At 60.2% G+C, this 43,240-nt stretch carries 37 protein-coding genes (1 of these 37 only partly in view); 27 read left to right on the forward strand and 10 right to left on the reverse strand.

All coding sequences use genetic code 11. The features are described 5' to 3' along the window. A protein-coding gene (locus CXF97_RS03955; RefSeq protein ID WP_101156303.1) for an IclR family transcriptional regulator crosses the window boundary here: on the forward strand, nt 1–731 show its 3' portion. It extends 73 nt beyond the left edge of the window; 731 of the gene's 804 nt are visible here — the last part of the coding sequence; its start codon lies beyond the left edge, outside the window; it ends in the stop codon at nt 729–731. 11 nt (nt 732–742) lie between these two features. Here CXF97_RS03955 and CXF97_RS03960 read toward each other — a convergent pair whose 3' ends face one another. Beyond that, nucleotides 743–1,795: an NAD(P)-dependent alcohol dehydrogenase gene (locus CXF97_RS03960; RefSeq protein WP_101156305.1), complete on the reverse strand. Its 1,053-nt coding sequence runs from the start codon at nt 1,793–1,795 to the stop codon at nt 743–745. Nucleotides 1,796–1,985: 190 nt separating this feature from the next. On the opposite strand from CXF97_RS03960, the gene CXF97_RS03965 reads away from it, so the two are divergent. Further along, nucleotides 1,986–2,876 (forward strand): AraC family transcriptional regulator, encoded by an 891-nt coding sequence (locus CXF97_RS03965; protein WP_101156308.1) that lies wholly within the window; start codon nt 1,986–1,988, stop codon nt 2,874–2,876. Between the two features lie 114 nt (nt 2,877–2,990). On the opposite strand, the gene CXF97_RS03970 is transcribed toward CXF97_RS03965, so the two are convergent. Continuing rightward, nucleotides 2,991–4,655, reverse strand: a complete 1,665-nt coding sequence (locus tag CXF97_RS03970) for an electron transfer flavoprotein-ubiquinone oxidoreductase (RefSeq protein ID WP_101156311.1) — start codon at nt 4,653–4,655, stop codon at nt 2,991–2,993. 550 nt (nt 4,656–5,205) lie between these two features. Between CXF97_RS03970 and CXF97_RS03975 the strand changes: the two genes are divergently transcribed. From CXF97_RS03975 to CXF97_RS04020, 10 genes are all read left to right on the forward strand, one after another. After that, a complete protein-coding gene (locus CXF97_RS03975; RefSeq protein ID WP_007908338.1) occupies nt 5,206–5,955 on the forward strand; it encodes an electron transfer flavoprotein subunit beta/FixA family protein in 750 nt (249 codons plus the stop codon). Next, complete coding sequence (locus CXF97_RS03980; RefSeq protein ID WP_016770954.1) at nt 5,956–6,885, forward strand: electron transfer flavoprotein subunit alpha/FixB family protein; 930 nt, start codon at nt 5,956–5,958, stop codon at nt 6,883–6,885. A gap of 81 nt (nt 6,886–6,966) precedes the next feature. Next, complete coding sequence (locus CXF97_RS03985; protein WP_101156313.1) at nt 6,967–7,788, forward strand: ABC transporter substrate-binding protein; 822 nt, start codon at nt 6,967–6,969, stop codon at nt 7,786–7,788. 9 nt (nt 7,789–7,797) lie between these two features. Continuing rightward, a complete protein-coding gene (locus CXF97_RS03990) occupies nt 7,798–8,160 on the forward strand; it encodes a DUF4398 domain-containing protein (protein ID WP_038860459.1) in 363 nt (120 codons plus the stop codon). Next, nucleotides 8,157–8,969 carry an OmpA family protein gene (locus CXF97_RS03995; protein WP_101156315.1) on the forward strand — a complete coding sequence of 271 codons (813 nt, stop codon included), beginning with the start codon at nt 8,157–8,159 and terminating at the stop codon, nt 8,967–8,969. Before CXF97_RS03990 ends, CXF97_RS03995 begins: the two co-directional genes overlap by 4 nt. 333 nt (nt 8,970–9,302) lie before the next feature. Beyond that, complete coding sequence (locus CXF97_RS04000; protein WP_024013893.1) at nt 9,303–10,742, forward strand: PLP-dependent aminotransferase family protein; 1,440 nt, start codon at nt 9,303–9,305, stop codon at nt 10,740–10,742. Between the two features lie 78 nt (nt 10,743–10,820). Continuing rightward, nucleotides 10,821–11,294, forward strand: a complete 474-nt coding sequence (locus tag CXF97_RS04005) for a translation initiation factor 2 (protein WP_101156318.1) — start codon at nt 10,821–10,823, stop codon at nt 11,292–11,294. Nucleotides 11,295–11,457: 163 nt separating this feature from the next. Then, nucleotides 11,458–11,712, forward strand: a complete 255-nt coding sequence (locus tag CXF97_RS04010; RefSeq protein ID WP_101156321.1) for a YkgJ family cysteine cluster protein — start codon at nt 11,458–11,460, stop codon at nt 11,710–11,712. A gap of 40 nt (nt 11,713–11,752) precedes the next feature. Then, nucleotides 11,753–12,358: an START domain-containing protein gene (locus CXF97_RS04015; RefSeq protein ID WP_101156324.1), complete on the forward strand. Its 606-nt coding sequence runs from the start codon at nt 11,753–11,755 to the stop codon at nt 12,356–12,358. Between the two features lie 313 nt (nt 12,359–12,671). Beyond that, entirely contained in the window at nt 12,672–14,765 is a 2,094-nt protein-coding gene (locus CXF97_RS04020) for an LTA synthase family protein (RefSeq protein ID WP_101156341.1), read from the forward strand. Nucleotides 14,766–14,837: 72 nt separating this feature from the next. Here CXF97_RS04020 and CXF97_RS04025 read toward each other — a convergent pair whose 3' ends face one another. Further along, nucleotides 14,838–14,990, reverse strand: a complete 153-nt coding sequence (locus CXF97_RS04025; protein WP_003183939.1) for a DUF3309 family protein — start codon at nt 14,988–14,990, stop codon at nt 14,838–14,840. Nucleotides 14,991–15,320: 330 nt separating this feature from the next. Here CXF97_RS04025 and CXF97_RS04030 point away from each other — a divergent pair, with 330 nt between their 5' ends. The 3 genes from CXF97_RS04030 (at nt 15,321) to csrA (ending at nt 16,851) form a co-directional block, all read left to right on the forward strand. Continuing rightward, nucleotides 15,321–16,136: an SDR family oxidoreductase gene (locus tag CXF97_RS04030; protein WP_101156344.1), complete on the forward strand. Its 816-nt coding sequence runs from the start codon at nt 15,321–15,323 to the stop codon at nt 16,134–16,136. Nucleotides 16,137–16,199: 63 nt separating this feature from the next. After that, on the forward strand, nt 16,200–16,532 hold the full coding sequence (locus tag CXF97_RS04035) for a YnfA family protein (RefSeq protein ID WP_101156347.1): 333 nt from the start codon (nt 16,200–16,202) through the stop codon (nt 16,530–16,532). 133 nt (nt 16,533–16,665) lie between these two features. Then, nucleotides 16,666–16,851, forward strand: coding sequence for a carbon storage regulator CsrA (gene csrA, locus CXF97_RS04040; RefSeq protein ID WP_101156350.1), 186 nt, complete (start codon nt 16,666–16,668; stop codon nt 16,849–16,851). Nucleotides 16,852–16,856: 5 nt separating this feature from the next. On the opposite strand, the gene CXF97_RS04045 is transcribed toward csrA, so the two are convergent. From CXF97_RS04045 to CXF97_RS04065, 4 genes are all read right to left on the reverse strand, one after another. Further along, a complete protein-coding gene (locus CXF97_RS04045) occupies nt 16,857–17,084 on the reverse strand; it encodes a YheU family protein (RefSeq protein WP_003172962.1) in 228 nt (75 codons plus the stop codon). Between the two features lie 169 nt (nt 17,085–17,253). Then, nucleotides 17,254–18,444, reverse strand: coding sequence for an osmoprotectant NAGGN system M42 family peptidase (locus CXF97_RS04050; RefSeq protein WP_101156428.1), 1,191 nt, complete (start codon nt 18,442–18,444; stop codon nt 17,254–17,256). 147 nt (nt 18,445–18,591) lie between these two features. Beyond that, entirely contained in the window at nt 18,592–20,337 is a 1,746-nt protein-coding gene (gene ngg / locus CXF97_RS04060) for an N-acetylglutaminylglutamine synthetase (protein ID WP_101156353.1), read from the reverse strand. Between the two features lie 3 nt (nt 20,338–20,340). Next, on the reverse strand, nt 20,341–22,113 hold the full coding sequence (locus CXF97_RS04065) for an N-acetylglutaminylglutamine amidotransferase (protein WP_101156356.1): 1,773 nt from the start codon (nt 22,111–22,113) through the stop codon (nt 20,341–20,343). Nucleotides 22,114–22,476: 363 nt separating this feature from the next. Here CXF97_RS04065 and CXF97_RS04070 point away from each other — a divergent pair, with 363 nt between their 5' ends. Then, nucleotides 22,477–27,300: an NEL-type E3 ubiquitin ligase domain-containing protein gene (locus CXF97_RS04070; RefSeq protein ID WP_101156359.1), complete on the forward strand. Its 4,824-nt coding sequence runs from the start codon at nt 22,477–22,479 to the stop codon at nt 27,298–27,300. Nucleotides 27,301–27,303: 3 nt separating this feature from the next. On the opposite strand, the gene mnmC is transcribed toward CXF97_RS04070, so the two are convergent. After that, nucleotides 27,304–29,283 (reverse strand): bifunctional tRNA (5-methylaminomethyl-2-thiouridine)(34)-methyltransferase MnmD/FAD-dependent 5-carboxymethylaminomethyl-2-thiouridine(34) oxidoreductase MnmC, encoded by a 1,980-nt coding sequence (gene mnmC / locus CXF97_RS04075; RefSeq protein WP_101156362.1) that lies wholly within the window; start codon nt 29,281–29,283, stop codon nt 27,304–27,306. Nucleotides 29,284–29,455: 172 nt separating this feature from the next. Here mnmC and pap point away from each other — a divergent pair, with 172 nt between their 5' ends. Then, on the forward strand, nt 29,456–30,970 hold the full coding sequence (gene pap / locus CXF97_RS04080) for a polyphosphate:AMP phosphotransferase (protein WP_101156366.1): 1,515 nt from the start codon (nt 29,456–29,458) through the stop codon (nt 30,968–30,970). A gap of 103 nt (nt 30,971–31,073) precedes the next feature. Continuing rightward, nucleotides 31,074–32,258: a thiolase family protein gene (locus CXF97_RS04085; protein ID WP_101156369.1), complete on the forward strand. Its 1,185-nt coding sequence runs from the start codon at nt 31,074–31,076 to the stop codon at nt 32,256–32,258. Between the two features lie 103 nt (nt 32,259–32,361). Here CXF97_RS04085 and CXF97_RS04090 read toward each other — a convergent pair whose 3' ends face one another. Then, nucleotides 32,362–32,553, reverse strand: coding sequence for a DUF6316 family protein (locus CXF97_RS04090; RefSeq protein ID WP_101156371.1), 192 nt, complete (start codon nt 32,551–32,553; stop codon nt 32,362–32,364). A gap of 44 nt (nt 32,554–32,597) precedes the next feature. On the opposite strand from CXF97_RS04090, the gene CXF97_RS28375 reads away from it, so the two are divergent. Next, nucleotides 32,598–32,732: a hypothetical protein gene (locus CXF97_RS28375; protein WP_256589679.1), complete on the forward strand. Its 135-nt coding sequence runs from the start codon at nt 32,598–32,600 to the stop codon at nt 32,730–32,732. A 31-nt stretch (nt 32,733–32,763) separates the two neighbouring features. Further along, nucleotides 32,764–33,717, forward strand: coding sequence for a DMT family transporter (locus CXF97_RS04095; protein WP_101156374.1), 954 nt, complete (start codon nt 32,764–32,766; stop codon nt 33,715–33,717). An 85-nt stretch (nt 33,718–33,802) separates the two neighbouring features. On the opposite strand, the gene CXF97_RS04100 is transcribed toward CXF97_RS04095, so the two are convergent. Next, complete coding sequence (locus tag CXF97_RS04100; protein WP_101156376.1) at nt 33,803–35,197, reverse strand: class II fumarate hydratase; 1,395 nt, start codon at nt 35,195–35,197, stop codon at nt 33,803–33,805. 191 nt (nt 35,198–35,388) lie between these two features. Between CXF97_RS04100 and CXF97_RS04105 the strand changes: the two genes are divergently transcribed. From CXF97_RS04105 to CXF97_RS04135, 7 genes are all read left to right on the forward strand, one after another. Beyond that, nucleotides 35,389–35,910 (forward strand): DUF2059 domain-containing protein, encoded by a 522-nt coding sequence (locus CXF97_RS04105; protein ID WP_101156378.1) that lies wholly within the window; start codon nt 35,389–35,391, stop codon nt 35,908–35,910. Between the two features lie 12 nt (nt 35,911–35,922). After that, nucleotides 35,923–36,222, forward strand: coding sequence for a BolA family transcriptional regulator (locus tag CXF97_RS04110; protein WP_101156381.1), 300 nt, complete (start codon nt 35,923–35,925; stop codon nt 36,220–36,222). Nucleotides 36,223–36,323: 101 nt separating this feature from the next. Further along, on the forward strand, nt 36,324–37,265 hold the full coding sequence (locus tag CXF97_RS04115) for a rhodanese-related sulfurtransferase (RefSeq protein ID WP_101156384.1): 942 nt from the start codon (nt 36,324–36,326) through the stop codon (nt 37,263–37,265). A 35-nt stretch (nt 37,266–37,300) separates the two neighbouring features. Next, nucleotides 37,301–37,903, forward strand: a complete 603-nt coding sequence (locus CXF97_RS04120) for a DsbA family protein (protein WP_178081144.1) — start codon at nt 37,301–37,303, stop codon at nt 37,901–37,903. Beyond that, nucleotides 37,896–39,713: an ABC transporter ATP-binding protein gene (locus tag CXF97_RS04125; RefSeq protein WP_101156390.1), complete on the forward strand. Its 1,818-nt coding sequence runs from the start codon at nt 37,896–37,898 to the stop codon at nt 39,711–39,713. The genes CXF97_RS04120 and CXF97_RS04125 overlap by 8 nt, the downstream gene beginning before the upstream one ends. Before the next feature lie 137 nt (nt 39,714–39,850). After that, entirely contained in the window at nt 39,851–42,310 is a 2,460-nt protein-coding gene (locus tag CXF97_RS04130; protein WP_101156393.1) for an EAL domain-containing protein, read from the forward strand. Nucleotides 42,311–42,389: 79 nt separating this feature from the next. Next, nucleotides 42,390–43,151, forward strand: coding sequence for a TenA family transcriptional regulator (locus CXF97_RS04135; protein WP_371918361.1), 762 nt, complete (start codon nt 42,390–42,392; stop codon nt 43,149–43,151). Nucleotides 43,152–43,240 lie beyond the last annotated feature (89 nt).

A 43,240-nucleotide genomic window follows, 5' to 3' on the forward strand; every position in this document is an offset into this window, starting at 1 on the left:
GTGTGGTGCAAGCGGTGGCCAGTGGCGCGCGTGATCTCAAAGAGATTGCCCGACTGATCGGCACCACACGCAGCACCACCCATCGTCTGGCCAGTTGCCTGGTCGACGAGCGCTACCTGCGCGTGGTGCCGCAAATCGGTTATCTGCTCGGGCCGAAGCTGATCGAACTGGGTTTTCAGGCTCGCGAAGAATTGCCGCTGGTGACCCTGGCCGGGCCGTATCTGGATGAGTTGTCGGCGCTGACTGGCGACACGGTGCACCTGGGCATTCGCGAAGGCGACGAGGTGTTGTATCTGCTAAAGAATCCTGGCCGCAACGGCCCGGAAATGCGCTCGCGGGTCGGCCATCGCATGCCGCTGGTGCGCACCGGGATCGGCAAGGCCTTGATGCTCGATGATTCGCCGCAGGATTGGCGGCGGCTGTACGACATCAGTCTGCCGGCAGGTGGGAAAAGTCAGTTCTGGCCGCAGCATCCCCAGCAGTCGTGGGAACAGCTTGAGCAGCGCATGGGCGAATACGTCGCCGGTGGCTACGCCTTCGACCTGGAAGACAACGAACCGTCGATCCGCTGCGTGGCGGCGCCGATTCGTGATGCGAGCAAGGGTATTGTTGCGGCGATCAGCATCGCCAGCACCGTGCCCTACATGCCGCTGGAAAAAATGGCCGAGCTGATTCCCCTGATCAAAGGGGTCACAGCCCGGCTGTCGGCGGAGCTTGGCTTGAAGGTATAAGCCTCTGAGGTTTAAGCCTTGAGCGTGGCCATGTCGATGACGAAACGGTACTTCACGTCGCCGGCAATCATCCGCGCGTAAGCCTCGTTGATCTGGCGGATGTCGAGCATTTCAATGTCGCAGGTGATGTTGTGTTCGGCGCAGAAATCCAGCACTTCCTGGGTTTCCGCGACGCCACCGATCAACGAGCCGGCCAACACGCGACGCCCCAGAACCAGTTTGGCCGCATGCACCGGCGGATCAATCGGTTCGATCAGGCCGACCAGAATGTGCACGCCGTCAAAGCGCAGGGTGTCGAGGTACGGGTTCAGATCGTGCTGCACCGGAATGGTGTCGAGCAGGAAATCGAAGTAACCGGCTGCGGCTTTCATTTGCTCGGCGTCGGTCGACACGATCACATGATCGGCGCCCTGACGCCGACCTTCTTCGGCCTTGCTCGCCGAGCGGGTGAACAGCGTCACTTCAGCGCCCATGGCCTTGGCGAACTTGATGCCCATGTGGCCGAGGCCGCCCATGCCGAGAATCCCGACCTTGTCACCGGCTTTCACGCCGTAGTGCTTGAGCGGCGAGTAGGTGGTGATGCCGGCGCAGAGAATCGGTGCGGCACTGGCCAACGCCAGACGTTCCGGGATCCGCACAACAAAATGTTCGCTGACCACGATGCTGTCGGAATAACCGCCCATGGTATTGCTGCCGTCGACCCGATCCGGGGTGGCGTAAGTCATGGTCGGGCCTTCGAGGCAATATTGCTCGAGGTTCGCCTGACAGGCTTCGCAGCTGCGGCAGGAGTCGACCATGCAGCCGACGCCGACCAGATCGCCTACCTTGTGACGGGTGACATTCGCACCGACAGCGGTGACTTTTCCGACGATCTCATGGCCGGGCATCAGCGGATAAACGGCAATGCCCCATTCGTTGCGTGCCTGGTGGATGTCGGAGTGGCAGACGCCGCAGTAAAGAATTTCGATCGACACGTCGTCGGCGCGCAGGCTGCGACGTTCGAATTTCATCGGGGCGAGGGGAGTGGTGGCCGATTGGGCGGCATAGCCGATGGCGGTGTACATGGGTGACCTCGCAAAAGCAGTGACAAGTGAGGCGGTGAATTCTGGGCGCCAAGCGCGGGTGCGGCCATGACGAATTCTCCGGGTCTCATGCCTAATCCTCCGGCATGCGGGTTGTGGCAGTCGCTTTGGCCAGCGGATCTGCGATGATGTTTTCCTCCCTTTTTCCCTGATTTTTACGAAGACCTATTCGATGCAGTTGACCCGTCATCTTGATGCCAATGCCCGGCTGGTTTCGCTGATCGAACCGCTGGCGCTACGCGATGGCTATAGCCAGACCGGTCTGCCCGGTGTGCAGATATTGCGCGCCAGTTGCGACGTCGCCCGTGGCCCGCATATTTACGAGCCGAGCCTGATGATCATTGCTCAGGGCAGCAAACTGGCATTTCTCGGCCCTCGGACCATGGAATATGGCGCCGGGCATTATTTGATTCAGGCGCTGCCGGTACCTTTCGAGTGTGAAACCTTCGCCTTGCCAAATGCGCCGTTGCTTGGTGTGTCGGTGGCGATTGATCGCGTTCTGCTCGGCGAACTGGTGTTGGCCATGGGGCTGGCGCCGGGGCGGCATATTCCGGCGCAGACGCCGGAATCGATGACCTCGGTGGTGCTCGACGATGGCATGCGCGGTTGCGTCGAACGGCTACTCAGCTGTCTGCACGATCCGCTGGAATGCCAGATTCTCGGCCCGGCGCGGGTGCGTGAATTATTGTTCGTCGCGCTGCGCGGGCCGCAGGCGGATGTGTTGCGCGCCTTGGTCGAACAGCAAGGGCAGTTCGCCCGGGTGGCGGCGTCGATCAGCCATCTGCATGCGCATTACACCGAGCCTTTGAATGTCGAGACACTGGCCGGGTGCGCGAACATGAGCGTGTCGACCTTTCACGAGCATTTCAAACGCAGCACTTTGCTGTCGCCGGTGCAGTATCTCAAACGTTTACGCTTGTTGAAGGCGCAGACGTTGCTGGTGGCTGAAGGGCTGGGCGTGGCGCAAGTGGCGCATCGCGTGGGGTATCAGAGCACGTCGCAGTTCAGTCGCGAGTACAAGCGTTACTTCGAACGCAGCCCGGGGGATGAGCGCGCTGCTTGAGTTATCACTCATTCCTGTAGGCGCAGCCTCGTTTCACTCGACAGCTCCTGCAGGGGGAGACGCGGGCAACAAAAAGGCCCCCATTGCGGGAGCCTTGTTGTTCAGCGCTACGACTTACATATTCGGATAAGTCGGGCCGCCGGCGCCCTCCGGCGCCACCCAGGTGATGTTCTGCGCAGGGTCCTTGATGTCACAGGTCTTGCAGTGCACGCAGTTCTGGGCGTTGATCTGGAAGCGCTTCTCGCCGTCTTCCTTGGTGATGACCTCGTACACGCCGGCCGGGCAGTAGCGCTGCGCCGGTTCGTCGTACAGCGGCAGGTTTTTGCTGATCGGGATGCTCGGGTCGGTCAGCTTCAAGTGGCACGGCTGCTCTTCTTCGTGGTTGGTACCGGAGATGAACACCGAGCTGAGTTTGTCGAAACTCAGTTTGCCGTCGGGTTTCGGATAGTCGATCTTTTTGCAATCGGCCGCGAGCTTCAGGCAGGCGTAATCCGGTTTGGTGTCGCGCAGGGTGAACGGCAGTTTGCCGCCGAAGATGTTCTGGTCCAGCCAGTTGAACCCACCGCCGATGATCGCGCCGTACTTGTGAATCGCCGCGCCGAAATTACGGCTGGCGAACAGTTCTTCGTGCAGCCAGCTGTTTTTGAATGCGTCGACATAAGTCGTCAGTTCGGCCGTGCAGTCCTGCTCGGCGAACAGCGCGTCTGCCACCGATTCTGCCGCGAGCATGCCGGACTTCATCGCCGTGTGGCTGCCTTTGATCTTGGCGAAGTTCAGGGTGCCGAGGTCGCAACCGATCAGCGCGCCGCCCTTGAAGACCATTTTCGGCAGCGAGTTCAGGCCGCCCTTGGCGATGGCGCGGGCGCCGTAGCTGACGCGCTTGCCGCCTTCCAGGTATTGCTTGAGCACCGGGTGATGCTTGAGGCGCTGGAATTCATCGAAGGGCGACAGGTAAGTATTGCTGTAGGACAGGTCGACGATGAGGCCGACCACCACCTGATTGTTTTCCAGGTGATAGAGGAACGAGCCGCCGGTGTTCTCGGTGCCCATGATCTCCAGCGGCCAGCCGGCGGTGTGCACCACCAGGCCTGGCTGATGCTTGGCCGGGTCGATTTCCCAGATTTCTTTCAGACCGATGCCGTAATGCTGAACGTCGGCATCGCTGTCGAGGTTGTAGCGCTTGATCAGTTGCTTGCCGATGTGACCACGGCAGCCTTCGGCGAACAGCGTGTATTTGCCACGCAATTCCATGCCCGGGGTGTACAGGCCTTCTTTCGGGTTGCCTTCGCGGTCGACGCCCAGATCACCGGTGATGATCCCGCGCACCACGCGGTTTTCATCGATCAGCGCTTCCTGAGCGGCGAAGCCGGGGTAGATTTCCACGCCGAGGTTTTCGGCCTGCTGAGCCAGCCAGCGGCACAGGTTGCCGAGGGAAATAATGTAGTTGCCTTCGTTGTGCATGGTCTTGGGCACAAAGAAATCAGGAATCTTCTGCGCGCTGTCGGCGTTTTTCAGCACGAAGATGTCATCGCGCGTGACTGGCGTGTTCAGCGGCGCGCCGAGTTCTTTCCAGTCCGGGAACAGTTCGTTCAGTGCGCGCGGTTCAAACACCGCACCGGAAAGGATGTGTGCGCCGACTTCGGAGCCTTTTTCGACCACGCAGACGCTGATTTCCTTACCGGCGTCAGCGGCCTTCTGCTTCAAGCGGCAGGCGGCTGACAGACCAGCGGGGCCGGCACCGACGATGACGACGTCGAATTCCATGTATTCGCGTTCCACAGGCTATCTCCTACTCAAGGCTCAACAGTTTTTTTTCTGATTTGGAGGTTTGGTGTCGCATCCGTATTGCCTTTACGTTAACGTCAAAGGGAATATTGGCGAATCCACCTTTCTCTCTAGGCGGCGCATTATATCTACACCACTCCGAGCGTCCAATACAAACGTTTGTTTGAATTGCCTCCAGCCCTGATAAATCAAAGAAGCGCGGCTTATGACGGGGCATTTTGGCGTATTGACCAGAATGGGCGTTCCGGTCAAGATACGGGCGGTTTTGCGCTCGCCGTAGGCAGACTGGCGGTTTCAAGAGCACCTCTAAAGACAGGGCACAGGCAGTAGACGGTGATGCGCAGCGCAAGTCCGGCGCGCAGTTTACACAGCGTGAGAATGAATGACCCGACAGTCACCGCTGACGAACGGTCACCTCACATCGCGAAGTGAATCACCTCACATTCAAGCCGGCGTTTTTAGAGGTGCCCTTGTCGCCCGATGAGCATCATCCGCCAGGTTCGCCTAGGCGACTTTCTTTTCACCGGAGAGTAACGAGGAATCCATGAAGGTTCTTGTAGCTGTCAAACGCGTTGTGGATTACAACGTCAAGGTCCGCGTCAAGGCGGACAATTCCGGCGTCGACCTCGCCAACGTCAAGATGTCGATGAACCCATTCTGCGAAATCGCCGTGGAAGAAGCCGTACGCCTGAAAGAGAAGGGCGTTGCGACTGAAATCGTCGTCGTCTCCATCGGCCCGACCACCGCTCAGGAGCAGTTGCGTACCGCACTGGCTCTGGGTGCCGACCGCGCCATCCTCGTCGAATCCGCTGAAGACCTGACCTCCCTGGCCGTGGCCAAGCTGCTCAAGGCCGTTGTCGACAAGGAACAGCCTCAGCTGGTGATCCTTGGCAAACAGGCGATCGACAGCGACAACAACCAGACCGGCCAGATGCTCGCTGCATTGAGCGGCTACGGTCAGGGCACCTTCGCTTCGAAAGTCGAAGTCTCGGGCGACAGCGTTGCCGTGACCCGCGAAATCGACGGCGGCGCACAGACCGTTTCGCTGAAACTGCCAGCCATCGTCACCACCGACCTGCGTTTGAACGAGCCGCGCTATGCGTCCCTGCCGAACATCATGAAAGCCAAGAAGAAGCCTCTCGAAGTGCTGACTCCGGACGCTTTGGGCGTTTCCACCGCCTCCACCAACAAGACCCTGAAAGTCGAAGCGCCGGCTGCACGCAGCGCGGGTATCAAGGTCAAGTCGGTGGCTGAACTGGTTGAAAAACTCAAGAACGAAGCGAAGGTAATCTAAATGACTATCTTGGTTATTGCTGAACACGACAACAAAGTGCTGGCCCCGGCCACGCTGAACACCGTGGCCGCTGCTGCCAAAATCGGCGGCGACATCCACGTTCTGGTAGCAGGTCAGGGCGCTGGCCCGGTGGCCGAAGCCGCGGCTAAAATCGCTGGCGTGAGCAAAGTCCTGAATGCTGACAACGCTGCCTACGCGCATCAGTTGCCAGAGAACGTAGCGCCGCTGGTTGCAGAGCTTGGCGCTGGCTACAGCCACATCCTCGCTGCCGCCACTTCCAACGGCAAAAACATCCTGCCGCGCGTTGCTGCTGCGCTGGACGTTGACCAGATCTCCGAGATCATCTCGGTCGAAAGCGCTGACACTTTCAAGCGCCCGATCTACGCCGGTAACGCCATCGCTACCGTGCAATCGACTGCTGCGATCAAAGTGATCACCGTGCGTGCCACCGGTTTCGATCCGGTTGCTGCTGAAGGTGGTTCGGCTGCTGTTGAAGCCGTTGGTGCTGCGCACGACGCCGGTACTTCGAGCTTCGTCAGCGAAGAGCTGGCCAAGTCCGACCGTCCTGAGCTGACCGCTGCCAAGATCGTCGTTTCCGGCGGTCGCGGCATGCAGAACGGTGACAACTTCAAACACCTGTACGCGCTGGCCGACAAGCTCGGCGCTGCTGTGGGCGCCTCGCGCGCTGCGGTCGACGCAGGTTTCGTACCGAACGACATGCAGGTCGGTCAGACCGGCAAGATCGTTGCGCCACAGCTGTACATCGCCGTCGGTATCTCCGGCGCGATCCAGCATCTGGCCGGCATGAAAGACTCCAAGGTGATCGTTGCGATCAACAAGGACGAAGAAGCGCCGATCTTCCAGGTGGCCGATTACGGTCTCGTGGCGGATCTGTTCGAAGCAGTACCTGAGCTGGAGAAGCTGGTCTAATCCGGCGGCTTCACTTATAAAGAGCCCGGCCTGTTGGTCGGGCTTTTTTTTGTCTCGAATTTCAAGCGGGAGCGTTTTGCCATGGATCTGCGCTGCGGATGGTTGTTGGGATTGGTGCTGTTGCCAGGTTTGGCCATGGCCGCTGGCAAGTGCGAGCGCCTGGTTGTCACCGGCAGCCCGGACGCGCCGCCGTACTTGTGGCAGGACCCGCAAAACCCCAAGCGCCTGATCGGCGCCAGTGCCGATCTGTTGCAGCAAGTGGCCAAGGATCTGGGCATCAAAGTCGACCTGCTGTATGCCGGCAAACGCTCGCAGGCCCTCGATGAAGTGCGCAGCGGGCGCATGGACATGCTGGCCGACGCGCCGCTGACCGTGACCGAGCTGGAAAACCTTGACTTCATTCATCCGCCACTGCTGGAAAACGATTACCTGGTGTGGACGCGCAAAGGCTCGACGCTGACCTATGCCGAGGCCAGCGACCTGAAAGGCCATGCCGGCGCGGTGTCGGAAAAGTCGCGGATGACCCAGGCATTCGGCACTTTCGCCGAGCAGAATCTGACCCTGACCCGCACAGCAAACCTTACCGAGGCATTACAGAAACTGCTGTTGGGCGAGGTGGAATATGTCCTCGCCGGACGTTACTCAGGCCTTGCCGCCGCGCAGACATTGGGCATGACCAGCGATCTGTTGGCGTTCGAACAACCCATCGACCGCCCGGGTCTGTTCCTCGCGGTTTCGCATAACTCGGCCTGCAACGATCCGTGGTTGCGCGGACAGCTCGCCAAAAAGATGACAGAATTGCCCGCGTCCGGACTGACGGAAGCCGCGCTGCAACGCAACATTGAGCGCTGGAAGGCGCAACAGCAACAGCCGCCACTACCTGTCAGTGCCCCAAAACAGTAGGGATTCTTAGTGAGTATTCGACCTCTTTTCGCGGCAGTGGCCGTTCTGGCCCTGGCCGGGTGCGCATCCGATCCGGCACCCAGTGAACAAATGCGTTTGACCGAACAAGCCATCGTGCAGGCCAAGGCAGTCGGCGCTACCGCTGATGAAGTGCCGGAAATGCAGCTGGCCGAAACAAAATACAACCGCGCCAAAGGCAGCATGGCCGACGAGTCCTATCGCAACGCGCGCATGCGTGCCGAGCAGGCCGAACTGGATGCACGTCTGGCCGAGGCCAAGGTGCTGACGAAAAAAAGTGAAGAACAGCTGAATGTGCTCAATACCCGCATTGTCCGCCTGCGCAAGCAGCTGCAACTGGGGGAAGCGCAATGAGCCTCAAGTCCAACGCGCTCGGCATTCTGCTTCTTGCCGGTTGCGCCAGCCTCTACGGCTGCGCCGGCCAGCACAGCGAGGCTGCGCTGCAACAGGCCGGCGCTGATTTCCAGAAGGTCAAGGAAGATTCCAACGTCCTGCGCATCGCGCCGAAAGACGTGATCCGCGCCGGCGAGTCCCTGGCCCGCGCTGATCGGCTGTCGACCTATTGGGGCAGCGGTGCCGACGTGGTGCATTACGCCTACCTGAGCCAGCGCTACAGCGAAATCGCCCGCGAGCACACCAACCAGGCGCTCAACGAGGAACGCGCAGCCAAGCTCGAGCTTGAGCGCCAGCGTCTGCAACTGGCCCTGCGCGAGTCCAAGCTGCTCAGCGTGCAGCAGCAAGGCAAGTGGCTGGAGGAACAGATCGTGGCGCTGGCTACCACGCAGACTGATCGTGGTCTGGTCATGACCCTCGGCGATGTGTTGTTCGACACCGGCCAGGCTGAACTGAAAAACTCGGCTAACCGGGTCGTGCTGAAGATTGTTCAGTTCCTGCAGCTGAACCCCAAGCGCGTTGTGCGCATCGAGGGCTATACGGACAGCACGGGCGGCAAGCAGGAAAACCTCAAGCTGTCCCGCGATCGTGCGCAGTCGGTGGCCGATGTGCTGGTCGACCTGGGTATCGATGAGAAGCGTATTCAGGTCGAAGGTTACGGTGATCAGTTCCCGGTCGACGCCAACGCCTCCGAGCGCGGCAGGGCGCAGAACCGCCGCGTGGAAATTGTTTTCTCCGACGAAAAAGGCCAGCTCGGCGCTGCCCGCTGATCACACCGTTGGAACTGTGTAGAGCTATGTAGGAGCTGTGTAGGAGCTGACGAGTGCAACGAGGCTGCGATCTTTTGATCTTCAAAAGCAAAGGCAAAAGCAAAAGATCGCAGCCTCGTTGCACTCGTCAGCTCCTACCGGCTCCTACAAGCCCGGACTGTCATGCAGTCCGGGCTTTTTCATGTCTGTAGATTGCCGCGCCAACCTGCATAGATGGGGGCAGACACCCCACTGTACTGTCGAGTAATCTGGCAACTGTCCCAGTACACTTCTAAACTGTTCCGGTATTGTTTCAGACAAGAATAAAACGCCCGTGAAATCGAGTGCTGCGTCATGACCAATCTCTTGCTCTACCAACGTATTGCTCAGCAACTGGCCGAAGACATCCGCCGTGGTGTCTATCAACCGGGGGAGCGCGTGCCTTCGGTGCGCAAGATGAGTTCGCAGCTCAACGTCAGCCATGCGACGGTGTTGCAGGCGTATGCCAATCTCGAAGACCAGGGCCTGATCCGCGCCCGTCCGCAATCGGGTTATTACGTGCACCAGACCCCCGCGCTCACCGCGCCGACCCCGGACATCGCCCGGGTCGAGCGGCCGGGGCTGGTCACGCGCAGCAGCATCATTCAACAGGTACTGGTCGAGTCCCGCCGCGAGGGCGTGTTTCCCCTGGGCGCTGCGGTGCCGAGTGTCGATTATTTGCCGGTGCGCGCGCTGCATCAGCAATTGGCCAAGGTCACCCGGTTTCACAGCCCTCGGGCGTTCAGCTACATGTTCAGCCCCGGTTTCGAACCGCTGCGTCGGCAAGTCGCGATCCGCATGCGTGACGCCGGCGTGGTGGTCGATCCATCGGAAGTGGTCATCACCCACGGCTGTGTCGATGCCTTGCAGATGTCATTGCGCGTGCTGACCCGGCCGGGGGATCTGATCGCGGCCGAATCACCGACCTATTACGGGCTGCTGCAACTGGCCGATCTGCTCGGGCTGAAAGTCATCGAAATTCCCAGCGACCCCGCCACCGGCATGAGCCTGGAGGCCTTGCAACTGGCCGCCAACCAATGGTCGATCAAGGCGCTGGTGCTGACCACGCGCCTGAGCAATCCCCTCGGCGGAACCATGCCGGAAGAGCGACAGAAACAGTTGCTGCGCCTGGCCTCGGATTTCGATATTCAGATCGTCGAAGACGATATCTACGGCGAACTGATGTTCGAACAGGGCCGCACCAAGGCGCTGAAAGCTTACGATCGACTGGATCGGGTGATCTACTGCTCGAGCTTCTCCAAAACCTTGTCGCCAGGTGTGCGCATCGGCTGGATGATCGCTGGCAAGTACCAGCAGGAAATCCAGCGCCTGCAGACTTTCAGTACCCATTCGGCATGCAGCGTCACGCAGATGGCGATCGCCGCCTATCTGGAAAACGGCGGTTATGACCGGCATTTACGCTACATCCGTCAGGAATACCGAAAAAACCTCAGCGCGTTCCAGCTGGCGGTGCAGCAGCATTTCCCCGAGGGCACGCAAATGTCCCGGCCCACGGGCGGTTTCATCCTTTGGGTGAGCTTGCCGGGGCGGGTCAACACCCAGGAATTGCATGTTCGCGCGCTGCAACAAGGCATCAGTATCGCGCCGGGGCTGATCTTCAGTAACACCGAGCAGTTCAACCACTGTATCCGCCTCAATTGCGGCATTCCGTGGAACCGCGAGGCGGAGAGGGCACTGATGACGCTGGGTCTGTTGGCGACCCAATTGTGTCAGGAAACCGCTGGCGGATTCTGAACGAGTGGGCAGGTGAGGCTTGTCATGTGACGCACAACAGGCGAGCATGTGGCCCTCTGCCGTCAGTTCGTTGGGTCCATGAAAGCGATTGTTCCTGCCGCGTGGGTATTGCTGGGTTTGCTGATGACCGGTCAGGCGCCGGGTGTCATGGCGGCCGCAGCCCAGGAAAAACCGGCAGCGACGAGTACAACGAAGCAGGCCGTGAAAACTGCGGCTCCAGCAAAAAAAAATCAGGCCAAAAAAAACGCCACGGTGAAGAAGCGCCGCCCGGTTGCCTCGAAATCGAAATCAGCCAGCGAAGTGGCGAGGACCAAATTGCCGCCGGCAAAACTCGATCTCAGCCTGCCCAAGGACATGGTTGAAGAGTTGAAGCCCAAGGGTACCGTGGAGCTGCCCAAACGCGAGGCGATCCTGCCGCAGATGTTTGGTGAGAAAGACAGCGGCTTCCAGCTCAACGGCCGTTTGCTCAGCAATGAAATGCAGTTGCAACTGCGCAATGAAGCGCGACGCGATGTGGAAGGCGCGGCACTGGATTTTGAATTCAAACAGTAGGCCCCGGCCATCTGCAATGTGCAGACCAGACGCTTCGTCGGAGACTGCCCGGTCATTTTTACTTATCGTTGAAAACCCGCTTGCAGCAATTTGAAACAGTCGTTTTAGCGGTTACTCTGTTCCCGTCTCTTTACACATCGCCCGTTGCGAGGATCTGTACGTCATGAAATGCCGTGAAGGCTGTGGCGCTTGCTGCATTGCCCCCTCCATCAGTTCGCCGATCCCTGGCATGCCCGATGGCAAACCCGCCGGCGAACGTTGCGTGCAGCTGTCAGTCGATAACCTGTGCAGCATTTTCGGCCGCCCGGAGCGTCCGCCTGTTTGCTCGGGGTTCGCTGCGGATGTCGAGGTTTGCGGCAGCAGTTCGCAAGAAGCGATCAGATTGATCGGCTGGTGGGAGCAGATGACGGCGGCGTGATGTGTTCACGAACGGAACTTCAACAATAAGGAATAAAACTATGGGTTCGCTGCACCGTATCGCTGTGTTGTGTGGTTTGACCGCTGTGCTGGCCACGTCCATCGCTCACGCTGAGGGCTGGAAAGTCGCCAAGGAACAGGATGGCATCAAGGTCTCGCTGGCCGAAGTGCCGGGTTCGGACTACAAGTCCTACCAGGGCGTCGCGCTGATGAAGACCACCATCGCCAAATTGCGCGCCTTGCAGGAAGACGTCTCCGGCGCCTGCGCGTGGATCCACGAGTGCAAGAGCCAGAAACTGCTCAAGCACGAAGGCGATCTGAGCTGGACCTATTCGCAATTCAACACGCCATGGCCGGTGACCCCGCGTGATTCGGTGTTGAAGATCACCACCGTTGAAGGCGCCGATGGCAGCCTGACCCGTAACCTTGAAGGCGTGCCGACCTATCTGCCGGAAGAGAAAGGCTTCGTACGGGTTCAGCAGGTCAAAGGCTTCTGGAAGTTCGTGCCTAAAGGAGATCAGGTTGAAGTGACGTACCAAGTGCACACCGAGCCTGGCGGCAGCGTGCCAGCCATGGTTGCCAACAAGTTCGTGGTCGATGCGCCATTCAATACCCTGAAAGCACTCAAAGAGCGCGCCGAGAAATAATCTCCGCGCTGTAAGCAAAACGCCCCGACCGGTTCGGGGCGTTTTGTTTTGTCTCTAAATTGTATTTCCAGATATGCGTTGCACGAAATTTTCACAAAGTCTCCAAGACAATTCGCCCGCACTTGTTGCCTGCCACAGCGCTGCCAGCCTGTTAACGAAAGTCTCGAAGAGCAGGTGAGTAATCAATGGCAATGGTGTGAACGATCGTGCAACATTTGCGCACCGCGCACGCCCCGGGGTCTGGAATGACCAATAGAGGGCCTGGCGCCGCTGTATTTTTGCAACTTCAACTTCCAATGGGTCCTAAAACGACATGGCAAACCCGGACGCCCTGAATCAGCAGCGATCATCTGCTCGCCTGCTGCAACCAACCGTCAAATCGCATCTGGCCTACACGCTGCTGTGCGCACTGGTCATGATGGTCATGTTTTCCGCGCTGCGCCTCGCGCTGCTGGTCTACAACCGCGAGATGATCCTCGATACCCCGGCCGCGACCTTTCTTGAGGCGTTCATTAACGGTCTGCGTTTCGACCTGCGCCTGGTGGTGTACCTGTGCATTCCGCTGGTGCTGGCACTGTTCAGCGCCCGGGCCATGGCTGCGCGCGGCTTCTTCCGCCTGTGGCTGACCGTCGCGTCGAGCATCGCGCTGTTCCTCGGCCTGATGGAAATGGACTTCTACCGCGAGTTTCACCAGCGCCTCAATGGTCTGGTGTTCCAGTACGTGAAGGAAGACCCGAAAACCGTGATGAGCATGCTCTGGTACGGTTTTCCGGTGGTTCGCTACCTGCTGGCGTGGGTCATCGGCACAGTCATTCTGACCCTGGCGTTCAAAGGCGCCGACCGCGCGACCCGCCCGCGTGGGCCGTTCAGCGGCGGCAGCGTCAGCTCCCGCCAGGTTGCGCCGTGGTACACGCGTCTGGCGGTATTCGTGGTCTGCCTGCTGATCTGCGTGGTCGCCGCTCGTGGCACCTTGCGCCAGGGTCCGCCGATGCGTTGGGGCGACGTCTACACCACCGATTCCAACTTCGCCAACCAGCTCGGCCTCAACGGCACGCTGTCGCTGATCGCTGCCGCCAAGGCGCGCATGGGCGAGGACCGCGACAACATCTGGAAAGCCACTTTGCCGCAAGAGCAGGCCCAGCAGATGGTGCGCGACATGCTGCTGATGCCGGACGACAAACTGGTCGATGCCGACATCGCTGCCGTACGCCGTGATTACATGCCGCCTGCCGACAAGACACTGCCTATCAAGAACGTCGTCGTGATCCTGATGGAAAGCATGGCCGGGCACTCGGTCGGTGCGCTGGGTGCGCCGGGCAACATCACCCCGTACCTGGACAAGCTGTCGAAGGAAGGTCTGCTGTTCGACCGCTTCTTCTCCAACGGCACCCACACGCATCAGGGCATGTTCGCGACCATGGCCTGTTTCCCCAATCTGCCAGGTTTTGAATACCTGATGCAGACCCCGGAAGGCAGCCACAAACTGTCCGGCCTGCCGCAGTTGCTCAGCGCCCGCGACTATGACGACGTCTACGTCTATAACGGCGATTTTGCCTGGGACAACCAGTCCGGCTTCTTCAGCAACCAGGGCATGACCAACTTCGTTGGCCGCAACGATTTCGTCAATCCGGTGTTCTCCGATCCGACCTGGGGCGTTTCCGACCAGGACATGTTCGATCGTGGCTTGCAGGAGCTCAAGGCACGAGAAAACGGCAAGCCGTTCTACGCGCTGCTGCAGACCCTGTCCAACCACACGCCGTACGCCTTGCCGACGCCGTTGCCGGTCGAGCGAGTGACTGATCGTGGCAGCCTCAATGAACACCTGACCGCGATGCGCTACTCCGACTGGGCGCTGGGCCAGTTCTTCGAGAAGGCGCGCAAAGAGAAGTACTTCAACGAAACCCTGTTCGTCATCGTTGGCGACCATGGCTTCGGTAACGAGCGCCAGATCACCGAAATGGACCTGGGTCGCTTCAACGTGCCGATGCTGATGATCGCCCCGGGCATTCAGCAGAAGTTCGGTACTCGCGACCACACCGTGGGTACGCAGATCGACATCGTGCCGACCATCATGGGCCGTCTCGGTGGGGAAGTGCGTCATCAGTGCTGGGGCCGCGACCTGCTCAACCTGCCGCAGGGCGATACCGGTTTCGGTGTGATCAAGCCATCGGGCAGCGAGCAGACCACTGCCATCGTCACCGCCGACCAGATTCTGGTACTGCCACGTGACAAGGACATGGGCCCGAAAATCTGGCAATACCAACTGGGTGCCAATCCGCACGCCGAAGTGGTGCCAAACGCGCCGCGTACTGCCGAACTTAAACTCAAGCTCGAGGCGTTTTTGCAAACCGCGACCAAGAGCCTGCTGGATAACACCGCCGGTGTCATTCACGGCAAACCGGACTGATGACTGGTTAAAGTCCGTGCAATAAAAAAGAGGCCCTTGAAAAAGGGCCTCTTTTTTTACAGCTTCAAATCGTCATATCTTGCCGAGTAACAACAGCACCAGCAGCACGACCAACACCACGCCGATAATGCCCGACGGGCCATAACCCCAACTTCTGGAGTGCGGGAAGACCGGCAGACCACCGATCAGCAACAGGATCAGGATGATGATTAGAATTGTGCCCATGGGTGATTTCCTTGTTCAGAGTCTGGAAGAGTCTTGATGATCAGTGGGCAGCTGGAGAGCAACTAAATTCCAGCCGGCTTACATGTTCCGACTTGTGCCGATGAAAAAAAATTCAATGTTTTTTTAATGTATTTGGATTGCTCTGTTATTTCCTTTAAAGCAACAGATCGCAGCCTCGTTGCACTCGTCAGCTCCTACAGGATCGGGTTGCGAAGTTTCCGGGGGCAGCAATCTTTTGATCCTCCATTCAGCAACTGGATGGAGCGTGGGTGGCGGTGGAACCTTCGCTACACTCGGCGCATCTTTCCCGGAACAACAAGGCTGTCCGCTATGCAAAATCGCATGATGATCACTGGTGCAGGCTCCGGCCTGGGTCGCGAAATCGCGCTGCGCTGGGCTCGTGAAGGCTGGCGGCTGGCCTTGTCCGATGTCAGTGAGCCTGGCCTGCAGGAAACCCTGAAACTGGTGCGCGAGGCGGGCGGTGACGGTTTCATCCAGCGCTGCGACGTGCGCGATTACAGCCAGCTCACCGCCTTCGCCCAAGCCTGCGAAGAGAAGCTCGGCGGCATCGACATCATCGTCAACAATGCCGGCGTCGCCTCGGGCGGGTTCTTCAGCGAACTCTCCCTGGAAGACTGGGACTGGCAGATCGCGATCAACCTGATGGGCGTGGTCAAAGGTTGCAAGGCGTTCCTGCCGCTGCTGGAACAGAGCAAAGGCAAGATCATCAACATCGCTTCCATGGCCGCGCTGATGCAAGGCCCGGCGATGAGCAACTACAACGTGGCCAAGGCCGGCGTGGTGGCGTTGTCGGAAAGTCTGCTGATTGAACTGGCGCAGCAGGAAGTGGCGGTGCATGTGGTTTGCCCATCGTTCTTCCAGACCAACTTGCTCGATTCTTTTCGTGGCCCGACGCCGGCAATGAAAGCCCAGGTCGGCAAGTTGCTGGAAAGTTCGCCGATCAGTGCAGCCGACATCGCTGACTACATCTATCAGCAGGTCGCTGCTGGCGAGTTCATGATTCTGCCGCACGAACAAGGGCGTATGGCCTGGGCGCTCAAACAGAAGAATCCGCAATTGCTCTATAACGAGATGACTTCAATGGCCGAGAAAATGCGCGCCAAGGCCAAACAAAACAACGCTTGATCTTGTTCGCTGCCTGCCGCGTCGTTAGGGTGGCCGCCATGGTCACCCTGTCGAGACGCGTTCATGCTCAATTACCTGTGGTTCTTTCTGGCGGCGCTGTTTGAAATCGCCGGCTGTTTTGCTTTCTACCTGTGGCTGCGCCAGGGCAAGAGTGCGTTGTGGGTGATTCCCGCGTTGCTCAGCCTGACCGTGTTCGCGCTGCTGCTGACCCGTGTCGAAGCGGCCTACGCCGGGCGCGCCTACGCGGCGTACGGCGGAATCTACATCGTTGCTTCGATTGGCTGGCTGGCGCTGATTGAACGGGTGCGCCCACTGGGCTCGGACTGGATCGGCATGGCGCTGTGCGTGGTCGGTGCCAGTGTGATTCTGTTCGGGCCGCGCTTTTCCACCGGTTGATGTCTTTGTGCGAAGCGTCTGACAGCTAGAGGCGTGGGTGACTGTAGGGCAAGACTGATTTGCCCGTCACGCATTGTTAAGCCGCTGTAAGCCGCGCATCTTCAGGGTTTGCCAGTCCTGAAGGATGAATCCCATGCTCGTACTCAGCCGTGTGGTCGGTGAGTTGATTTCAATCGGTGACGACATCACGTTGCGTGTTCTGTCGGTCAATGGTTCCAGCGTTCGCTTCGGCGTCGAGGCGCCGAAGCAAGTCCATGTGCACCGCGCCGAGGTCTACGACCGGATCAAGCGCAAGGAGGCCGCAGCGAAGGCTGGCTGAAGTTTTCAGTCGAACAGGTGCTTGGGTACGTCGTGCTTGAGCATCAACTGGCACTGTTCGCTTTCCGGATCGAACACGATCAAGGCCTGGCCTTTGGTCAATGCCTGGCGCACGCGCAGCACGCGGGTTTCCAGTGGGGTGTCATCGCCGTTATCGGTACCGTCGCGGGTGACGAAGTCCTCGATCAGGCGGGTGAGGGTGTCGACTTCAAGCGCGTCGTGGGGAATGAGCATGGGCACCTCGGTCAAATCAATGTCGGGATGCTACGGGGATTGGGTTTCGTCTGCCAGTTATGTATCGATAGTGCCGGCCCATTCGCGAGCAGGCTCGCTCCCACAGGAATCGCATTTCAAAGGTGGGAGCGAGCCTGCTCGCGAAGGCGGTTATCTGTTCACCGAAGGCTCAACTGTCGGAACGCTGCCCCACCAGACTGTCCACCGGCGGTACGCGGGTTTCGCTTTCCATCTGCGTGTCATGCTCGATCTGATGGCTGAAGCGATCCAGTGAAGCATTGGCTGGCGCTGCGTCGCTGGCGAATACCGGCGGGCTCAGGATGTATGCGCCGAGCAAGCGGCTGAGCGCTGCCAGGCTGTCGATGTGCGTGCGTTCGTAGCCATGCGTGGCATCGCAGCCAAAAGCGAGCAGGGCAGTGCGGATGTCGTGGCCGGCGGTGACCGCCGAGTGCGCATCGCTGAAGTAGTAGCGGAACATGTCGCGGCGGACCGGCAATTCGTGTTCGCCGGCCAGACGCAACAGATGCCGCGACAGGTGATAGTCATAAGGCCCGCCGGAATCCTGCATCGCCACGCTTACCGCGTGTTCGCTGGAGTGCTGGCCCGGTGCGACCGGTGCGATGTCGATGCCGACAAACTCGCTGACGTCCCACGGCAATGCCGCCGCCGCGCCGCTGCCGGTTTCCTCGGTGATGGTGAACAGCGGATGACAATCGATGTTCAGTTCCTGGCCACTGTCGACAATCGCCTTCAGTGCGGCAAGCAGCGCTGCGACGCCTGCCTTGTCATCAAGGTGGCGTGCGCTGATATGGCCGCTTTCGGTGAACTCCGGCAGTGGATCGAACGCCACCACGTCACCTACGCTGATGCCCAGCGACTCACAATCGGCCTTGGTTGTGCAGTAAGCATCCAGACGCAGCTCGATGTGATCCCAACTGATCGGCATTTCATCGACCTGCGTGTTGAACGCATGCCCGGAGGCCATCAGCGGCAATACGCTGCCGCGAATAACGCCGGTGTCGGTAAACAGGCTGACCCGGCTGCCCTCGGCAAAGCGGCTCGACCAGCACCCGACCGGGGCGAGGGTCAGGCGCCCGTTGTCTTTGACCGCGCGCACCGCGGCGCCGATGGTGTCCAGGTGCGCAGACACGGCGCGGTCAGGGCTGCTCTTTTTACCCTTCAACGTCGCGCGAATGGTGCCGCGCCGGGTCATTTCGAACGGAATGCCCAGCTCTTCGAGACGCTCGGCGACGTAGCGCACGATGGTATCGGTGAAACCGGTAGGGCTGGGAATGGCGAGCATTTCCAGCAGGACTTTTTGCAGGTAAGCCAGATCCGGTTCAGGGATTTGTGTGGTCATGGTCATGGAAACTCCTGAAGGGTTGAGCACTGATCGTTCCCACGTTCTGCGTGGGAATGCAGCCCGGGACGCTTTGCGTCCCTCAAATGGACGTGGAGCGTGCGATGAGGCGTTCCCACGCAGAGCGTGGGAACGATCAGGAAGGGTTCAGACAGCCGGCTGACTATGCGGAAACAACAGATCGACAAAGCGCTCCGCCGTCGGTTGTGGTTCATGGTTGGCCAGGCCGGCGCGTTCGTTGGCTTCGATGAAGACGTACTCGGGCTGATCCGCCGCCGGCACCATCAGATCGAGGCCGACCATTGGAATATCCAGCGCCCGCGCCGCGCGCACGGCCGCGTCGACCAGCGTCGGATGAAGAATGTCAGTCACATCCTCCAGCGTACCGCCCGTATGCAGATTGGCCGTGCGCCGCACGAACAGATGCTCGCCGGCCGGCAGAATGCTGCTGTAGTCGTAACCGGCCGCGTGCAGCGTACGCTGGGTTTCGTGGTCCAGCGGGATCTTGCTCTCGCCGCTGGTGGCCGCTTGCCGGCGGCGGCTTTGCGCTTCGATCAGCGCACCGATCGAATGCTGACCATCACCGACCACTTCGGCGGGCTTGCGAATCGCCGCCGCGACCACTTCAAAACCGATCACCACGATGCGCAGATCGAGGCCTTCGTGGAAACTCTCCAGCAACACGCGGCTGTCGAACTGCTTGGCGGTTTCGATGGCCTTCTGCACCTCTTCGATGGTGCTCAGATCCACGGCGACGCCATGGCCCTGTTCACCGTCGAGCGGTTTGACCACCACGCGCTGGTATTCATCGAGAAAGGCCAGATTGTCGTCGGCATTGCCCGCCAGTTGCTGTGCCGGCAGTTTCAAGCCTGCGGCCTTGAGCACCTTGTGAGTCAGGCTTTTGTCCTGGCACAGGGTCATGCTGATCGCACTGGTCAAATCACTCAGCGACTCGCGGCAACGCACGCGACGGCCGCCATGGCTGAGGGTGAACAGCCCGGCGTCGGCGTCATCCACTTGCACGTCGATGCCGCGTCGATGCGCTTCTTCGACGATGATCCGCGCGTAAGGATTGAAATTCGCCTCCGGCCCCGGGCCGAGAAACAGCGGCTGGTTGATGCCGTTCTTGCGCTTGATGGCGAACGTCGGCAGGTTGCGGAAACCCAGTTTGGCGTAGAGGTTTTTCGCTTGGCGGTTGTCGTGCAATACCGACAAGTCCAGGTACGCCAGACCACGGCTCATGAAGTGTTCGACCAAATGCCGCACCAGCACTTCACCGACGCCTGGACGTGAGCAGTGCGGGTCGACCGCCAGGCACCACAGGCTGCTGCCGTGTTCCGGATCGTTGAAGGCTTTTTGATGATTGAGGCCCATGACACTGCCGATCACCGCGCCGCTGTCCTCGTCTTCCGCCAGCCAATATACCGGGCCGCCCTGATGATGCGGGGTGAGCAGCTCCGGATCGATCGGCAACATGCCGCGCGCCTGGTACAAACGGTTGATGCCCTGCCAGTCGGTTTCGCTCTGCGCGCGACGAATACGGAAGCCGCGAAACACCCGCGTGGCCTGCCGGTAATCGCTGAACCACAGGCGCAGGGTGTCAGAAGGATCGAGAAACAGCTGAGTCGGCTCCAGGCCTAGAATCTGCTGCGGTGCGGCGACGTACAGAGCAATATCGCGCTCGCCGGGCTGCTCGTTGAGCAGCTCCTGCGCCAGCGACGCCGGATCGGGAAAGGTGTGCCCGATCAGCAGCCGGCCCCAGCCGCAGTGCACGGCAATCGGTGCGGTGGCAGGTTCGCTGCCGTCTTCGGCCAGGCGCGCCTGCAAACGTTCATACGAGGGGGCCTGACCACGCAGCAGGCGTTGGTTGATGGACGTGGCATGGGGTTTCATCGATCAGATTCCTTGTTCACTGAGCCACAGGTTCAGGGCCGCCAGTTGCCACAGTTTCGAGCCGCGCAACGGGGTCAGTTGGCCTTGCGGATCAGTCAAAAGCTTGTCGAGCATGGTCGGGTTGAACAGGCCGCGATCCTGGCTCGGATCCAGCAGCAGCTCGCGCACCCAGTTGAGCGTGTCGCCCTGCAAGTGCTTGAGCCCCGGCACCGGGAAATAGCCTTTCTTGCGGTCGATCACTTCGCTTGGAATGACCCGGCGCGCAGCTTCTTTCAGCACCTGCTTGCCGCCGTCCGGGAGCTTGAATTTGCCCGGCACGCGGGCCGACAGTTCGACCAGTCGATAGTCGAGGAACGGCGTGCGCGCTTCCAGGCCCCAGGCCATGGTCATGTTGTCGACGCGTTTGACCGGGTCATCGACCAGCATCACCGTGCTGTCCAGTCGCAACGCCTTGTCCACCGCGGCATCGGCGCCGGGTTGGGCGAAGTGTTCTTTGACGAAGTCGCCGGCCGCATCGTGATCGACCAGCCATTTGGGCTGAACCGTCGCCGCGTAGTCGTCGTAACTGCGATCGAAGAATGCATCGCGATAAGCGGCGTATGGATCCGCCGCGCCGTCGACCTGCGGATACCAGTGGTAACCGGCAAACAGTTCGTCCGCGCCTTGGCCGCTCTGCACCACTTTGCAGTGCTTGGCCACTTCGCGGGACAACAGATAGAACGCGATGCAGTCGTGGCTGACCATCGGTTCGCTCATTGCGCGGAAGGCGGCGGGCAGTTGCTCGATGATTTCTTTCTCGTCGATGCGCAACTGATGGTGGCGGGTGCCGTAGTGTTTGGCGATCAGGTCTGAATACTGGAACTCGTCGCCGCGCTCGCCGCCGGCATCCTGGAAACCGATGGAAAAGGTCGACAGGTTCTCTACGCCGACTTCGCGCAACAGGCCGACGAGCATGCTCGAATCGACGCCACCCGAGAGCAACACACCCACATCAACCGCCGCACGCTGACGAATCGCCACCGCTTCGCGGGTGCTGTCGAGGACGCGATCGACCCAGTCTTCCAGATTGAGGTTTTTTTCGTCCTCACGTGGGCCGTAGGGCAGGGTCCACCAGGTTTTCTGCTCGGTGCGGCCATCGGCTTCAACGCGCATCCAAGTGGCCGGCGGCAGTTTCTCGATGCCAGCCAGCAAGGTTCGCGGCGCAGGTACGACCGCATGGAAATTCAAATAGTGATTGAGCGCCACCGGATCGAGGATCGGGTTGATATCGCCGCCCTTGAGCAACGCAGGCAGTGCCGAAGCAAAACGCAAGCGCTGACCGGTGCGCGACAGGTACAACGGCTTGACGCCGAGACGGTCACGGGCGATGAACAGGCGCTTGGCATCGCGCTCCCAGATGGCAAAAGCGAACATGCCATTGAGTTTCGGCAGCAGCGCCTCGCCCCAGGCGTGATAACCCTTGAGCAGCACTTCGGTGTCGCCACCGGAATAGAAGGCATAACCCAGCGCTTCGAGCTCTTCGCGCAGTTCGGGGAAGTTGTAGATCGCGCCGTTGAACGCCAGGGACAGGCCCAGTTGGCTGTCGATCATCGGCTGCGCCGAGCCGTCCGACAGGTCCATGATTTTCAGGCGTCGATGGCCCAGGGCAATCGGCCCTTGGGCATGGAAGCCCCACGCGTCAGGGCCGCGAGGGGCCAGGTGATGGGTGATTCTTTCGATCGCTGCAAGGTCTGCAGGTTGTTGATCAAAACGTAACTCGCCAGCTAATCCGCACATAAAGTCCTTACCGGTTTTTCCGTTGGGGAAGGTCAAGCCGTACCGCGCGAAAAGTGCGGGTACTCAGAAACTGACCTGTCTCGGTAGGGGGAGTTTTAGATCGATAAGTTATAAGGCGGCTAAGCGGCGTTGTGCCCTAACGCTATCAGCGCCGAAGTCGGGCTGGATTTGCACGCTATGCCGTTACGCTTTTTTTGAATAAGCCCGCTCCGGCGCAGACGTTTGACGCGGGTGGTGCAGGGCTATTTTATTCATGACAAAAAGTGCTTGATCTGCCTCGGTTTTGCCCAGGAATTTGAACTGTTAACGGCTGCCTGGTACCGATAGGCTCGAGGGTACAAACCGCAATAAAGGACTATTGCCATGCTCACCCTCGACAAGAAAAAAACCGCGATCAAGCCCTCGACCCTGAGCACCTTGTTCGACGCGACCGGCGACCTCGACACCGCTCAAGCCCTGGAAAAAAACCTGCCGACGCATTTGCTCAAGGCTTCGACCACCAACCTGGCCAGGCTGGATGAAATCAACCGTGAGCTGCACGCCGTGCAGCAGAAGGTCGATAAGAATCTGGGCCGGCTCAAACCGTTGCAGAGCTTTTGCATCAGCGAGCTCGAGGCGGCGCTGAGCAAGCAATGGCCAGCGCTTTATGACGTATGCACTGATCAGGTCAGTCTGCCGGGTGTTGATTGTGGCTGCGAAGCCACCGCGACCGATCAGGCCGGGATCGACAAGGTCAAACATGCTTCGCAAACCCTCTTGCAGGCAGCCATGCAGAACTTCACCGAAGACGAAGAGCAGGCTGACGCATTTCCCGAAGGCAGCCAGGTACGCATCACGAGCGCGCCGCAGGGTGTGAGCGGCCTGACCCCGGCGGCATTCGCCGCGTTTTGTCGACAGCTGGATCTGGGCAAAAAATACCAGGAGCATCTGCAGCAAGTGTTCGGTCTGCGTGATGACAGCGCAAAAGTCGTGGCGACCAGCGCGATGACCCGCGATATCGCCACATTGAAACAGTCGCTTTTGGAACTCGACGCGCATCTGGCCGCGCTCAAGGGGGACATCACCGCGGCAGGATTGCGCATGTTGCAGGATCTGATGGTGGCCGGGGGCGTGGTGTCGGCGCAGACCCTGCGCTACGGCAAGGATTCGCTGATCATGCAGGGTGTCAAGATCCTCGACTGCTGCGTGTGGGGCGTTGTCGTATTCTCCAAACGCTCCGTGCAACAGCATCCTGAGGACGGATGCATGGCGTACATGCCCGGTGAGCCTGCCCGGGCAGTGTACGAATACCCGAGTTTCAATGCGTTCAAGCGCTACCTCGCGCAACAACTGAAAACTCCCGAGTATCAGGACTGGTTCGCCCACAGCCTCGATGAAGACGACAAGGCCGATTTCTTCGAGAGTTTCGCCGAGAAAAGCGATCTGGGGGACGTCAAGCAATGGGCCATCGATGTCCCGCTCTTCGATTTCATGGTGCAGAGCCATGTCGGCAAGTTGCAGATCGACGCACGCAAACTGGCAGTGCCCACCGCTGATATCGATGAAGACGCACGAAACAAACGCCTGTTGGATTTTCTTCAGCGGGGCGTCACGGTGGCGTCGGTGGCCGGGCTTTTCGTGCCGGTTCTCGGGCAATTGATGATGGGTGTCGCAGTCGGGCAATTGCTCGGTGAAGTGTATGAAGGTGTCGAGGACTGGCGGCGCGGTGATCATCAACAGGCGCTGTCACATCTGCTCAGTGTGGTCGAAAACATAGCGTTGATGGGGGCCTTTGCCGGTGGCCAGAAAGTGCTGGGGACACTGGGCAGCAAATTGCTGCGCACGCACCCGGAGTTCTTCGCGCCATTTACCGCCATTGTCAATCGGGCCGGCAAGTCGCGCCTGTGGAAGGCTGATCTCAGCCATTACGAGCATTCTCTGCCCGCCGGTTTCACTATCGATGCCGGCTCCAGGGAGTTCTATCAGATTGGCCGCAAGACCATCGCTCGCGTTGACCACCGCCTGTTGGCCGGCGACTTTGATCCCGTCACCCAGCATTGGCGTCTGGAGCACGCCGAACGTGCACAGGCCTATGCCCCTGAACTGATCCGCCACGTCGAAGGTGGCTGGCGGCTCCCTGCTGAAGAGCCTGAAGAGTGGGGCAGTTCTGCGTACGCGCTCAAGCGCATCGACCCGCAGTTGAGCGAATTCGCCGACAGCGATCTGGACATGATCCGCCGGCTGAGCGGCACCTCCCAGCAGACCCTGCTCGACACGTTCAATGACAATCTGAAACTGCCTGTGCGCCTGCGCGATACCGTCGAGCGCGCACGCATCGGGCGCCAGTTGCGGGAGCTGACCACAGAGCTGGCAGGCGGCGAGATCCACTCCGGACAACCTGTCGAGGAACAAATGCATGCCTTGACGACACTGCCGGGCTGGCCGACTGACAGATACATCGAGGTCACCGGGCATGAGGGCGACCTCGAAACCACCTATCCGCCGGGCACTGCTATCGACGACACCCTGGGTGTGCCGGTCACGCAGGGCCAGTTGGCACTCGGACGCTTGCTGCAGACCGTCATTGACGGTCTTTACGAGCATGAAGTCGATGCCTTGCTCGGCGGCAAAGTCGCAAAACCTGCGCAAGCAACGGCATTGGCAAAAAAACTGGCTGCCGCGCTCACGGCGGATTACCGCACCGCGTTCGCGCGGATGTACAAGCGCTTTGACCAGAGTGACGCGCAGGATCTCGGCAAATTGCGCCAGGTCTTCGCCGACATTCCGGCGCGCCATGGTCAAAGGCTGATTGACCGCGCTCCGAGTGTCGAGCGCTTGCACCTGCGCTCCACCGCACGCGTGCCCTTGAGACTCGGGCAACGTGTCCGGGCCAGCACCGCAAAAGTACGCATTGACCGCGCGCTGGCAGGCTTGCACTGGCCGCGACTGGCCACTGCCGACACCGACAAGCTGGCTATCGCGTCGCTGCCGCGCCTCCCTGGCTGGGATGCAAAATTACGCCTGGAGGTACGCGACAAGACGTTGACCGGACCGTTGCTCGAGGCGCTCGGTGCTGCCTCGACGACCACGGAAAATACGGGTTATCTGGTGAAGGCCCGTGACGGTTATGAGGCATTTGGCGGCGACCGCAAATCGCTGGGCAAAGTGGAATCGGGCCCCAACGCGTTATATCTGGCCATCCTCAAGGCGCTACCGTCACGTCAACGGACGGCGGCCGGGTTTGCTGATGCCGAGCAGGCCAGCGCGCAACAGTTACGCAATAAATTGCTGGACGTCGCACTTGACGACCGCGAAGTTACTGCGCGGACATTGCTCGACGGCAATGCTGAACCGGTGATCGTCGAGCCGCCCTGTGTGCAAGGCGATCAGGCGCCCGTGACCTCTCATCCGCGCCAGTTGCTGCGCAAGGTGCGCAAACTGTTTCCGCGCCTGGATGAGGCACAGGCCAGCCAATTGCTTGATGAGCTGGGCGACGATGCTCTGAGCCGGGCGACCCGGGTCAAAGCCTTGCGCGAGGAGCTGAAAACCCTGCGCGATGTCTTGTTTACCTGGGCTGAGGATGGCGCTGCCTTGAAAGCAATGGGCGGCGACCTGGCAGAAGCGCGGCACAGTCGGAAAATGGCGGCCGAACTGATCGAAGAAGGTTTTCGGCGATTTCACTGGCTGACTGATGACCAAGGCAAATCGGTATGCGCGCTCAATCTTGACGGCATGCGCATCGGCAAGTTGCCGGCGTTGCCGCCTGGCTTGAACTTTGACCATGTTCAGCAATTGTCGATGAAGAACATGGCGCAGGATGACGATGTCGCGCACTTCCTCAAATCCTTCAAACAGCTCGAATCGCTCGAACTCGACAGCAACACAGTCACGCGTCTGCCCGAAGTACTGTCGAACATGCCCAGGCTCAAGCGTTTGAGTCTGGCGGGCAATCAATTGAAACTGACCGAGCAGACACTGGCAAAGCTCAATCGGCTGCGCACGCTGTGGTACCTGAATCTGAGCAACAACCCTTTGGGTGCAACGCCTGATGTCAGTCTGATGAGCAATCTGCGTCGGTTGTTGCTACGCGATACGGGACTCACCGAACTGCCAGAAGGCCTGAACAATTGTGCGCATATTGAATGGATAGACCTGCGCGAGAACGAGATCAAGGAATTGCCTGACTGGTTATTTCAGAAAACGCGACGATTCACGGAGGCGCTCAATCTCGGACTCAATCCATTCAACGAAACCACCAAGACGTATCTGGATAACTACCGCAAGAATTTCGGTATCGGAATGGGTTATACCGCCGATGACATTCCCCGCCTCAACGAGCAGACCGCGCGATCGTTATGGTTTACCAAAGTCGACGGTGAAGACTGGGCCGAGCAGTCGCGAACCTGGGCGGCATTTCGCGACGATACGCGCGCCGAGGGCTTGTTTCATTTGCTCGCGCAACTGGGCGATACCGCCGACGCGACGAAGGGCAGCGCGGAGATGCAGCGGCGCGTCTGGGCAGTACTCAAAGCGGCGGAAACCGACGAGACCCTCTGCGACCAACTGCTGGACATAGCCGCCAATCCGAACAATTGCACTGACAGCGCGGCGGTCAATTTCAGTCATCTGGAAGTCGCTGTTGAAGTTGATCGGGTGACCCAAGGGGCTGGCGGACGAGTCACTGCCAAGCCGCTGCTTAATCTGGGACGTGGTCTGTTCCGGCTGGATCAGTTGAACGCGATTGCCCAAGAACATGCGGTCAAGGCTGCGAAGTCTGACCCGCTGGAGGTGAACCTTGCTTATCGCGTCGGGCTGGCCAAAGTGCTGGAACTGCCGGGTCAGCCGCAAGGCATGCTGTTCAACAAGCAGAGTGGCGTCACCGCAGCTGACCTGGACACGGCGAGACACCGGATCACCAAGGCCGAACTCTCGCCCCAGTGGCTGAAGTTCATGCAGGAGCGAACGTTCTGGCGTGATTATCTGAAGCGTACGTTTACGCGCAAATTTTCAATGATCGACGAATCGTTCGCGCCGCGCATGAGTGCCCTCGATGAGCAGGCGGACACGCTGCTCAGTGCCGACTATGTGAGTCAGGCGAATGCCCTCCAGCTGGAAAAGGAGCAGGCGCAAGAGGCAGTGATCAAGCGCCTGACCGAAGAGTCGATCCGCCTGATGGATCTCGGCTTCTGTGTGATGCCGGACATCTGATATTCACTTGCCGCGAATCAGTTTGCGCAAGGCAAATCGGTTGGGGTGGCAGGCTTCGGCCACGCTGCGCGGCAGCGGCAGCGGCTCGTTGTCCAGCCACGCGGCGAGCAGTTCACCGCACAGCGGCGCGGTGATCAGTCCGCGCGAGCCGTGGCCGCTGTTGACATACAAGCCGTCAAGCCATGGGCAAGGGCTGTCCGGCACCTGCCGGGCATCCTTGCTCAATGCCGCGTAGGTTTGATTGAAGCTTTGCAGATCAGCGAGCGGGCCGACAATCGGCAGGTAATCAGGGCTGGTACAGCGAAACGCGGCGCGCCCCTCAAGGCCGTCGACCGACTGTTGATCAATGTGCAAACGGGCGGCGAGATCGCCGGAGATCTCTTCCAGCATGGCCAGGTTGCCTTGATGCTCGGCAGTCGTGGGCGTCAGATCGTCGCTGTTGAAGTCGAAACTCGCGCCCAGCGTGTGCTCGCCCAAGCGCGCCGGAGCGACGTAGCCTTCGGCGCACACCACCGTGGCCAAGGCTTGGCTTTCTGCGGTTTCAACCAGACGCGTGATTTGCCCGCGAATGCGCTTGAGCGGCAATTCGGCGCTCTGGGCAAAACGTTTGATTTCGGCAGCCCCGGCCAGCACTACAACCGGTGCGCTGGCGAGTAAACGTTCGCCGTCGAAGGCTTGCCACTGGTCTGCGACTTTGCGCAGCTGCAGGGCGTCGTGATGGCTGAGCAGTTCGATATGGGTGTGCATCGCCTGGGCCTGACACAGCGCCGGCGGATGCACCCAGCCGCCCTCGGGATAGAACAAACCGCCATGGGCCACGCCAACACCGGCGCGGGCCTGCGCTTCTGGCTGTTCCAGCCACTGCAAAAGATCTTCGGGGAACGCTGCCGCCAGTTGCGCGTGACGTTCGGCTTCCTTGGCATTGAACGCCAGTTGCAGCACGCCACAGTCGTCCCAGTCGCTGCCGCGTTGCAGGGTTTCCAGCAGGCGCCGGGTGTAACCGAAACCGCTGACGATCAACTGCGACAACGCGGTGCCATGGGCGGAAAGCTTGAGATAAAGCACGCCTTGCGGATTGCCTGAAGCTTCTTGCGCGACGGCCGCGTGACGTTCCAGCAGGCTCACCTGCCAGCCGCGCGCCGCCAGACTCGACGCCGTTGCGCAACCGGCCAGGCCGGCGCCGATCACCAGCGCCCGGCGTTCACCGCTCAGCGGCGCAGGGCGGGCGAACCAGGGTTTGGCCGGCTCTGGCGCAGCCACCTCGGCGGGCCAGCCGAGAAATTCGCCACGCAGGATTTCCCATTTATGGCCGATGCCCGGCGTGCGCTTCATCTTGAACCCGGCAGCGTTGAGCAGACGCCTTACCCAACCGGTGCTGGTGAAGGTGCTGATGGTCGAGCCCGGCGCAGCCAGGCGCGCCAGTTCGACGAACAGCTCGGCAGTCCACATGTCCGGATTTTTCGCCGGGGCGAAACCGTCGAGAAACCACGCGTCGATCCGCGCATCGAGTTGCGGCAGTTGCTCCAGCGCATCGCCGATCAGCAAGGTCAGCGTCACTCGACCTTCGGCCAAAGTAATGCGCTGAAAGCCTTGATGAATCGCCACGTAGTGCTTGAGCAACTGATCGGCCAACGGCCTGAGTTCCGGCCACAGGGCCAAGGCCCGGTGCAGGTCCGCAGGCGCCAGCGGGTATTTCTCGACGCTGACAAAATGCAGACGTGCGCCCGCCACCGCGTGTTGCTCGAACAACTGCCAGGCGCAAAGAAAATTCAACCCGGTGCCAAAACCGGTTTCGCCAATGACCAGACGCCCATCCGCCGGCAGCGCAGCGAAACGCTCGGCCAGACGGTTCTGTTCGAGGAACACATAGCGAGTTTCCTCCAGCCCCGACTGGTCGGAAAAATACACGTCATCGAACACCCGCGAACGTGGGCGTCCCTGGTCGTCCCAGTCGAGTTGGGCGTGGGGCATTTCGGCTTTCATGGCAGGCTCGGCAAACACAAGGCGGCTATTCTAGCCGATCGCGCGGGGGCTGCCTGATCCAGCGCAAGGTCCAGCGTCGACCGCTCGGGAACAATGGTTGCACGCAGGGAATTTATGCGCCGCGTCCGTGCCCAATCCGCTAGTCTTGCTGAACCCTGGAAGGAGCCGTCCCATGTTTGAATCCGCTGAAATCGGTCACGCCATCGACAAAGACACCTATGAGGCGGCGGTTCCTGCGCTGCGTGAAGCCTTGCTGGAAGCGCAGTTCGAGTTGCAGCAGCAGAAGCGCTTTCCGGTGATCATCCTGATCAACGGCATCGAAGGTGCGGGCAAGGGCGAGACGGTCAAACTGCTCAATGAATGGATGGATCCGCGCCTGATCGAAGTACGCACCTTCGACCAGCAAACCGATGAAGAACTCGCGCGGCCACCGGCGTGGCGCTACTGGCGGATGCTGCCGGCCAAGGGGCGCATGGGGATTTTCTTCGGCAACTGGTACAGCCAGATGTTGCAGGGCAGGGTCCATGGGCTGTTCAAGGATCCGCGTCTGGATCAGGCCATCGCCGGTGCCGAGCGTCTGGAAAAAATGCTCTGCGATGAAGGCGCGCTGATTTTCAAGTTCTGGTTTCACCTGTCCAAGAAGCAGATGAAAGCACGGCTCAAGTCGTTGGCTGACGACCCGCTGCACAGCTGGCGCATCAGTCCGCTGGACTGGCAGCAATCGCAGACCTACGACAAGTTCGTCAAATACGGCGAACGCGTATTGCGCCGCACCAGCCGCGATTACGCGCCGTGGCACATCATCGAAGGCGCCGACGCCAACTACCGCAGCCTGGCGGTGGGCAAGATTCTCCTTGAAGGGCTGCAAAGTGCGCTCGAACGGGCCGAGGTCAATCCGCGCCAGGTCAGTGCCGCGCCGCTGGGTACGCCGGTCGATCAGTTGAACCTGCTCGACAGCCTCGACCTCAGCCAGCGTCTGGACAAGAAGGATTACGAAGAACAACTGATCACCGAGCAAGCGCGCCTGTCCGGATTGATGCGCGATAAACGCATGCGCCGCCATGCGCTGATCGCGGTGTTCGAAGGCAATGACGCGGCGGGCAAGGGCGGCGCGATCCGGCGCGTTGCAGCGGCGCTCGACCCGCGTCAATACAGCATCGTCCCGATCGCTGCGCCGACCGAAGAAGAACGCGCGCACCCGTATCTGTGGCGGTTCTGGCGGCACCTACCGGCGCGCGGCAAGTTCACCGTGTTCGATCGCTCTTGGTACGGCCGCGTACTGGTCGAGCGGATCGAGGGTTTTTGCAAACCGGCGGACTGGCTGCGCGCTTACGGCGAGATCAATGACTTTGAAGAGCAACTGGCCGACGCCGGCGTGATTGTCGTGAAGTTCTGGCTGGCCATCGATAAAGACACCCAGATGGAGCGCTTTCAGGAGCGCGAAGAGATCTCCTTCAAGCGCTTCAAGATCACCGAGGACGACTGGCGCAATCGGGAAAAGTGGGACGACTACCGTAGAGCGGTGGGCGACATGGTCGACCGCACCAGCACCGAAATCGCGCCGTGGACGCTGGTCGAGGCCAACGACAAGCGCTGGGCACGGGTAAAAGTGCTGCGCACGATCAACCGTGCGCTGGAAGACGCATTCGAGAAATCCGACAAAAAGGCCAGGAAGCACAAGGACTGAAGCGATGGCCGCGCATACGCCGGGTGAATGATCCTCGCGGTCGGCAAGAAGGTGGACTTATGCTCAGGCCCACTTTCAACCGACAACAACAATGAGGTATGCCATGCGTGAAGTGGTGATCGTCGACAGCGTGCGGACCGGCCTGGCCAAATCCTTTCGCGGCAAGTTCAACCAGACCCGCCCCGATGACATGGCGGCCCACTGCGTCAATGCGCTGCTGACACGCAACGATATCGACCCGGCGAGCGTCGAGGACTGCATCGTCGGCGCCGGCTCCAACGAAGGCGCGCAGGGTTACAACATCGGCCGCAACGTCGCGGTGCTCTCGCGTCTGGGCACCGGCACCGCCGGCATGACCCTCAACCGTTTCTGCTCGTCGGGTTTGCAGGCGATTGCGATTGCCGCTAATCAGATCGCCTCCGGTTGCAGCGACATCATCGTTGCCGGCGGCGTCGAGTCGATCAGCCTGACCCTGAAAAGCGTCAACACCGATCACCTGATCAACCCGCTGCTCCAGCAACAGACCCCCGGCATCTACTACACCATGGGCCAGACCGCCGAAGTGGTGGCACGACGTTACGGGGTCAGCCGCGAGGCGCAGGATCGCTATGCACTGCAAAGCCAGATTCGCACGGCTCACGCTCAGGCGGCCGGTCTGTTCGATGATGAAATCGTGCCGATGGCGGTGAAATACCGCGTCGAGGACAAGAACAGCGGCGAAGTGCAGATTCTCGATGGCGTGGTCGAGCGCGACGACTGCAACCGTCCGGACACCACCTACGAAAGCCTGGCCGGATTGAAACCGGTCTTCGCCGAAGATGGCTCGGTGACGGCGGGCAATTCATCGCAGCTGTCCGACGGCGCCTCGATGACACTGGTGATGAGCCTGGATAAAGCCCTGGAATTGGGGCTCAAGCCGAAAGCATTTTTCCGGGGCTTCACTGTGGCCGGTTGCGAGCCGGACGAAATGGGTATCGGCCCGGTGTTCTCGGTGCCGAAACTGCTCAAGGCCAAAGGTTTGCAGGTGGCGGATATCGATCTGTGGGAGTTGAACGAGGCGTTCGCTTCGCAGTGCCTGTACAGCCGCGATCGACTGGAGATCGATAACGAAAAGTACAACGTCAACGGCGGTTCGATTTCCATCGGCCACCCGTTCGGCATGACCGGCTCGCGTCAGGTCGGGCATTTGATCCGGGAATTGCAGCGACGCCATTTGCGCTACGGCATCGTCACCATGTGTGTGGGCGGTGGGATGGGGGCGAGTGGGTTGTTTGAGGCGGTTCGATAAAGGATCGGTTGCCTGTACAGGCCTCTTCGCGAGCAAGCCCGCTCCCACAGGTGATCGCATTCCCCGGTGGGAGCGGGCTTGCTCGCGAAGGAATCACCTCGGTTCAGCGCCTGGAATCCTGCCGCTGCATCCGCGCTATATAAGCCTGAATTTCCTTCTCTATAACCTGACTGTCAAACGGCCCCTCAAGAGTATTTTCCCGGGTGCTGAAATACAGCTCGCCATTGACCCTACACACGCGGTCGCTGCGAAAACGAGTGGCGGGGGCGCTGTCCTCGGCGCGCATGGCGTACATGTCGGTCTCCCTGATCAATGCGTTCGAAAGTCTGCAACCAGCTTATGCCTGAAGCACTTGGTGCGCCTGCCCGGCCGATCAACGGCGAAGCGTCGGTTTACGGCTGCGACCTGCACAGTTTCATTCGCGGCCTGCCGGCAACTGTCCCTGTGTTGCACGCGGTCGGGCGCCTAGAATGAGTGTTCTTGTCAGCAGGCTTTTGGGGTTCGCATGCACATTTCATCGGGGCGCTGGGTATACGGACTGTTCCTGGCGCTGCTGACCGCGTTTCTGTGGGGCATCCTGCCGATCAAGCTCAAACAGGTGCTGCAGGTGATGGACCCGGTGACGGTGACCTGGTTTCGCCTGACGGTGTCCGGTGGCTGCCTGTTCATCTATCTGGCTTCGGTCAAACGCCTGCCGAGTCGCAAAGTGCTGGGCCCCAAGGGCGGCTGGCTGGTGCTGATGGCGGTGCTCGGGCTGGTCGGCAATTACGTGCTGTACCTGATGGGCCTCAACCTGCTCAGCCCCGGCACCGCGCAACTGGTGGTGCAGATGGGCCCGATCATGTTGTTGATCGCCAGTCTGTTCGTGTTCAAGGAACGCTTCAGCATCGGCCAGGGCATTGGCTTGCTGGTGTTGCTGATCGGCTTTGGCCTGTTCTTCAACCAGCGCCTGGCCGAGCTGTTGACCTCGCTGTCCGATTACACTGCCGGCGTGTTGTTGGTCTTGCTGGCATCGACGGTCTGGACCTTTTATGCGCTGGGGCAGAAGCAATTGCTCACGGTGTGGAATTCATTGCAGGTAATGATGGTGATCTACCTGTTCTGCGCGCTGTTGCTGACGCCGTGGGTGCATCCGCTCGAAGCGCTGAACCTCAGCCCGTTGCAGGGTTGGCTGCTGTTGGCGTGCTGCATGAATACCTTGATCGCCTACGGCGCATTCGCCGAAGCACTGGCACATTGGGAAGCATCGCGGGTCAGCGCAACACTGGCGATCACGCCGCTGGTGACGTTTGTGGCTGTGGCAATCGCGGCGCGGGTCTGGCCCGAGTTTGTGCATGCCGAGCAGATCAATGCGCTGGGATATGGCGGGGCGGTGCTGGTGGTGCTGGGTTCGGCACTGGTCGCGTTGGGGCCATCGTTGATTGCCGGGCTCAGGGCGCGGCGGATGCGTATGGCCTGAAGATCAAAAGATCGCAGCCTGCGGCAGCTCCTACAATTGGAATGCGTTTCCCTGTAGGAGCTGCCGAAGGCTGCGATCTTTTGCTTCAGCCCTTGGCACCCGCCTCGATCATGTTCTCCGGCCGCACCCACGCATCGAACTCTTCATCAGTCAGATAACCCAGCTGCAACGCCGCCTCACGCAAGGTCAGCCCTTCGCTGTAGGCCTTCTTGGCGATCTCTGCCGACTTGTCGTAACCGATGTGCGGGTTGAGCGCAGTCACCAGCATCAGCCCACGTTCCAAATGTTGGGCCATCGCTTCGGCATCCGGCTCGAGCCCGGCAATGCAGTGCTGCTGGAAGTTGCTGCAGCCATCGCCCAGCAAACGGATCGATTGCAGCAGATTATGAATGATCACCGGTTTGAACACGTTCAACTGCAAATGCCCCTGGCTGGCAGCAAAACCGATCGCCACGTCGTTGCCGAGCACCTGACAGGCGAGCATCGACAACGCTTCGCACTGAGTCGGGTTGACCTTGCCGGGCATGATCGAGCTGCCCGGCTCGTTCGCCGGCAGCTTCACTTCGGCGAAACCGGCACGGGGACCTGAGCCGAGCAGGCGTAGATCATTGGCGATTTTCATCAGCGCCACGGCGAGGGTTTTCAGCGCACCGGACAGCGTTACCAGCGGCTCATGGCCGGCCAGCGCGGCGAACTTGTTCGGCGCGGTGACGAACGGCAAGCCAGACAGCGCAGCGAGCTCGGCGGCAATCGCCTCACCGAAACCGTGTGGCGAGTTCAGCCCGGTACCGACTGCGGTGCCGCCCTGAGCCAGCTCGCAGACCGCCGGCAGCGCGGCGCGAATCGCACGCTCGGCGTAATCCAGTTGCGCGATGAAGCCGGACAGCTCCTGACCGAAGGTGATCGGCGTCGCGTCCATCATGTGCGTGCGTCCGGTCTTGACCAGTTTCATGTGCCGCGCCGCCAGTTCAGCGAGGCCGCCGGACAACTCGGCAATCGCCGGCAGCAGTTGTTCCTGCACCGCTTTGGCGGTGGCAATGCTCATGGCGGTGGGGAAGCAGTCATTGGAGCTTTGCGAGCGGTTGACGTGATCGTTCGGGTGCACCGGGGATTTGCCGCCGCGCGGGTTGCCGGCCAGTTCGTTGGCACGACCGGCGATCACTTCGTTGACGTTCATGTTGCTCTGGGTGCCGCTGCCGGTCTGCCAGACCACCAGCGGGAACTGCTCGTCATGTTCGCCGGCGAGGACTTCATCGGCGGCCTGTTCGATCAGGCGGGCAATGTCGGCCGGCAGATCGCCGTTGCGGTCGTTGACCCGCGCGGCGGCTTTCTTGATCAGCGCCAGGGCATGCAGCACCGGCAGCGGCATGCGTTCCTGACCAATGGCGAAGTTGATCAGCGAGCGTTGCGTCTGAGCACCCCAGTAAGCGTCGTCCGGGACTTCGATCTGGCCCAGGCTGTCGGTTTCGATACGGCTCATCGTGCACACTCCTGTTGGTCTGTTGGCGCAATTTAGGCCGGTGTCGGCCCGGGTGGTTCCATCGGCTCGATTGTTGACCGCAAAACCCCGCCAATCAAGCGTGGCAAGGGTCGGGGGTTGAGCCACAGCGATTGTTAGGCGCAGAATGGTCGCCCTTGGGGTTCGACCTCGCTTTGCTTAAAGGAAACTCGATGACTCGTCTTCGCGCCATCTGTACCGCGGTTGCACTGGTTTGCGCCAGCGGCCAGGTGCTTGCCGATACCGCCAGCCACAACGCCAGTGCCGAAGCTTTCCTGACGCTGGCTCACGCTGACAAGCTGGGCACCCCGGTGTACATGCAAGTGCAGCAAATGTTCGCCCAGCGCTTTGAACAGACCAAAGCCCCGGAGTCGAAGAAAGCCGTGCTCGAAACCTACCAGGCCAAGGCCAACGCCGCGCTGGACCAGGCCATCGGCTGGAACAAGCTCAAGCCCGACATGGTCAAGCTCTACACCAGCAACTTCAGCGAATCCGAGCTGAAAGATCTGGTTGCTTTCTACAAATCGCCACTGGGCAAGAAAGTCCTCGAAAAAATGCCGCAGCTGACCCAGCAGTCGGCGCAGATGACCCAGGGCAAGCTGGAAAGCGCAGTGCCGGTGGTCAACAAGCTGCTCGACGACATGACCAAAGAGCTGGACCCGAAAGGCGCCGCTGCGCCGGCCAAGAAGAAGTAAGCGGAGTTCGTGATGACCATGCAACAACGCATCGAATCGACGCTGGCCCTGTTACAGCCTGAGCACCTGCAAGTGCTGGACGAAAGCCACATGCACAGTCGCGGGTTACAGACCCACTACAAGGCGGTGGTGGTCAGCGCGCAGTTCGAAGGCCTGAACCGGGTCAAGCGCCACCAGAAGGTCTACGGTACGCTCGGCGAGTTGATGGGCGAGTTCCATGCGTTGGCGCTGCACACCTACACCCCGCAGGAATGGGCAGAGATCGATGGCGCTCCGGCGTCGCCGACCTGTGCTGGCGGCAGCAAGCATTAAGCTTCGGTTTTTTGCTAGAATCCGCAACGCGCCGCTTAGCCGGCGCGTTTTTTTTGAATCCGGTTCACCCTTTGCGAGGGTAGCCACCTGGAGAAATACCCATGACACAACCGATTGTCGTGGCGGCACTGTACAAGTTCGTCACCCTCGAAGATTACGTTGACCTGCGCGAGCCCCTGCTGCAGGCGATGGTCGACAACGGCATCAAAGGCACCCTGCTGATTGCTGAAGAAGGCATCAACGGCACCGTTTCCGGCACCCGCGAAGGCATCGACGGCCTGCTCGCCTGGCTGAAAAACGATCCGCGCATGATCGACATCGATCACAAGGAATCGTACTGCGACGAGCAGCCGTTCTACCGCACCAAGGTCAAGCTGAAGAAAGAGATCGTCACCCTTGGCGTCGAAGGCGTTGACCCGAACAAGAAGGTCGGCACCTACGTTGAGCCGCAGGACTGGAACGCGCTGATCAGCGACCCGGAAGTGCTGCTGATCGACACGCGCAACGATTACGAAGTGTCGATCGGCACCTTCGAAGGCGCCATCGATCCGAAAACCACCAGTTTTCGCGAGTTTCCCGACTACATCAAAGAACACTTCGACCCGGCCGTGCACAAGAAGGTCGCGATGTTCTGCACCGGCGGCATCCGCTGCGAGAAAGCCTCGAGCTACATGCTCGGCGAAGGTTTCGAAGAGGTTTACCACCTCAAGGGCGGCATCCTGAAGTACCTCGAAGAGGTGCCGCAGGAAGAAACCAAGTGGCGCGGCGACTGCTTCGTCTTCGACAACCGCGTGACCGTGCGTCACGACCTGACGGAAGGCGACTACGATCAATGTCATGCCTGCCGCACCCCGGTCAGCGTTGAAGATCGCGCCTCCGAGCACTACGTCGCCGGCATCAGTTGCCCGCACTGCTGGGACAAGCTCAGCGAGAAAACCCGGCGCAGCGCCATTGATCGGCAAAAGCAGATCGAACTGGCCAAGGCTCGCAACCAGCCGCACCCGATCGGCTACAACTATAAGCAAGCATCCACCGAGGCTTAACCATGTCTGCGCGCCTGCTCTATGTGATGGATCCGATGTGTTCATGGTGCTGGGGTTTTGCTCCGGTGGCCAAGGCACTGGTCGAGCAGGCGCAGGCAGCCGGGGTCGAGCTGCATCTGGTGGTTGGCGGTCTGCGCACCGGCAGCGGCTCGGCGCTGGAGCCGACCACCCGGCGTTACATTCTTGAGCACTGGCAAGCCGTCACCGAGGCCACCGGCCAGCCGTTCAAACTTGACGGTGCGCTGCCCGACGGTTTTGTCTACGACACCGAGCCTGCCTGTCGCGCCATCGTTACCGCGCGCAGTCTGGCGCCGGATTGCGCCTGGACATTGGTCGGGCTGATCCAGCAGGCGTTTTACGCAGAGGGTCGCGATGTCACCCAGGCCAGCGTGCTGGTCGAACTGGCGGAGCAGGCCGGGGTGCCGCGTATCGAGTTCGCCGCGTTGTTCGATCATGCCGATCAGCACAAGGCGACCCAGGCCGACTTCACGTGGGTGCAGGATCTGGGCATCGCCGGTTTCCCGACCCTGCTGGCCGAGCGCAACGGTCAACTGGCGCTGCTGACCAATGGCTATCAACCGCTCAGCGAGCTGTCGCCGTTGCTCGGCCGCTGGCTGGAGCGTGCGGCCTGTGTCTGACCTTGCCGATGACACGCCAGCCGTAGAGCGTGTCGACCGGCTGAGCTGGGCTGAAGTCCGGCGTCTGGCACTGCATCACAAAAAATCCCTGTGGATCGCCAATGGCGTGGCCGTGCTGGCGACGCTGTGCAGTGTGCCGATTCCATTGCTACTGCCGTTGCTGGTGGACGAAGTCCTGCTTGGCCACGGCGATGCCGCACTGAAAGTCATGAACCACTTCCTGCCGAGCATGTGGCAGCAGGCGGCGGGTTATATCGGCTTGATGCTGGTGGTGACCCTCACCTTGCGCTGCAGCGCTCTGTGTTTTGGTGTGTTGCAGTCGCGGCTGTTTGCGCGGCTGGCCAAGGATATCGTCTACCGCATCCGCGTGCGTCTGATCGAACGGCTCAAGCGCATTTCCCTTGGCGAATACGAAAGCCTGGGCAGCGGCACGGTGACCACGCATCTGGTCACCGATCTGGATACCCTCGACAAATTCGTCGGAGAAACCCTCAGCCGTTTCCTCGTGGCCATGCTCACGCTGGTCGGCACCGCGAGCATTTTGATGTGGATGCACTGGAAGCTGGCGCTGCTGATTCTGCTGTTCAACCCGTTGGTGATCTACGCCACGGTGCAGTTGGGCAAACGGGTCAAACACCTGAAGAAACTCGAGAACGACAGCACCTCACGCTTTACTCAGGCGCTGAGCGAAACGCTCGATGCGATTCAGGAAGTGCGCGCCGGCAATCGCCAGGGCTATTTCCTCGGGCGCCTCGGTTTGCGCGCGCAGGAAGTGCGCAATTACGCCGTCAACTCGCAGTGGAAAACCGACGCCTCGAACCGCGCCAGTGGTTTGTTGTTCCAGTTCGGCATCGACATCTTTCGTGCCGCAGCGATGCTCACCGTATTGTTTTCCGACCTGTCGATCGGGCAGATGCTCGCGGTGTTCAGTTACCTGTGGTTCATGATCGGCCCGGTCGAACAGCTGCTCAATCTGCAATACGCCTATTACGCGGCGGGCGGTGCGCTGACGCGGATCAACGAACTGCTGGCGCGCGCCGACGAGCCGCAGTATCCCGGTGGCGTTGATCCATTCAAGGGGCGCGACACCGTCGGCATCGAGGTGCAAGGCCTGAGCTTCGGTTATGGCGATGAACTGGTGCTGGATCAAATGAACCTGTCGATCCTGCCGGGTGAAAAAGTCGCGATCGTCGGCGCCAGCGGCGGTGGCAAAAGTACTTTGGTGCAGTTGCTCTTGGGGCTGTACACGCCAGCGGCCGGGAGCATTCGCTTTGGCGGGTCGACCCAGCAGGAGATCGGTCTGGAGACGGTGCGCGAGAATGTCGCCGTGGTCTTGCAGCATCCGGCGCTGTTCAACGACAGCGTGCGTGCCAACCTGACCATGGGCCGGATGCGCAGCGACGAAGCCTGCTGGCAGGCGTTGGAAATCGCGCAAATGGCCGCGACCATCCGCGCGCTGCCCGACGGCCTCGACAGCATCGTCGGGCGTTCCGGCGTGCGTTTGTCCGGCGGCCAGCGCCAACGTCTGGCGATCGCACGGATGATTCTCGCCGAGCCGAAAGTGGTGATTCTCGACGAAGCCACTTCGGCCCTCGATGCCGCTACCGAGTACAACCTGCATCAAGCGATGGCGAAGTTTCTCAACGGCCGCACCACACTGATCATCGCCCATCGCCTGTCGGCGGTGAAACAGGCGGACCGGGTGCTGGTGTTCGACGGCGGGCAGATCGCCGAGGACGGCGATCATCGCCAACTGATCGCCGACGGCGGTCTCTACGCCAAGCTTTACGGCAACTTGCAACAGCACTGATCGAAACCCTCGCCGACCTGTCAGAGGTTCTGCGTGCGGTGTAACGCCGCGCCTTGCCTTGAACGAGAACCCCACCTAGTCTCGTCATAGCGAATTCGCCCGGAAGGCGAGCGGGCAGTGCTCATGCAAGGAATCTCATGAAGCAAAAGCAGACTCTGGGAACACCACGGTTGTTGGGTATCGTCTGGCCCTTTATTGCTGTCGTGGTGTTCCAGGCATTACTGGGGGGCGTGAGCCTTTACGTGCTCTCGGCCGTGCGTGGCTACGTGGCCGGCGAAAGCCTGTGGTCCAAGGGCCAGAAGGATGCCATCTATTACCTCAATCTCTACGCCGACAGCCGTGACGAGGCGATCTACCGCAAATACCTGACGGCAATTGCCGTGCCTCAGGGCGGTCACCAATTGCGTCTGGCGCTCGATCGTCAGCCGCCGGATCTGCAAGCGGCGCGCGAAGGCATTCTGCAGGGTGGCAATCACCCCGACGACGTCTCCAGCCTGATCTGGCTGTATCTGAATTTTCGCCACTTCAGTTATCTCGAAACCGCGATTGATCGCTGGACAATCGGCGATGCCTACCTCGACCGACTGCACGAAGTAGCGCAGGAGATGCATCAAGGCATTGCCCGCAACCAGGCCAGCCCCGGCGATGTGCAGCGCTGGAAAGTGCAGATATTTGCCATCAACGATGCCGTGACCCCAGCGGCGAAAGCCTTCAGTGATGCCTTGGGCGAAGGCTCGCGGGTGATCATGCGCCTGTTGCTGTTTACCAACCTGGCCACTGCGCTGGGCCTGATCGTGCTGGCGCTGTGGCGCACGCACAAACTGCTCAGGCAGCGTCATGAATTTGCCCAGGCACTGCAACTTGAGAAGGATCGCGCACACATCACCCTGCAGTCGATCGGTGATGGCGTAATCACTACCGACGTCAACGGCGCGATCGACTACATGAACCCGGCCGCCGAAGCCATGACTCACTGGAAGGCCGAGCAGGCGGCGGGCCTGCCGTTGTCGGCGCTGTTCAACCTGCTTGACGAAAACGCCCAGACCGAAGGGCTGACGCTGATCGAACACATTCTCAGCGGCCAGCTCAGCGGTGGTAGCGAACATTCCAAGCTGATCCAGCGTCTGGATGGCAGCACCCTGTCGGTGACTCTGGTCGGTGCACCGATCCGCAACGCCGGCAATGTCAGCGGCACGGTGCTGGTGCTGCATGACATGACGCAGGAGCGGCAATACATCGCCAATCTGTCCTGGCAGGCGACCCACGATGCGCTGACCGGGCTGGCCAACCGTCGCGAATTCGAATACCGCCTCGAACAGGCGTTGCACAACCTCACTCGCCAGCCCGGGCGGCATGCGCTGATGTTCCTCGATCTCGACCAGTTCAAACTGGTCAACGACACCTGCGGCCATGCGGCAGGCGACGAGCTGTTGCGGCATATCTGCACGCTGTTGCAATCGGGCCTGCGCGAGGGCGACACCTTGGCGCGGCTGGGTGGCGATGAGTTCGGTATCCTGCTGGAGAACTGCCCGCCGGAGGTCGCGGAGAAGATTGCCGAGAGCCTGCGTCAGACGGTGCAGAACCTGCATTTTGTCTGGAAAGGGCGGCCGTTCCTGACCACGGTCAGTATCGGTCTGGTGCATGTGGCGCAGAATCCAACCACCCTCGAGGCCTCGTTGCGTGCGGCGGACATGGCTTGCTACATGGCCAAGGAAAAGGGACGCAACCGCGTCCAGGTCTACCACGCCGACGATTCCGAACTTTCCATGCGCTTCGGTGAAATGGCCTGGGTGCAGCGCCTGCACATGGCGCTGGAGGAAAACCGCTTCTGCCTGTATGCCCAGCAGATCGCGCCGCTAAAACCGCAACCCGGCGAGGCCGGACACATCGAGATCCTCCTGCGTTTGCATGATGAGTCCGGGCGGATGATTTTGCCTGACAGCTTTATCCCGGCGGCGGAACGGTACGGTTTGATGACTCAGTTAGATCGCTGGGTAGTGCAGAACGTTTTCAAGGTTATTGCTCAGTGTATTGAGCAGGAACATGAACTTCCTTTAGCCATGTGTGCGATTAATCTGTCAGGCATTACTATCGGAGATGACGACTTTTTGCACTTCCTCAGGGACCAGTTCGTTAACTACGCTATACCGCCTGAAATGATTTGTTTTGAAATTACCGAAACCAGTGCAATCGCGAATCTAGGCAGCGCAATCCGTTTTATCAATGAACTCAAAGGTTTAGGTTGTCACTTTTCCTTAGATGACTTTTGTGCCGGAATGTCTTCATTCGCTTACTTGAAACATTTGCCTGTAGACTTCCTGAAGATCGACGGGAGTTTCGTAAAGGATATGCTGGACGACCCGATTAATCGGGCAATGGTCGAGGTGATCAATCACATCGGCCACGTCATGGGTAAGCAGACAATTGCCGAGTTTGTTGAAACTAACCAGATCGAACAGGCATTGCTTGAAATAGGTGTGGATTACGCTCAGGGTTATGTTATCGAGCGTCCGCAGTTGTTTACCTGTGACAGTTTGCAAAGTCGCCCTGCCAGACCGCAGCCGTTGTTGTTCAAAGCGCCTGGCACGTTCCGTTGAAGTCTCTCGCCGATCCTTGCCATCACAAATCAAAAGGAGCCGAACAGTGATCGACACATTCAACCGAACCGGACCCCTCATGGAAGCTGCAAGTTATCCTGTCTGGGCACAACAGCTCATTCAGGACTGCAGCGAGAGCAAGCGCCGGGTTGTCGAACATGAACTTTATCAGCGCATGCGGGACAACAAACTCAGCGCGAAAACCATGCGCCAGTACCTGATCGGGGGCTGGCCGGTCGTCGAGCAGTTTGCCTTGTACATGGCGCAGAACCTCACCAAGACCCGCTTCGCCCGCCATCCCGGCGAAGACATGGCGCGGCGCTGGCTGATGCGAAACATCCGCGTCGAACTCAACCATGCCGATTACTGGATGCACTGGAGCCGCGCCCATGGCGTCAGCCTCGAAGATCTCCAGGCCCAGCAAGTGCCGCCCGAGTTGCACGCGCTGAGTCACTGGTGCTGGCACACCAGCTCGGCGGATCCGTTAATCGTGGCGATTGCCGCGACCAACTATGCGATCGAGGGCGCGACCGGGGAGTGGTCTGCGGTGGTCTGCTCGACCGGCGTCTACGCGGCGGCGTTCCCGGAAGAGGATCGCAAGCGCGCAATGAAATGGCTGAAGATGCATGCCCAGTACGACGATGCCCATCCGTGGGAAGCGCTGGAAATCATCTGCACCCTGGCCGGCATGAATCCGAGCAAGGCTTTGCAGGCCGAGCTGCGGCAGGCGATCTGCAAGAGCTATGACTATATGTACCTGTTTCTGGAGCGGTGCATGCAGCTTGAGGCCTCGGAGCGGCTGGTGGTCAACCGCGAGCGCAGGACCGTCGTCGAAAGCTGATCTCAGGAAAAACATGTAGCAAATGTGGGAGCGGGCTTGCTCGCGGATGCGTAAGGTCATTCAACGGATTCGTTGTCTGGCAGACCGCA

It is taken from the genome of Pseudomonas sp. Choline-02u-1 (assembly GCF_002836515.1).
Taxonomy (GTDB): domain Bacteria; phylum Pseudomonadota; class Gammaproteobacteria; order Pseudomonadales; family Pseudomonadaceae; genus Aquipseudomonas.

Coding starts and splice junctions, on each gene's coding strand:
- CXF97_RS04030 (WP_101156344.1), top strand. CDS start 15,321: ATGCAAAATCGCATGATGATCACTGGTGCAGGCTCCGGCCTGGGTCGC.
- CXF97_RS28375 (WP_256589679.1), top strand. CDS start 32,598: ATGCCTGAAGCACTTGGTGCGCCTGCCCGGCCGATCAACGGCGAAGCG.
- CXF97_RS03985 (WP_101156313.1), top strand. CDS start 6,967: ATGGATCTGCGCTGCGGATGGTTGTTGGGATTGGTGCTGTTGCCAGGT.
- CXF97_RS04130 (WP_101156393.1), top strand. CDS start 39,851: ATGAAGCAAAAGCAGACTCTGGGAACACCACGGTTGTTGGGTATCGTC.
- CXF97_RS04050 (WP_101156428.1), bottom strand. CDS start 18,444: ATGACCACACAAATCCCTGAACCGGATCTGGCTTACCTGCAAAAAGTC.
- CXF97_RS03965 (WP_101156308.1), top strand. CDS start 1,986: ATGCAGTTGACCCGTCATCTTGATGCCAATGCCCGGCTGGTTTCGCTG.
- CXF97_RS04025 (WP_003183939.1), bottom strand. CDS start 14,990: ATGGGCACAATTCTAATCATCATCCTGATCCTGTTGCTGATCGGTGGT.
- CXF97_RS04090 (WP_101156371.1), bottom strand. CDS start 32,553: ATGTACGCCATGCGCGCCGAGGACAGCGCCCCCGCCACTCGTTTTCGC.
- CXF97_RS03980 (WP_016770954.1), top strand. CDS start 5,956: ATGACTATCTTGGTTATTGCTGAACACGACAACAAAGTGCTGGCCCCG.
- CXF97_RS04135 (WP_371918361.1), top strand. CDS start 42,390: ATGGAAGCTGCAAGTTATCCTGTCTGGGCACAACAGCTCATTCAGGAC.
- CXF97_RS03995 (WP_101156315.1), top strand. CDS start 8,157: ATGAGCCTCAAGTCCAACGCGCTCGGCATTCTGCTTCTTGCCGGTTGC.
- CXF97_RS04110 (WP_101156381.1), top strand. CDS start 35,923: ATGACCATGCAACAACGCATCGAATCGACGCTGGCCCTGTTACAGCCT.
- CXF97_RS04105 (WP_101156378.1), top strand. CDS start 35,389: ATGACTCGTCTTCGCGCCATCTGTACCGCGGTTGCACTGGTTTGCGCC.
- CXF97_RS04020 (WP_101156341.1), top strand. CDS start 12,672: ATGGCAAACCCGGACGCCCTGAATCAGCAGCGATCATCTGCTCGCCTG.
- ngg (WP_101156353.1), bottom strand. CDS start 20,337: ATGAAACCCCATGCCACGTCCATCAACCAACGCCTGCTGCGTGGTCAG.
- csrA (WP_101156350.1), top strand. CDS start 16,666: ATGCTCGTACTCAGCCGTGTGGTCGGTGAGTTGATTTCAATCGGTGAC.
- CXF97_RS04085 (WP_101156369.1), top strand. CDS start 31,074: ATGCGTGAAGTGGTGATCGTCGACAGCGTGCGGACCGGCCTGGCCAAA.
- CXF97_RS04005 (WP_101156318.1), top strand. CDS start 10,821: ATGAAAGCGATTGTTCCTGCCGCGTGGGTATTGCTGGGTTTGCTGATG.
- CXF97_RS03975 (WP_007908338.1), top strand. CDS start 5,206: ATGAAGGTTCTTGTAGCTGTCAAACGCGTTGTGGATTACAACGTCAAG.
- CXF97_RS04035 (WP_101156347.1), top strand. CDS start 16,200: ATGCTCAATTACCTGTGGTTCTTTCTGGCGGCGCTGTTTGAAATCGCC.
- CXF97_RS04045 (WP_003172962.1), bottom strand. CDS start 17,084: ATGCTCATTCCCCACGACGCGCTTGAAGTCGACACCCTCACCCGCCTG.
- pap (WP_101156366.1), top strand. CDS start 29,456: ATGTTTGAATCCGCTGAAATCGGTCACGCCATCGACAAAGACACCTAT.
- CXF97_RS04070 (WP_101156359.1), top strand. CDS start 22,477: ATGCTCACCCTCGACAAGAAAAAAACCGCGATCAAGCCCTCGACCCTG.
- CXF97_RS04000 (WP_024013893.1), top strand. CDS start 9,303: ATGACCAATCTCTTGCTCTACCAACGTATTGCTCAGCAACTGGCCGAA.
- CXF97_RS04095 (WP_101156374.1), top strand. CDS start 32,764: ATGCACATTTCATCGGGGCGCTGGGTATACGGACTGTTCCTGGCGCTG.
- mnmC (WP_101156362.1), bottom strand. CDS start 29,283: ATGAAAGCCGAAATGCCCCACGCCCAACTCGACTGGGACGACCAGGGA.
- CXF97_RS04010 (WP_101156321.1), top strand. CDS start 11,458: ATGAAATGCCGTGAAGGCTGTGGCGCTTGCTGCATTGCCCCCTCCATC.
- CXF97_RS04100 (WP_101156376.1), bottom strand. CDS start 35,197: ATGAGCCGTATCGAAACCGACAGCCTGGGCCAGATCGAAGTCCCGGAC.
- CXF97_RS04015 (WP_101156324.1), top strand. CDS start 11,753: ATGGGTTCGCTGCACCGTATCGCTGTGTTGTGTGGTTTGACCGCTGTG.
- CXF97_RS04120 (WP_178081144.1), top strand. CDS start 37,301: ATGTGTTCATGGTGCTGGGGTTTTGCTCCGGTGGCCAAGGCACTGGTC.
- CXF97_RS03960 (WP_101156305.1), bottom strand. CDS start 1,795: ATGTACACCGCCATCGGCTATGCCGCCCAATCGGCCACCACTCCCCTC.
- CXF97_RS04065 (WP_101156356.1), bottom strand. CDS start 22,113: ATGTGCGGATTAGCTGGCGAGTTACGTTTTGATCAACAACCTGCAGAC.
- CXF97_RS04115 (WP_101156384.1), top strand. CDS start 36,324: ATGACACAACCGATTGTCGTGGCGGCACTGTACAAGTTCGTCACCCTC.